At 58.7% G+C, this 57,671-nt stretch carries 52 protein-coding genes (2 of these 52 cut by a window edge); 36 read left to right on the top strand and 16 right to left on the bottom strand.

Annotation, left to right across the window (positions count from 1 at the left end; all coding sequences use genetic code 11):
• On the top strand, window positions 1-537 hold the 3' end of the coding sequence (locus tag LD28_RS0101220) for an AAA family ATPase (protein WP_033135211.1). Its footprint begins 3,216 nt before the window's first position; 537 of the gene's 3,753 nt are visible here — the last part of the coding sequence; its start codon lies off the left edge, out of view; the stop codon is at window positions 535-537.
• A gap of 90 nt (window positions 538-627) precedes the next feature.
• On the opposite strand, the gene LD28_RS0101215 is transcribed toward LD28_RS0101220, so the two are convergent.
• Both LD28_RS0101215 and LD28_RS0101210 read right to left on the bottom strand, forming a co-directional pair.
• A complete protein-coding gene (locus LD28_RS0101215; protein WP_033135210.1) occupies window positions 628-1,392 on the bottom strand; it encodes a DODA-type extradiol aromatic ring-opening family dioxygenase in 765 nt (254 codons plus the stop codon).
• A gap of 167 nt (window positions 1,393-1,559) precedes the next feature.
• Window positions 1,560-1,802 carry a hypothetical protein gene (locus tag LD28_RS0101210; RefSeq protein ID WP_033135209.1) on the bottom strand — a complete coding sequence of 81 codons (243 nt, stop codon included), beginning with the start codon at window positions 1,800-1,802 and terminating at the stop codon, window positions 1,560-1,562.
• 308 nt (window positions 1,803-2,110) lie between these two features.
• Here LD28_RS0101210 and pykF point away from each other — a divergent pair, with 308 nt between their 5' ends.
• From pykF to LD28_RS0101185, 5 genes are all read left to right on the top strand, one after another.
• Window positions 2,111-3,523 (top strand): pyruvate kinase PykF, encoded by a 1,413-nt coding sequence (pykF, locus tag LD28_RS0101205; RefSeq protein ID WP_033135208.1) that lies wholly within the window; start codon window positions 2,111-2,113, stop codon window positions 3,521-3,523.
• Between the two features lie 150 nt (window positions 3,524-3,673).
• Window positions 3,674-7,003 carry a mechanosensitive channel MscK gene (gene mscK, locus LD28_RS0101200; RefSeq protein WP_033135207.1) on the top strand — a complete coding sequence of 1,110 codons (3,330 nt, stop codon included), beginning with the start codon at window positions 3,674-3,676 and terminating at the stop codon, window positions 7,001-7,003.
• A 730-nt stretch (window positions 7,004-7,733) separates the two neighbouring features.
• On the top strand, window positions 7,734-8,138 hold the full coding sequence (locus LD28_RS0101195) for a hypothetical protein (RefSeq protein WP_033135206.1): 405 nt from the start codon (window positions 7,734-7,736) through the stop codon (window positions 8,136-8,138).
• A 48-nt stretch (window positions 8,139-8,186) separates the two neighbouring features.
• The gene (locus tag LD28_RS0101190; protein ID WP_033135205.1) at window positions 8,187-10,220 is read left to right on the top strand and encodes a M13 family metallopeptidase; all 2,034 of its coding nucleotides are present in this window, start codon (window positions 8,187-8,189) and stop codon (window positions 10,218-10,220) included.
• Window positions 10,221-10,554: 334 nt separating this feature from the next.
• A complete protein-coding gene (locus LD28_RS0101185) occupies window positions 10,555-11,487 on the top strand; it encodes a GGDEF domain-containing protein (RefSeq protein WP_033135204.1) in 933 nt (310 codons plus the stop codon).
• Window positions 11,488-11,586: 99 nt separating this feature from the next.
• On the opposite strand, the gene crr is transcribed toward LD28_RS0101185, so the two are convergent.
• The 4 genes from crr to cysK form a co-directional block, all read right to left on the bottom strand.
• Window positions 11,587-12,096: a PTS glucose transporter subunit IIA gene (gene crr, locus LD28_RS0101180; RefSeq protein ID WP_005338264.1), complete on the bottom strand. Its 510-nt coding sequence runs from the start codon at window positions 12,094-12,096 to the stop codon at window positions 11,587-11,589.
• 42 nt (window positions 12,097-12,138) lie between these two features.
• A complete protein-coding gene (gene ptsI / locus LD28_RS0101175) occupies window positions 12,139-13,866 on the bottom strand; it encodes a phosphoenolpyruvate-protein phosphotransferase PtsI (RefSeq protein WP_033135203.1) in 1,728 nt (575 codons plus the stop codon).
• A gap of 44 nt (window positions 13,867-13,910) precedes the next feature.
• Window positions 13,911-14,168 carry an HPr family phosphocarrier protein gene (locus LD28_RS0101170; protein WP_005338266.1) on the bottom strand — a complete coding sequence of 86 codons (258 nt, stop codon included), beginning with the start codon at window positions 14,166-14,168 and terminating at the stop codon, window positions 13,911-13,913.
• Between the two features lie 440 nt (window positions 14,169-14,608).
• The gene (gene cysK / locus LD28_RS0101165) at window positions 14,609-15,577 is read right to left on the bottom strand and encodes a cysteine synthase A (RefSeq protein ID WP_033135202.1); all 969 of its coding nucleotides are present in this window, start codon (window positions 15,575-15,577) and stop codon (window positions 14,609-14,611) included.
• Between the two features lie 159 nt (window positions 15,578-15,736).
• Between cysK and LD28_RS0101160 the strand changes: the two genes are divergently transcribed.
• The 26 genes from LD28_RS0101160 (at window position 15,737) to chbG (ending at window position 42,242) form a co-directional block, all read left to right on the top strand.
• Entirely contained in the window at window positions 15,737-16,579 is an 843-nt protein-coding gene (locus LD28_RS0101160) for an AAA family ATPase (RefSeq protein WP_033135201.1), read from the top strand.
• Window positions 16,580-16,582: 3 nt separating this feature from the next.
• Window positions 16,583-17,746, top strand: a complete 1,164-nt coding sequence (locus LD28_RS0101155; RefSeq protein WP_033135200.1) for a vWA domain-containing protein — start codon at window positions 16,583-16,585, stop codon at window positions 17,744-17,746.
• A 54-nt stretch (window positions 17,747-17,800) separates the two neighbouring features.
• Window positions 17,801-18,922 (top strand): beta-ketoacyl-ACP synthase III, encoded by a 1,122-nt coding sequence (locus LD28_RS0101150; RefSeq protein ID WP_033135199.1) that lies wholly within the window; start codon window positions 17,801-17,803, stop codon window positions 18,920-18,922.
• A 49-nt stretch (window positions 18,923-18,971) separates the two neighbouring features.
• Window positions 18,972-20,417, top strand: coding sequence for an HD domain-containing phosphohydrolase (locus tag LD28_RS0101145; protein ID WP_033135198.1), 1,446 nt, complete (start codon window positions 18,972-18,974; stop codon window positions 20,415-20,417).
• A gap of 326 nt (window positions 20,418-20,743) precedes the next feature.
• On the top strand, window positions 20,744-22,312 hold the full coding sequence (locus LD28_RS0101140; protein WP_033135197.1) for an ExeA family protein: 1,569 nt from the start codon (window positions 20,744-20,746) through the stop codon (window positions 22,310-22,312).
• Entirely contained in the window at window positions 22,312-22,998 is a 687-nt protein-coding gene (gene exeB / locus LD28_RS0101135) for a GspB family T2SS assembly factor variant ExeB (protein ID WP_033135196.1), read from the top strand. The genes LD28_RS0101140 and exeB overlap by 1 nt, the downstream gene beginning before the upstream one ends.
• 221 nt (window positions 22,999-23,219) lie before the next feature.
• Window positions 23,220-24,065, top strand: coding sequence for a GspC family type II secretion system variant ExeC (gene exeC, locus LD28_RS0101130; RefSeq protein WP_420911695.1), 846 nt, complete (start codon window positions 23,220-23,222; stop codon window positions 24,063-24,065).
• Window positions 24,066-24,086: 21 nt separating this feature from the next.
• The gene (exeD, locus tag LD28_RS0101125; protein ID WP_033135194.1) at window positions 24,087-26,135 is read left to right on the top strand and encodes a GspD family T2SS secretin variant ExeD; all 2,049 of its coding nucleotides are present in this window, start codon (window positions 24,087-24,089) and stop codon (window positions 26,133-26,135) included.
• A complete protein-coding gene (gene exeE / locus LD28_RS0101120) occupies window positions 26,135-27,640 on the top strand; it encodes a GspE family T2SS ATPase variant ExeE (RefSeq protein WP_033135193.1) in 1,506 nt (501 codons plus the stop codon). Before exeD ends, exeE begins: the two co-directional genes overlap by 1 nt.
• Window position 27,641: 1 nt before the next feature.
• On the top strand, window positions 27,642-28,862 hold the full coding sequence (gene exeF / locus LD28_RS0101115; protein ID WP_033135192.1) for a GspF family T2SS innner membrane protein variant ExeF: 1,221 nt from the start codon (window positions 27,642-27,644) through the stop codon (window positions 28,860-28,862).
• Window positions 28,863-28,957: 95 nt separating this feature from the next.
• A complete protein-coding gene (gene exeG / locus LD28_RS0101110; protein ID WP_005338297.1) occupies window positions 28,958-29,389 on the top strand; it encodes a GspG family T2SS major pseudopilin variant ExeG in 432 nt (143 codons plus the stop codon).
• A gap of 47 nt (window positions 29,390-29,436) precedes the next feature.
• Complete coding sequence (locus tag LD28_RS22060; protein ID WP_081959372.1) at window positions 29,437-29,556, top strand: type II secretion system protein; 120 nt, start codon at window positions 29,437-29,439, stop codon at window positions 29,554-29,556.
• A complete protein-coding gene (gene exeH / locus LD28_RS0101105; RefSeq protein ID WP_033135191.1) occupies window positions 29,553-30,113 on the top strand; it encodes a GspH family T2SS minor pseudopilin variant ExeH in 561 nt (186 codons plus the stop codon). The genes LD28_RS22060 and exeH overlap by 4 nt, the downstream gene beginning before the upstream one ends.
• A 76-nt stretch (window positions 30,114-30,189) precedes the next feature.
• Window positions 30,190-30,549 (top strand): GspI family T2SS minor pseudopilin variant ExeI, encoded by a 360-nt coding sequence (gene exeI, locus LD28_RS0101100; RefSeq protein ID WP_033135190.1) that lies wholly within the window; start codon window positions 30,190-30,192, stop codon window positions 30,547-30,549.
• Window positions 30,546-31,196, top strand: a complete 651-nt coding sequence (exeJ, locus tag LD28_RS0101095; RefSeq protein WP_033135189.1) for a GspJ family T2SS minor pseudopilin variant ExeJ — start codon at window positions 30,546-30,548, stop codon at window positions 31,194-31,196. Before exeI ends, exeJ begins: the two co-directional genes overlap by 4 nt.
• The gene (gene exeK, locus LD28_RS0101090) at window positions 31,186-32,193 is read left to right on the top strand and encodes a GspK family T2SS minor pseudopilin variant ExeK (protein ID WP_033135188.1); all 1,008 of its coding nucleotides are present in this window, start codon (window positions 31,186-31,188) and stop codon (window positions 32,191-32,193) included. The genes exeJ and exeK overlap by 11 nt, the downstream gene beginning before the upstream one ends.
• Before the next feature lie 123 nt (window positions 32,194-32,316).
• Window positions 32,317-33,501, top strand: a complete 1,185-nt coding sequence (gene exeL / locus LD28_RS0101085) for a GspL family type II secretion system protein ExeL (RefSeq protein ID WP_050514231.1) — start codon at window positions 32,317-32,319, stop codon at window positions 33,499-33,501.
• Window positions 33,498-33,989, top strand: coding sequence for a GspM family type II secretion system protein ExeM (gene exeM / locus LD28_RS0101080; protein ID WP_033135187.1), 492 nt, complete (start codon window positions 33,498-33,500; stop codon window positions 33,987-33,989). The genes exeL and exeM overlap by 4 nt, the downstream gene beginning before the upstream one ends.
• Before the next feature lie 97 nt (window positions 33,990-34,086).
• A complete protein-coding gene (gene exeN / locus LD28_RS0101075; protein ID WP_033135186.1) occupies window positions 34,087-34,854 on the top strand; it encodes a GspN family type II secretion system protein ExeN in 768 nt (255 codons plus the stop codon).
• A gap of 641 nt (window positions 34,855-35,495) precedes the next feature.
• Entirely contained in the window at window positions 35,496-35,813 is a 318-nt protein-coding gene (locus tag LD28_RS0101070; RefSeq protein ID WP_033135185.1) for a PTS sugar transporter subunit IIB, read from the top strand.
• Between the two features lie 14 nt (window positions 35,814-35,827).
• Complete coding sequence (chbC, locus tag LD28_RS0101065; RefSeq protein ID WP_033135184.1) at window positions 35,828-37,189, top strand: PTS N,N'-diacetylchitobiose transporter subunit IIC; 1,362 nt, start codon at window positions 35,828-35,830, stop codon at window positions 37,187-37,189.
• Between the two features lie 83 nt (window positions 37,190-37,272).
• The gene (locus LD28_RS0101060; protein WP_033135225.1) at window positions 37,273-38,655 is read left to right on the top strand and encodes a glycoside hydrolase family 1 protein; all 1,383 of its coding nucleotides are present in this window, start codon (window positions 37,273-37,275) and stop codon (window positions 38,653-38,655) included.
• Window positions 38,656-38,691: 36 nt separating this feature from the next.
• Window positions 38,692-39,045 (top strand): PTS N,N'-diacetylchitobiose transporter subunit IIA, encoded by a 354-nt coding sequence (gene chbA / locus LD28_RS0101055; protein ID WP_033135183.1) that lies wholly within the window; start codon window positions 38,692-38,694, stop codon window positions 39,043-39,045.
• Between the two features lie 54 nt (window positions 39,046-39,099).
• Window positions 39,100-39,927, top strand: coding sequence for a transcriptional regulator ChbR (gene chbR, locus LD28_RS0101050; protein ID WP_033135182.1), 828 nt, complete (start codon window positions 39,100-39,102; stop codon window positions 39,925-39,927).
• A gap of 138 nt (window positions 39,928-40,065) precedes the next feature.
• A complete protein-coding gene (locus LD28_RS0101045; protein ID WP_033135181.1) occupies window positions 40,066-41,412 on the top strand; it encodes a 6-phospho-beta-glucosidase in 1,347 nt (448 codons plus the stop codon).
• Window positions 41,413-41,465: 53 nt separating this feature from the next.
• On the top strand, window positions 41,466-42,242 hold the full coding sequence (gene chbG / locus LD28_RS0101040; protein ID WP_033135180.1) for a chitin disaccharide deacetylase: 777 nt from the start codon (window positions 41,466-41,468) through the stop codon (window positions 42,240-42,242).
• A gap of 105 nt (window positions 42,243-42,347) precedes the next feature.
• Here the strand turns inward: chbG and LD28_RS0101035 are convergent, their stop codons facing one another.
• From LD28_RS0101035 to LD28_RS0101020, 4 genes are all read right to left on the bottom strand, one after another.
• Window positions 42,348-42,992 carry a 3-keto-L-gulonate-6-phosphate decarboxylase UlaD gene (locus LD28_RS0101035; RefSeq protein WP_033135179.1) on the bottom strand — a complete coding sequence of 215 codons (645 nt, stop codon included), beginning with the start codon at window positions 42,990-42,992 and terminating at the stop codon, window positions 42,348-42,350.
• Between the two features lie 125 nt (window positions 42,993-43,117).
• The gene (locus tag LD28_RS0101030; protein ID WP_033135178.1) at window positions 43,118-43,810 is read right to left on the bottom strand and encodes an L-ribulose-5-phosphate 4-epimerase; all 693 of its coding nucleotides are present in this window, start codon (window positions 43,808-43,810) and stop codon (window positions 43,118-43,120) included.
• 40 nt (window positions 43,811-43,850) lie between these two features.
• Window positions 43,851-44,327, bottom strand: a complete 477-nt coding sequence (locus tag LD28_RS0101025) for a PTS sugar transporter subunit IIA (protein WP_033135177.1) — start codon at window positions 44,325-44,327, stop codon at window positions 43,851-43,853.
• A 44-nt stretch (window positions 44,328-44,371) separates the two neighbouring features.
• Complete coding sequence (locus tag LD28_RS0101020) at window positions 44,372-46,123, bottom strand: PTS ascorbate-specific subunit IIBC (protein ID WP_033135176.1); 1,752 nt, start codon at window positions 46,121-46,123, stop codon at window positions 44,372-44,374.
• A 512-nt stretch (window positions 46,124-46,635) separates the two neighbouring features.
• Between LD28_RS0101020 and ulaG the strand changes: the two genes are divergently transcribed.
• The 4 genes from ulaG to ulaR all read left to right on the top strand — a co-directional run bounded on the left by ulaG (window position 46,636) and on the right by ulaR (window position 50,404).
• On the top strand, window positions 46,636-47,703 hold the full coding sequence (ulaG, locus tag LD28_RS0101015) for an L-ascorbate 6-phosphate lactonase (RefSeq protein ID WP_033135175.1): 1,068 nt from the start codon (window positions 46,636-46,638) through the stop codon (window positions 47,701-47,703).
• Between the two features lie 121 nt (window positions 47,704-47,824).
• Window positions 47,825-48,649, top strand: coding sequence for a Cof-type HAD-IIB family hydrolase (locus tag LD28_RS0101010; RefSeq protein WP_033135174.1), 825 nt, complete (start codon window positions 47,825-47,827; stop codon window positions 48,647-48,649).
• A 14-nt stretch (window positions 48,650-48,663) separates the two neighbouring features.
• A complete protein-coding gene (locus tag LD28_RS0101005) occupies window positions 48,664-49,536 on the top strand; it encodes an L-ribulose-5-phosphate 3-epimerase (protein ID WP_033135173.1) in 873 nt (290 codons plus the stop codon).
• 97 nt (window positions 49,537-49,633) lie between these two features.
• The gene (ulaR, locus tag LD28_RS0101000; RefSeq protein WP_033135172.1) at window positions 49,634-50,404 is read left to right on the top strand and encodes an HTH-type transcriptional regulator UlaR; all 771 of its coding nucleotides are present in this window, start codon (window positions 49,634-49,636) and stop codon (window positions 50,402-50,404) included.
• A 155-nt stretch (window positions 50,405-50,559) separates the two neighbouring features.
• Here ulaR and iolB read toward each other — a convergent pair whose 3' ends face one another.
• From iolB to LD28_RS0100970, 6 genes are all read right to left on the bottom strand, one after another.
• Complete coding sequence (gene iolB, locus LD28_RS22055; protein ID WP_081959371.1) at window positions 50,560-51,381, bottom strand: 5-deoxy-glucuronate isomerase; 822 nt, start codon at window positions 51,379-51,381, stop codon at window positions 50,560-50,562.
• 50 nt (window positions 51,382-51,431) lie between these two features.
• Window positions 51,432-52,322, bottom strand: coding sequence for a myo-inosose-2 dehydratase (gene iolE, locus LD28_RS0100990; RefSeq protein ID WP_033135170.1), 891 nt, complete (start codon window positions 52,320-52,322; stop codon window positions 51,432-51,434).
• Between the two features lie 31 nt (window positions 52,323-52,353).
• Window positions 52,354-54,264 carry a bifunctional 5-dehydro-2-deoxygluconokinase/5-dehydro-2-deoxyphosphogluconate aldolase gene (locus tag LD28_RS0100985; protein WP_033135169.1) on the bottom strand — a complete coding sequence of 637 codons (1,911 nt, stop codon included), beginning with the start codon at window positions 54,262-54,264 and terminating at the stop codon, window positions 52,354-52,356.
• Between the two features lie 74 nt (window positions 54,265-54,338).
• Window positions 54,339-55,469, bottom strand: coding sequence for a Gfo/Idh/MocA family protein (locus LD28_RS0100980; protein WP_033135168.1), 1,131 nt, complete (start codon window positions 55,467-55,469; stop codon window positions 54,339-54,341).
• A gap of 141 nt (window positions 55,470-55,610) precedes the next feature.
• Window positions 55,611-56,345 (bottom strand): 3'-5' exonuclease, encoded by a 735-nt coding sequence (locus LD28_RS0100975; protein WP_033135167.1) that lies wholly within the window; start codon window positions 56,343-56,345, stop codon window positions 55,611-55,613.
• Window positions 56,342-57,671: the 3' portion of a DUF294 nucleotidyltransferase-like domain-containing protein gene (locus LD28_RS0100970; RefSeq protein ID WP_206538731.1), read on the bottom strand. Its footprint extends 542 nt past the window's final position; 1,330 of the gene's 1,872 nt are visible here — the last part of the coding sequence; its start codon lies beyond the right edge, outside the window; its stop codon occupies window positions 56,342-56,344. Before LD28_RS0100970 ends, LD28_RS0100975 begins: the two co-directional genes overlap by 4 nt.

Genomic DNA, 57,671 nt, shown 5'->3' with positions numbered 1-57,671 from the left:
CTGCAACAGGAGCTGGCCGCCCAGCAGGCGGTGGCCGACCACTGGCAGCAGCTGTGCGATCTGATCGGGCAGGCCAACGGCGCCAAGTTCCGCACCTTCGCCCAGAGCCTCACCCTCGAGCGTCTGCTGCTGGAGGCCAACGTCCAGCTCGCCGAGCTATCACCGCGCTACCGGCTGGAGCGGGTACCCGGCACCGATCTGGCGCTACAAGTGGTGGATCTCGACATGGGGGACGAGGTGCGCTCGGTGGACTCCCTCTCCGGCGGCGAGAGTTTTCTGGTGTCGCTGGCGCTGGCGCTGGCCCTCTCCAGCCTCTCATCGCGCCAGACCCAGGTCGAGTCGCTGTTTATCGACGAGGGGTTCGGCACGCTCGATCCGGACAGCCTGGATCTGGCGCTCGCCAGCCTCGACTCCCTGCAGGCCGCCGGCCGCCAGATCGGGGTCATCTCCCACGTCCAGACCCTGGTGGAGCGGATTGGCGTGCAGATCAGGGTCGAAGCCCTCGGCGGCGGCGAGAGCCGGGTGCTGGTCCCCTGAGAGCCTTCGGCTCAATCACCAGTACCATCGGCCCCCCCACGCCGTAAATAACAAGACCCCGCCAATTGGCGGGGTCTTGTTGAGAGGCTATCAACCGAAGCGGTAGGCGCCCATATAGAGGCTGCCGCCATCCCAGCTTTCGTGCAGCCGGGTGGGCGCCACGCCATCAGCTGCCCCCAACGCCACAAAGAGCGGGCGCAGGTGGTCGTCGTGGGGATGGGACTCCACCGCCCCGGGGGCCTGCTGGCGATAGTCGAGCAGCGCCAGCCGATCCTGGTCGGCCATCTTCTGCTCCAGCCAACCGACAAACTGGCTGGCCCACTCGGGCACCGGTGAATCATCCGGCCCCAGCGCCCGCAGGTTATGGGTGATGGCGCCGGAGGCGAGGATACCAATCCCCTGACTGCGCAGCGCCCCCAGCACCTCCCCCAGTTGCCACAACTGGGCCGGGGTGAAGCTCGCGGGGATGGAGATCTGCACCAGCGGGATCTCGCTGTTTGGGTCGATCAGGGAGAGCGGCGACCAGACCCCGTGATCCAGCTCGCGCCGCACCGGGGTGGCGGTCAGTCCGGCCAGCGCCAGCTGGTCGCTCACCCCTTGCAGCAACCACTCGGGGCTGCTGGCAGGCCAGCGCATCCGGTAGAGCGGCTCGGGAAAGCCGTAGAAGTCATACATCAACGCCGGTTTGGGCTCGACGTTGATCTGCAGCTCGCGGCTGAACCAGTGGGCGGAGATGACCACCAGCCCCTTGAGCTCACCCAGACGCAGGGTGCTCAGAAAGCGGGTGGCGGGTTGCTCACGCAGCACCAGATCCGGTGCGCCGTGAGAGATAAACCAGACGGGGGCGAGGGACATAAAGCGGACTCCAACAAGGTATCAGGGGGCGATACCGGAGGGGATATCGCTGTTGGTGTTGATTATCTGCCCGCCATTCAATGTGAACAATCCAGCAAGATAGATAAGCACTATCAACCAATGGTTGATAATTTTCCCCCTTCATGACCGGGAAGCAGCAAGACATATCAAGGCTGCGGCGTATCCGGCTGCGGTCGGGCTATGCGAAGCGCCATCCGGGTCGCTGCACTGTGATCCTGCCACTCTCGCCACGCCAATCCTTCAGCGGCCGCCTCCCCTTTCACTGGATGGGAGAAGATCGCCAGCAGACCAGCGTTGTCAGGCCAGCAGCGGGCTGGCAGTGACTGAACCAGCAGCAGGGCGGTGCCCAGCAAGAGCAGAGCCCATCCGATGTCATGGCTGTTTTTCATCCCGACGTCCTTCATCTGCGCGCCAATGAACTAACATTTTTGCGCAAGCCGGTGACAAGACGGTGACAGCGAGCGGGTGGTCATTTTACAACATCTGAACCTCAACCCGGCCAAACAACCACAGATGGTAACATTTGTATCCCTTCTGCCCGAACCTGTGGCCGTATGCACTAAAATGTGACTCACAGGAAAACGTTATCCCTGAAAAGAAAACGTTATCTGGTCAAAACGTTGTTTCTGGATCATAAAAAGATTCCAAAAACTGGTGTATATTGCTCGGCGGAAATTCCTTAACCATGAAGATTGACATGAAAAAGACCAAAATTGTCTGCACCATCGGTCCGAAGACCGAATCCAAAGAAATGCTGGCCAAAATGCTGGACGCCGGCATGAACGTCATGCGCCTGAACTTCTCCCACGGTGACTACGCCGAGCACGGCAGCCGCATCAGCAACCTGCGCGCTGTGATGGCCGAGACCGGCAAGCACGCAGCTATCCTGCTGGACACCAAGGGTCCGGAAATCCGTACCATGAAGCTGGAAGGCGGCAACGACGTCGCGCTGGTCGCTGGCCAGACTTTCACCTTCACCACCGACCAGACCGTGGTTGGCAACAAAGACAAAGTGGCTGTGACCTATGCAGGTTTCGCCAACGATCTGCGCGTCGGCAACCGTATCCTGGTTGATGACGGCCTGATCGGTCTGGACGTGATCGAAATCACCGAGCGCGAAGTTGTCTGTAAAGTGCTGAACAACGGTGACCTGGGCGAGAACAAAGGCGTTAACCTGCCGGGCGTCTCCATCAAGCTGCCGGCCCTGGCCGAGAAAGACAAGCGCGACCTGATCTTCGGTTGCGAGCAAGGTGTTGATTTTGTTGCTGCTTCTTTCATCCGTAAGAAAGAAGACGTTCTGGAAATCCGTGAGCACCTGAAAGCCCACGGTGGCGAGAACATCCAGATCATCTCCAAGATCGAAAACCAGGAAGGTCTGGACAACTTCGACGAGATCCTGGCTGTCTCCGACGGCATCATGGTTGCTCGTGGCGACATGGGTGTAGAGATCCCGGTTGAAGAAGTTATCTTCGCCCAGAAGATGATCATCACCAAGTGCAACAAAGCCCGCAAAGTGGTTATCACTGCCACCCAGATGCTGGACTCCATGATCAAGAACCCGCGTCCGACCCGCGCCGAAGCTGGCGACGTGGCCAACGCCATCCTGGACGGTACCGACGCAGTGATGCTGTCCGGTGAATCCGCCAAGGGTAAGTACCCGCTGGAAGCCGTGACCATCATGGCCACCATCTGCGAGCGTACCGATGCCGTGATGCCGTCCAACCTGTCTGCTGCCAACGACAGCAACAAGCTGCGCATCACCGAAGCCGTATGTAAAGGCGCCGTAGAGACCTCCGAGAAGCTGGACGCCCCGCTGATCGTGGTTGCTACCGAAGGCGGCAAGTCTGCCAAGGCCATTCGCAAGTACTTCCCGAAAGCCTGGATCCTGGCTATCACCACCAACAAGAAAACTGCTGCCCAGCTGGTTCTGACCAAGGGTGTGGTTGCTCACGTGGTTGACAGCATCGCCTCTACCGACGATTTCTACCGCATCGGTAAAGAAGCCGCGCTGGAAATCGGCATGGGTCTGAAGGGTGACGTGGTTGTGATGGTCTCCGGTGCTCTGGTACCGAGCGGCACCACCAACACCGCTTCTGTTCACGTTCTTTAATCAGAGCTGAACAACGTGAAAACGGCGCCTGCGGGCGCCGTTTTTTTTATCCCTCCCCCCTGCTTACCTGACAAGCCCGGTGTTAGAATCCACGCGAATTTAATCTATGCGGGAAATCTCCCGAATATCGCGTAATAACCCGGAAGTTATATGCTCTCAACACGTTTTAAAAGAGTCTCGGCCACCCTGTTGCCGCTGCTCTGTTTAGTCGCCAGCCTCTGCGCCCCGCAGGCCATGGCGCAAGATGTCCCCTCTCGCGCCTCCGTTCAGCGAGCGCTGGATGGTCTGGGTAAATCGGAAACACTGACCGTCAGTCAGCAAGCGGATCAGAAGTTGCTTACCGAAACCCTCGCCCTGCTCGACAGCATCGACAAGGAAGAGGCGAAAGCCAAGAGTCAGGCCCAGCGTCTGCGCAGCCTGCCCACCGAACTCAGAGAGATCAGCGCCAAGCTCGATGCCCTGACCAAGGGCAAGAGTGCCGAGCAGATCAAGAGCGAATACGCCACCATGAGTCTGGCGGAGCTCGACAGCCGTCAGCCGGAAGTGCTGGCTAATATGCAGGAGGCCCAGGAGGCCCTCGGCACCATCGGCAGCCAGCTCACCAGCTTGCAGACCCTGCCGGAACGGGCCCAGACCAGCATGAGCCGCGCCTATCAGCGCAGCCAGGAGATCCGCAGCCGCCTGAACGTGGGCGAGAGCGTCAGCAGCGCCGAGAAGATGAAGCTCAACACCGAGCTGGCACTGCTGGAGCTGCAACTGGCGCACCTGCAAAAGGAGCTGGATAACCGTACCAGCATGCAGGATCTGGCGATCAAGCAGCGCGACTACCAGAGTGCCCGTCTGGCCAGCGAAGAGCAGAAACTGCAGTTGCTGCAGGATCAGAGCAGCGCCAAGCGTCTCGGCGACACCGAGAAGACCGCCGAACAGACCGGTGAACTGGTGGCGACCGAAGACAGCCCGCTGGTGCAAAAAGAGCAGGAGCTCAACCACCAACTCAGCCAGCAGCTCATCAGCGCAACCACCAGTCTCAACTCGTTGGTCCAGAAAAACCTGCAAGCCAAGAGCTGGCTGGAGCGCGGCATTCAGACCGAGCGCAACCTCAATGAACAGGTGCAGATGCTCAAGGGCAACCTGCTGCTGTCGCGCATCCTCTATCAGCTCTACCAACAGCTGGAAGCGGCACCGACCATCGCCGTCAAGAATCTGGAAGAGCAGATCGCGGACCTCCATCTGGCCCAGTTTGAACTGAGCCAGCAGCGTGACCAGCTGTTCCAGAAAAACCTCTATCTGGACAACCTGATTGCCGGCAGCAAGGATCCGGTCAGCGACGAGGACAAGGCCAGCCTTGCCAAGCTGCTCGACACCCGTATCAATCTGCTCGATCAGCTCAACCGTCAGCTCGACAGCCAGCTCACCAACGCCATCAGCCTGCAGCTGATCCAGCAGCAACTGGCCCGCGTCTATGCATCAATCGAGTTCACTCTCCAGCAGCACATTTTCTGGGTAAGCAGCAACAAGCCCATCGACAGCAAGTGGTTTATCAGCTGGCCCGCCCAGGCCTACAAGCAGGCTTCCGACTGGGTACTGAAACCGGATTGGAAACGCTGGCGCGAAGAGCTGCTGGGGATCTCCCTGCTCGCCTTCCCGCTGTTGCTGATCGGCGGCCTGCTGGTCTGGAAACGTCCGGCGCTGGTTGAGCGCGAGAAGAAGATCACCAAGGACCTTGGCCGTTTCCGTCAGGACAGCCAGTGGCACACCCCGCGCGCCCTGCTCTATACCGTGCTGCAACGCCTGCCGGGCAGCATGTTCATTCTGGCTGGCGGTCTGCTGCTCACCTACTGCGGTCTGCTCAGTCCCAAACTGATGTTCCAGATCACCCTGAACCTCGCTCTCGGTTATCTGGTGTTCAGCGTCTATCTGGCGGTGATGCGCCCGGGCGGTATCGCCGAAACCCACTTCCGGATCCCGAAAGCAGAGCTGCAGGCCAAGCGCAACAGCATGCGCTACATCTGGTTGCCACTGCTGCCGCTCATCATGCTCGCGACCAAGGCGGTGGTTGAACCCTCCACCCTGGGCAACGACGTGATCGGTCAGGCCATGACCCTGACCCTGCTGGGGCTGGCCGCCTATCTGGTGTTCCCCATCTCCCGCGCCCGCATCAAGGGCGAGGCGAGCATGCAGAAGTCGCTGATCGCCATCGCCCTGGCGCTGGCGCCGGTGGCGCTGATCGTGCTGGCGGTGCTCGGTTACTACTACACCGCGCTGAAGCTGACCGGTCGCCTGATCGAATCCTTCTACCTCATCATCATCTGGAGCCTGGTCTACCGCACCGCCCTGCGTGGTCTGGAGCTGGCCGCCCGTCGTCTGGCCTACCGCCGTGCGGTGGCCAAGCGTGAGCACAGATCTTCGGAAGATGCGGAGGGTGGCGAGTCCATCGAAGAGCAGCCCATGGATCTGGAGGATGTCAGCCAGCAGTCCCTGCGTCTGACCCGTACCGTGCTGATGCTGATCTTCGGCGTCGCCTTCTACTGGCTCTGGTCCGATCTGGTCGCGGTATTCTCCTACCTCGACAGCATGGTGCTGTGGCATCGCAGTGAAGGCACCGGCGCCAACGCCGTGCTGTTCCCCATCAGCCTGAGTGACGTGCTGATCGGCTTCCTGCTGCTCGGTGGCGCCTGGTCACTGGCGCGCAACTTGCCGGGCTTGCTGGAAGTGCTGGTGCTCTCCAAGCTCAATCTGGCTCAGGGGACGGCCTACGCCATCACCACCATGCTCAACTACCTGCTGATCGGTTTTGGCTCCCTGACCGCCCTCTCCATGATGGGCGTGCAGTGGGACAAGCTGCAGTGGGTAGCGGGTGGTCTGTCAGTCGGTATCGGTTTCGGCATGAAGGAGATCCTCTCCAACTTCGTCTCCGGCATCATCATCCTGTTCGAGCGTCCGGTGCGGATCGGTGACACCGTCACCATCGGCTCCTTCTCCGGTACCGTCTCGCGGATCCGCATTCGCGCCACCACCCTGACCGACTTCGACCGCAAAGAGGTGATCATCCCCAACCAGCAGCTGATGACCGAGCGGCTCATCAACTGGTCGCTGAGTGACACCGTCACCCGGGTGATCGTGCGCGTAGGGGTGGCGTACGGCTCGGATCTGGAGCTGACCCGCACCCTGCTGAAACAGGCGGCCGATGAAAACAGCCGCGTGCTGAAAGACCCGGCCCCCATCGTCTACTTCCTCACCTTTGGCGCCAGTACCCTGGATCACGAGCTGCGCTTCTTCGTGAGCGAACTGGGTGATCGCAACCCGGCAGTGGACGAGTTGAACCGCAAGATTGACCAGCTGTTCCGCGAGAACGGCATCGAGATCGCCTTCAACCAGATGGATGTCTACATCAAGAACATGCAGGGCGAAGAGCAGAAGGTGGAGTCCAACTCCGCCGCCCTGCCGCCGCCCGCAGAAGATGGCAAGCAGCCAGCCTGATAGCAAACGGCACTGATCTGATGGCAACAGCCGCTCACCCAGGTGAGCGGCTTTTTTATGCGCCGTTTATGGCGACAGGCACGAATATAAATTAACAGAATAACAATGTGCGCTCACCATTGAGTGATATTTACCCCATACCCGCATCAAGGATGCGCCCATTAATATTTGATAATCACCGGCTGATATATATCAACTATCCGTACGGCATCTTCGGAAAATAATGCTGAAGGTATCACGCCAACAGATACTTTTATGGCAACTATTTTATAAATAAAATGCTTTATAAAATCAGTATAAATCGGGCCAGATATCTGCCAGCCATGACTGCGGCTACGCCATTTTGCACCACCTCTGGCCTCTTCCGCTCAGGGCAGAGCGTATCGTCCATAGGCCAGAACGGCCATCCTGCCCGCCAACATGGCGGGCAACAGAGCGGCGCACGGCCATGACCACTGATAAAATATAAAGAGAAATAAAAGTTTAAAAACAATAAGTTGCCTAAACACACCCCTGATACTACCGGTTGAGCTTGCCCTGTGTTCACAGCGTCTTTCAGGCAAACCGGCGACCGGCACGACTCACGGCGTTTTATAACTTTTTTTAATTTTATTTGAGTTTCCTCTTCAGCCAGACCATTGCAAAGTGGCGGCATTCCGTCGCTGGGCCATATGACCTCCCGGTTGACTCCTATATGTCTGTTCATTTGATAATTGCAAGGATCCGAGAAATGAAACATCCCTTGATGGTAATGGGATTGGCCGCTTGTCTGGCATTGACCGGCTGCCAAAATATGGATACCAAAAAAGTATTGATTGGGGCGGCAGCTCTCGGGGCTATTGGTGCAGCCGGTTATTATGCGGGTAAAACGCACAGCGATAATAAACATGAGCACGATGGTCAGAATGACAATAACGATGATCAGCATATTGCCACCAGCAAGATGCCCCGTTACTGCTCAGGTGAAGCGGCCAGCAAATTCCATGTCTCCCCACGCGATATCACCACCGAGTCAACAGAAGAGAGTGGCCACAAATACAAGGTCTACGGGCAGTACGAGACCGATGATGACGACGTCGAATTTACCTGCACCTTCAATCACGATGGCCGATTTCTCTCGGTCGTTCGTAGTTGATGAGCGATTGGCAACGCCTTACCCCCGCCCTGATACAGGAAAAACATGATGAAACCGCAACGCAGCATAGTCGCAAGCCTCATCACCTTGGCACTCCTGGGTCTCTCCAGCAGTGCCGGGGCAGCTACCCGCCCTCACTCCGGGGTGGATCTGGCCAGCATGGATACCCGCATCAGCGCGGCGGACGATCTGTTTCGCCATGTCAACGGCAACTGGCTGGCCAAGACCCCGATCCCGGACGATTTGCCCGGTCAGACCATCGGTAACTTGCTGGCTGACAAGTCACTGGACGATCGCAAAGTCCTGCTGGAGGAGTTGCTCAAGCGCCCGCAGCAAACTGGCTCCCCCCGCCAGCAGATCGCCGATCTCTACGCCAGCTACCTTGATCAGGCCGGACGGGATGCCAAGGGGCTGACCCCCATTCAGCCGCTGCGCGACGAGGTCATGGCCATCCATGATGCCTCCTCACTGGCCACCTACTTTGCCCGGGTCAGCAAGCTGGGAGGGGGAGCCCCCTTTACCATCGAGATCGGGTCGGACAAAAAATCCCCCGATAGCTACGCCATCTATCTGGGGCAGTCCGGGCTCGGCCTGCCGGATCGGGAGTACTACCTGAAAAACGATGCCGCCAGCACAGCGCTGCGGGCCAAATATGAGCAGTTTATTGCCGCTCTGCTGAGCCATGCCGGCGCGCAGGGGGCGAACGAGCAGGCCCATCGCATTCTGGCACTGGAGACCCGGCTGGCCAATGTGCAGTGGGACAGAGTCAAACTGCGGGATGACAACCTCACCTACAACAAGCTGCCGCTCGCCCGCCTCCAGCAGTTGCTGCCCACCCTGGATTGGCAAAGCTATCTGACAGAGGCTGGCATCGCCGGTGAAGCGAATATCATCGTCAACGAGCCAGACTATCTGGAAAAACTGGCGCTGGTAATGCAGGAGACCACGCTGGCAGATTGGCAATCCTACAGCCTGTTCCATCTGCTGCGTGCTTACGCCCCCTACCTGGATAGCCAGACCAGTGATCTGCACTTCGCGTTCTACGGCACCACCCTCAATGGCGTTCCCCAACAGCGGGCGACCTGGAAGCGGGCCATGGAGGTACTGGACAGTTACTTGGGGCAAGCGGTGGGCCAGCTCTACGTGGAGCGCTACTTCCCGGCCGAGGCCAAAACTCGCATGGCGGCCATGGTGCACAATCTGATCGCGGCCTATCGCCAGGAGATCAGCGGGCTCGACTGGATGTCGTCGCCGACCAAAGAGAAGGCGCTGGAGAAGCTGGCTCAGGTACGGGTCAAGATCGGCTATCCGGACCAGTGGCAGGACTACAGCGCTATCGAGATCCGTCCCGATGATCTGGTCGGCAATGCCCAGCGCGCCGTCACCGCCCGTTACAACGAACACCTTGCCCGCCTCCACCAACCTGTGGATCGGGAGGAGTGGTTCGACAACCCGCAGACGGTGAATGCCTACTACAACCCGAACAACAACGAGATCGTCTTCCCGGCGGCCATCCTGCAACCTCCCTACTTCGATCTGACGGCGGATGATGCGGTCAACTATGGCGCCATCGGCGCCGTCATCGGCCACGAGCTGAGCCATGGTTTCGATGATCAGGGGGCCAAATTCGATGGCAACGGCGCCCTGCATAACTGGTTGGCCCCTGCGGATCTCAAGGAGTTCACCGCCAGAGGCCAAAAACTGGTACGTCAATACAATCGCTTTGAGCCCATCAAGGGGGAGCATGTTAACGGTCAGCTGACCCTTGGCGAGAACATCGGCGACCTTGGCGGGCTGACCATTGCCCACAAGGCCTATCAGATCGCCACGGGCAGCCAACGCCCGCCGGTACTGGACGGCTTTAGCGCCGATCAGCGCTTCTTTATCGGCTGGGCGCAGGTGTGGAAAGGGAAATACCGGCCCGAGCTCACCACCGTCCTGCTCAAGACCGACCCCCACTCCCCGATGGAGTACCGGGTCAACGGCATCGTCGCCAACATGCCAGAGTTCTACCGCGCTTTTGCCATCAAGCCGGGTGACAAACTCTATCTGCCACCTTCCGAGCGTGTGAAGATTTGGTGACCGCCAGCAGGGGCCCTAGCCTGAAAAGCTCCAGCAGATGGATCTCCTCCACCTGAGCTGAAGATGACCGACACAGGGAGTGTCAGTTTTACCCTGTCTGGTTTTTCCCGACCCACATGTGCCTAACCATGTGGGTTTTTTTGATCTTCTTGCACCGCCCCTTCTCCCCGGCCTGCGTTCACCCGACACGGTCACGGCAAGCAACACCGCTGTTTTTCCGCCTTTGCCATTGTCTGAAAAACCGGCTGCAGCACCGCTATAAATCGGTTTACCACCACACAGGTCTGACCTATGGTAAAGCATGCAAAAGATGCATCGAGGAGCCGCTTTTCCTATGAATGACCGAGAACTGCAACAGATCCTGTTTCGCTCCTTCGATGTGATCCCGCTGCCTATTCTGGTGTCAGAATCCATTGCCCATCACGATGGCCGCTCGCCCGACATGATCCCGCAGCGGCGCCACCGCTTCCTGAACAAAGCCTTCATTGAACAGTTGGGCTACGACCTTGACGATCTGCCGGACATGGCCTCCTGGTTTCGGGTCGCCTACCCGGATGAAGGGTATCGCCGCACCATCATCGACTCCTGGCACTCCCAGGTGGAACAGAGCTTGTCACAAGGGCTGGAGGTCGCCGAGATGCCTGCGCTGATCCGCTGCAAGAGCGGTCAGTCGCGCTGGTTTATCGTCACCGCACAGCTGGGGGCCGATGCCATCCCGGATGGCCATATCGTCACCTTTCGCGATATCCACGACCTGCAGTGCATGGTGGAAGAGGTGAGCCGCCTCTCCTGCACCGATCCGCTCACCGAACTGACCAACCGGCGTGGCGCCCAGCAACAGCTGCAGGCCCACTGGTTGCAGGGTGAGCCCCTCTCGGTGGTGCTGGGGGATATCGACCATTTCAAGCAGGTCAATGACCGCTACGGCCATCCTGCGGGCGATGCCGCGCTCTGCGCCGTCGCCCACGCCATGGCGGGCCAGCTGTTGCCGGGGGAGAGTCTGGCCCGTTGGGGCGGAGAGGAGTTCCTGCTGATCCTGCCTGGTTGCGATATTGAACAGGCGGCACAGCGCGCCGAACAGCTGCGCCAACATGTCAGTGTCACCCGCTTGCCATGGCAAGGGGAGCAGATCTCCCTCACCATCAGTCTGGGGTGTGCCAGCATGAAGGGGCAGGAGAGCATCGACTATCTGCTGATGATGGCAGATCGGGCCCTTTATCAGGCCAAGGATCAGGGCCGTAACCGGGTTGTCATCTCAGCGGAATAGAGTGGTAACCAGAAGGGGAAGCCGACTCGAGGCCATAAAAAAACCGAAGCACAAGGCTTCGGTTTTTTACTGCGGCAACTGGCGTGAGCCAGCCGGGCATTACTTCTTGATACGGATAACCGGGGTCTCGCCCACAGTCACGGCACCAGTCATTTTGATCAGCTCTTTGATCTCGTCCATGTTGGAGATGACAACCGGAGTCAGGGTAGACTTGGCTTTCGCTTCCAGAACGGCCAGATCGAACTCGATGATGGTGTCGCCGCGCTTGACCTGTTGACCTTCCTGAGCGATACGCTTGAAGCCTTCGCCTTTCAGTTCAACGGTGTCGATACCGAAGTGAACGAACAGCTCGATACCAGAGTCAGATTCCAGAGAGAACGCGTGGTTGGTCTCGAAAATCTTGCCGATGGTACCATCACACGGCGCAACCATCTTGTTGCCAGCCGGCTTGATGGCGATGCCGTCACCAACGATCTTCTCGGCGAAGACAACGTCAGGCACATCTTCGATCGGCACGATTTCGCCAGACAGCGGAGCAAAGATTTCGATGCCGCCGGTGTCAGAGCTATCGTCGGAAACCAGTTTCTTCAGTTTGTCGAACAGACCCATATAAAGCTCCTAGAGATGATTTGTCGCTGTTTGCAGCCGATCTTAGCAGACTGCTTTCTGCTTAATAAAGTTATCTACGCACGCTTCGATTTCAGCTGCGGTGGCAAAGCTCAGTGCTTGATCAGCCATTGCCTTCACATCTTCGAAGTTGGTGTTGCGGATAAGCTTCTTGATACGCGGTACAGAGATGGCGCTCATGGAGAACTCATCCAGACCCATACCCAGCAGCAGCAGGGTGGCACGCTCGTCACCAGCCAGTTCACCACACATACCGGTCCACTTGCCTTCGGCGTGGGATGCATCGATAACCATCTTGATCAGCGTCAGGACGGAGGGTGACAGCGGGTTGTACATGGCGGAGATCATCTCGTTACCGCGATCGACAGCCAGGGTGTACTGGGTCAGGTCGTTGGTACCGATACTGAAGAAATCCACTTCCTTGGCCAGATGATGAGCCATCACGGCAGCGGCCGGGGTCTCGATCATGATACCCACTTCGATGGATTCATCAAAGGCTTTGCCTTCAGCACGCAGTTCGGCTTTCAGCGTCTCTACCGTCGCTTTCAGGCTACGGAACTCTTCGACAGAGATGATCATCGGGAACATGATGCGCAGTTTGCCGAAGGCAGACGCACGCAGAATGGCCCGCAGCTGAGCGTGCATGATGTCTTCGCGGTCGAAGAAAATACGCACGGCACGCCAGCCCAGGAAGGGGTTCATCTCTTTCGGGAAATTCATGTACGGCAGCTCTTTGTCGCCGCCAATGTCCATGGTGCGCACGATGATCGGCTGATCCGGCATCGCTTCGGCCACTTCTTTGTAGGCTTTGAACTGCTCGTCTTCGGTCGGCAGCGCATCGCGATCCATGAACAGGAACTCGGTACGGTACAGACCCACGCCTTCGGCGCCATTGCGGATGGCACCTTCGGTATCCTTGACGGTACCGATGTTGGCGCACACTTCGACCTGATGACCATCCAGAGTGATGGCAGGCAGGTCTTTCAGCTTGGCCAGCTCATCTTTCTCGGCCTGGAACTGAGCCTGGAACTTCTTGGCTTCGGTCAGCTGTTCAGCGGTCGGATTGATGATGATCTGGTTGTTGATCGCATCCAGTACCAGCACGTCACCGTTCTTGACGCGCTCGGTGATGTCGTTGGTGCCCACGATGGCCGGCAGCTCCAGGGAGCGGGCCATGATGGAGGTGTGAGAGGTACGGCCACCGATATCGGTAACGAAACCCAGCACATATTTCAGGTTGATCTGAGCGGTTTCAGACGGGGTCAGGTCTTTGGCGACCAGGATGACCTCTTCGTCGATGGTGCTCAGGTTGACAACGGCAATGCCCAGCACGTTCTTCACCAGACGGGTTCCGATGTCACGGAAGTCGGTGGCGCGCTCACGCAGATAAGGGTCATCCAGCTCGGCCATCATCTTGGCGTACTGTTCGATCACCTCATAGATGGCTTTGTCAGCGGAAGCCTTGTTCTCTTTGATGAAGGATCTGATATCCCCTTCCAGCTCCTCATCTTCGAGCAGCATGATGTGGCCTTCGAAGATGGCCTCTTTTTCCTCACCGAAGGTACGACCGGCCATCTCTTTGATGGCTTCCAGCTGAGCAGCTGACTTGGTACGAGCTTCGAGGAAACGGTTGATCTCGGCATCAATCTGGTCAGCAGAGATTTTGCCCTGATTGATAACGATTTCATCTTCTTTAAGAAGAAGCGCCTTACCGAATGCGATACCGGGGGACGCAAGAATGCCAGATATCATAATCCTTCCTATTAAAACGACTGTGGGGGAGGAATAAAGCTGGATTACTCCAGCTCGTCCATCAGGGCAACCAGCTTCTCAACAGCTTGCTGAGCATCCGGGCCGTCAGCCTGGATAGTTACGTTGGTACCCTTGGTCAGGCCCAGGGTCTGCAGCTTGAACAGGCTCTTGGCGCTGGCGGACTTGCCACCGGAGACCACAGTGATCTCGCTTTGGAATTCTTTGGCTTCTTTCACGAACTGAGCTGCCGGACGGGTGTGCAGGCCGTTTTCAGCAGTGATAACAACAGACTTCTCGTACATGGTTTCACCCCATATTATTGATATTTTTTGGTGGATTGGTCGGTTTTGAAGCAACCTGACCCACCGTGTCAGTATGGATATGTTGTAAAGTAACGAAAGCAGACCCGCAATGGTTTAATCCAGGTCAAGTTTCTGTGCAGTAATCGGCGCGCTGGTTGGCAATTTTCAGTTATTGGGCTACAAGCCGCATCAGGACTGGCCTGAAATTATTTTATAACGAAAAATAACACTTTGTTACTTTGTGATACCAAGCCAGCAAACACCGCGTGACGCCGCACAGGATATGAGATTTACAGCGGAATGTCTGCTTTTTTTCTCACTCAGGAACTTGTTATTTTACCCCAAAAAATAAGGATCAAGTGACACTAACAGGGGTTGAGTCTAGCCCATAAAGAAGCGGCGCTCCTGGGAGCGCCGCTGTTTTGACAGATTCCGATCAGTTACTGCTGCAGTTCCTGCTCGCTGAAGACCCCGGCAAACAGGGCGCTGGAGAGGTAGCGCTCCGCCGCGCTCGGCAGGATGACGACAATCGTTTTTCCTTCAAACTCCGGCAGCTCGGCCAGACGGCTGGCAGCCACCACCGCAGCACCGGAGCTGATACCGGCCAGGATCCCCTCCTCCTCCATCAGACGGCGGGCCATCTCGATTGCCTCATCGCTGGTCACCTGCTCAACCCGGTCAATCAGGGATAGGTCGAGGTTACCCGGAATGAAACCGGCGCCGATACCCTGGATCTTGTGGGGGCCCGGTTTGATCTCTTCACCGGCCAGCTTCTGGCTGATGACCGGCGACTCGGCCGGTTCGACCGCGACAGAGACCACCGCCTTGCCCTGAGTCTGCTTCAGATAACGGGAGACACCGGTAATGGTGCCGCCGGTACCGACCCCGGCCACGAACACATCTACCTCGCCGTCGGTGGCATCCCAGATCTCGGGACCCGTGGTCTTTTCGTGGATCTCCGGGTTGGCCGGGTTTTCAAACTGTTGCAACAACACATACTTGCCCGGCTCGGATTCGAGGATCTCGTTGGCCTTGGCAATGGCCCCCTTCATGCCGAGTGGCCCTTCGGTCAGCACCAGATTGGCGCCGAGCGCCTTGAGCAGCTTGCGACGCTCCAGGCTCATGGTGGCCGGCATGGTCAGGGTAATGGGATAGCCGCGAGCAGCCGCGACAAAGGCCAGAGCAATACCCGTGTTGCCGCTGGTGGGCTCGATGATCTCCTTACCCTTGGTCAGGATGCCGCGCTTCTCGGCATCCCAGATCAGGTTGGCACCGATACGGCACTTGACGCTGAAGCTGGGGTTACGGCTCTCGATCTTGGCCAGCACGCGGCCTTTGGTAACACGGTTGAGACGAACCAGCGGGGTGTGACCGATAGTCTGGCTGTTGTCCTCAAATATTTTGCTCATGGTGCTATCCCTGTGTTTGTTACGACGATGAAACAAGATTACCCTGTGGTTTCTGAATGAGAAGTGACGATTCGTTATAACCATATGGTATTACAACATATAGAGCTTATTCTCTCTGGCCCCTGACTCCGGGTGCCAATCGTCAAAGGAACCGACGTTATGGGATTTTCAGGAAGCAGCCAGTATCTCGCCTCCGATGCATTGAGGATGGCGGTCAATGCCGCCATCACCCTCGAAAAACCACTGTTGATCAAGGGGGAACCGGGCACCGGCAAGACGGTGCTGGCAGAAGCGGTCGCCGACCATCTCGGCACCGACCTGATTGCCTGGCATATCAAGTCCACCACCAAAGCCCAGCAGGGTCTCTACGAATATGATGCCGTAGCCCGGCTGCGCGACTCCCAGCTCGGCGACCCCAGAGTGGCCGATATCAGCCACTACATTCGCCAGGGCAAGCTGTGGCAGGCCTTCAGCGCCGAGCAGCGACCGGTGCTGCTGATCGACGAGATCGACAAGGCCGACATCGAATTCCCCAACGATCTGCTGCTGGAGCTGGATCGGATGGAGTTCGATGTCTACGAGACCGGTGAACGCGTCAAGGCGCGCCAGCGACCGGTAGTCATCATCACCTCCAACAACGAGAAAGAGCTGCCGGATGCCTTCCTGCGGCGCTGTTTCTTCCACTACATCCGCTTCCCCGACAAGGCCGAGATGCAGGCCATCGTCAAACTCCACTACCCCGACCTCAAGGAGAGCCTGCTCGGCGAAGCGATGGAGCTCTTCTTCGAGCTGCGCGAGGTAGAGGGGCTGCGCAAGAAGCCCTCCACCTCAGAACTGCTGGACTGGATCCGCCTGCTGCTGGCCGACGATATCGCCCCCGAGGCGATGCGCGCCCGCGAACCCGGCAAGCTGGTGCCCGCGCTATATGGCGCCCTGCTCAAGACCGAGCAAGACCTGCATCTCTTCGAGAAGCTCGCCTTTCTGGCCCGGCGCGGCAGCTAATTTATGCTGATCGACTTTTTTACCCACCTGCGCCGCCACAAGCTCCCCTGCAGCCTGCGCGAACTGCTGGACTTGCACGCCGCGCTGGCAGCCCGGCTGGTCACTATCGATATGGACGAGTTCTACCAACTCTCCCGCTGCCTGTTGGTAAAAGACGAGGCCCACTACGATCGCTTCGATCGCGCCTTCGCCGAGTATTACGAGGGACTGGAAGCCATCCCCCTGCTGCCGGAGAGCCTGCCCGAGGAGTGGCTGCGCAAGGAGTTCGAGCGACTGTTGAGCCCAGAGGAGAAGGCGTTACTCAAATCCCTCGGCGGACTCGACAAGCTGCTGGAAACCCTTAATCAGCGGCTGAACGAGCAGAAAGAGCGCCATGCCGGTGGCAACAAGTGGGTAGGGACCGGCGGCAACAGCCCGTTTGGCCACGGCGGTTTTCACCCCGAGGGCATTCGCATGGGTGGAGAGGGGCAGCATGGCAAGGCGGCCAAGGTGTGGGAGGCCAGACACTATCGCAACTTCAGCGACGACTCGCCGCTCGGCCAGCGCGCCATCCAGCTGGCGCTGCGCAAGCTCAGACGCTGGGTGCGTAAAGGCAATCCCGACGAGCTGGATCTCGATGACACCATAAGCAGCTCTGCCCGGCAGGGGTGGCTTGATGTGAAGCTGCGACCCGAGCGCCACAACGGGGTGAAGCTGTTGGTCTTTTTCGATGTGGGAGGCTCCATGGATGCCCACGTGGCCGAGGTGCAGCGCCTCTTCTCCGCCCTGCGCCACGAGTTCAAGCATCTGGAGTACTTCTATTTTCACAACTGCCTCTACGACTTCGTCTGGAAGGACAACAACCGCCGCTTTGATGAGCGGTTCGATACCCTGCGGCTACTGCGCACCTATAGCAGGGACTATCGGGTGATCCTGGTGGGGGATGCCACCATGGGCCCCTATGAGATCACCTGGCCGGGCGGCAGTGTCGAGCAGTGGAACGAGGAGTCGGGTCAGGTGTGGCTTACCCGCTTGCAACAGCACTTTCCCAAACTGGTATGGATCAACCCCACCCCGCGACGGGAGTGGCTCTGGCACCCCTCTATCAAGCTGATGAATGACGTGGTTGGCGGACGGATGCATCCGCTGACTCTGGCAGGTCTCGCTGCGGCGATCGACCAGCTGTAACCCTCTCTACCCTATAAACCGACAAGCCGGGAACGCACCCGGCGAGGAGCAAAGATGACCTCTATCGTGATCAGTGGCTCAGGCCTCTATACCCCCCCCTTTGCCGTCAGCAATGAAGAGCTGGTGGCCGCCTTCAACCAGTATGTGGATCTCTACAACGAGGAGAACGCCTCCGCCATCGACGCCGGCCAGCTCCCCGCCAAACAGCATTCCAGCTGTGAGTTCATCGAGAAGGCCTCCGGCATCAAGAGCCGTTATCTGGTGAGCCGCGAGGGGGTACTCAACCCCGACATCATGCAACCGCTGCTGGCGGAGCGGCCCGATGAGATGCCCTCCATCATGGTGGAGATGGCGGTGGCTGCCGCCGAGCAGGCGCTGATCGCCGCCGGTCGCGAGCCGGGGGAGATCGATCTGGTCATCGTGGCCGCTTCCAACATGCCGCGCCCCTATCCGGCGCTGGCCATCGAGCTGCAGCACTATCTGGGGGCGAGCGGCATGGCCTTTGACATGAACGTGGCCTGCTCGTCTGCCACCTTCGGCATCAAGACAGCCGCAGACATGCTGGCGGCAGGCAGCGCCAGAGTGGCGCTGGTGGTTAATCCGGAGATCTGCTCGGGGCACCTCAACTTTCGCGATCGGGATAGCCACTTTATCTTCGGCGATGCCTGCACCGCAGTGCTGCTGGAGCGGGAAGCCGATTGCAAGGTAGCCAATCCGTGGCAACTGGTGGCCAGCAAGCTGGTGACCCACTACTCCAACAACATCCGCAACAACTTCGGCTTTTTGAACCGGCTGAGCCCGCGCACCCGCTACAGCGACGACAAGCTGTTTCGCCAGCAGGGGCGCAAGGTGTTCAAGGAGGTGTTGCCGCTGGTGTGCGACCAGATCGCCAACCAGCTCGATGAGCAGGGCTGGCCCGCCGAGAGCCTGAACCGACTCTGGCTCCATCAGGCCAACCTCACCATGAACCAGTTCATCGGCCGCAAGCTGCTGGGCCACGATGCCAGCCAGCAGGAGGCGCCGGTCATTCTCGATAGCTATGGTAATACCAGCTCGGCGGGTTCCATCATCGCGTTTCATCTGTACAATCGCGACCTTCCTGCGGGGGCTCGCGGCGTACTTTGCTCGTTTGGCGCTGGCTACTCCATCGGTAGCCTGCTGCTGCGGCGCCTGTAATGGCGGGCCTCCCGCCGACATAACAATAACCAGCAACATGGGTGGGAATATGCAGAGGATCACGGGGCGCTGCGCCCTGCACTACGGGGTGACCCTGTCACTCTTTTGCCTCTACGGGTTGCAGGTCTGCCCGTTTCTCGAGAGCCTCACTCTGCCCGGGCTGTTGGGGCCGACCCTGGTGACGTTCGCCATCATGTTCGCCGTGCGCAACGGGCTGCTCTCAAGGCTGTCCCTGCCGCGCCACGGTCTGGATGGATTCATGCTGGAGCTGGGCGTCTACCTGCTGGGGGCAATGCTGCTCTCGGCCTACAACGCGCTGACCCACGACTTTCCGCTGGCGAGCCACCTCAAGGTACTGCTGGGGATGACCACCCTCGGTTTTCTGGTGGCGGCCGATCTGACCCTGGAGCGGGACTGGCATCGGGCCAGAGCACGGCAAGATGAGCAGAGCCTGGTACTGAGCCACCCGCTGGCCATGCCGCTGCCACGCAAGTTCACTCTCTTTACCCTGGCCACCCTCACTCTGCTGGGGAGCGTCTTCTTCTTGCTGTTCAACAAGGATCTGGAGTGGCTGGTGACGGTGGAACGCAGCCTGCCAAGGCTTGATGCCCAGCACTACATCCTGTGGGAGATCGCCTTCGTGATGACGGTGACCTTCTGCTATCTAGCCCTCATCATCCACGGTTATGGCCGCAATCTTGGCCTCTCCCTGCGCCAGCAGACCCGCACCATGGCCAGAGTGCAGTGCGGTGACTTCGACGCCCGGGTCCCGGTCACCCGGGATGACGAGTTCGGCCTGATCGCCGCCAGCACCAATCAGATGATCGGCGAGCTGAAATCCCGCAGCGACGAGCTCAACCTGACTCGTGACGTGGCTATCCTTGGGCTCGCCTCGCTGGCGGAGACCCGGGACAACGAGACCGGCGCCCATATCATCCGCACCCAACACTATGTGAAGGCGCTGGCGCAATACCTCAGTCGCAGCGATTGGGATCGCTACCCGCTCGATGACGCCACCATCGATCTGCTGTTCAAATCGGCACCGCTGCACGATGTGGGCAAGGTGGGCATTCCCGACGCCATCCTGCTCAAACCGGGCAAGCTGACCGACGAAGAGTTCGCCATCATGAAGCGCCACCCGCAGATCGGCGCCGATGCGCTGGCGAGCGCCGAAGCGCAACTGGGCTCCAACTCCTTCCTGCGGCTGGCCCGGGAGATCTCCCTCACCCACCACGAAAAGTGGGATGGCAGCGGCTATCCGGCAGGACTGGCGGGTGAGGCTATTCCCCTCTCGGGGCGGCTGATGGCGGTGGCGGATGTCTACGACGCCCTCATCTCGAAGCGGGTCTACAAACCCGCCTTCAGCCATGACGAGGCGAAGGAGATTATCGTGAAAGGGAGTGGCAGCCATTTTGATCCCGGCATCGTCGCGGCGTTTCTCGCCTGCGAGACGCAGTTCAGGGAGATTGCCTCGCAGTTTCAGGATCACCACTGAGCAGGGGCATCAAGGCCACCAGCCGTGATGGCCGACAGGGCGACCGGCGTCATAAAACGCGCGCGAACAGGTCTGACAATCGCCGGTTCTGCTACGCGCAAACGGCATGTGCCACGCCGGGCAGATATTGATATTTCCCTTTATTTACAGATGTTTTTTGTCATTTTGTGATCCGGGTTCGTGCCGATGACGCAACCGGGATCACAAGATGGCAGGAAAAGGCCGCAATTTGCCCTCCTTCGCCAATGATGACTTCCAATGAAAGCGAGGTTTGCTATCATCCGGAGACATTTTTCATCTGTCGCCGGCTACAAAAGAATACCCTCATGTACACACAGTTCTTCGGCCTCTCGGAACATCCGTTTTCCATCTCGCCCAATCCAAAGTACCTCTATATGAGCGAGCGCCACGGCGAAGCCCTTGCTCATCTCAACTATGGATTGCAGGATGGCGGCGGCTTTGTGCTGCTGACCGGCGAAGTGGGCACCGGTAAAACCACCGTCTCCCGCTGCCTGCTGCAACAGCTGCCCGCCGAGACCGAGATCGCCTACATCCTCAACCCCTCCCTGACCGAACGGGATCTGCTGGCGGCCATCTGCGACGAGTTTCAACTCCCCTATCCCGAGGATGCCGGGATCAAGCGGCTGTTCGACCTTATTCGCGATCACCTGCTGGCCAATCTGGCGGCTGGCAAGCGCAGCGTGGTGCTGGTGGATGAGGCGCAGCACCTGCTGCCCGGGGTACTGGAGCAGCTTCGCCTGCTCACCAATCTGGAAACCGACGAACGCAAACTGCTGCAAATTGTGCTGATCGGCCAACCCGAGTTGCAGCAGATGCTGCGCCAGCCCCTGCTGCGCCAGCTGGCCCAGCGCATTACCGCCCGCTATCACCTGTTGCCGCTCTCCCACAGCGATGTGGATGCCTACGTCCGCTTCCGGCTGCAGGTCGCGGGTTGCGTACAACCCATCTTCACCCCGCGCGCCATCAAGACACTCCATCGCCTGAGCGGCGGCATCCCGCGTTTTATCAATCTCATCTGTGATCGTGCCCTGATCGCCGCCTTCTCCCGTGGCAGCTACAAAATTGTCCACAGCGATATCAGTCAGGCGGCATTTGAAGTAAACGGGGTTCGTGACGAAGGGAGCTGGGTCTCCGGTCTGATGGTGACACTGGCTGGCGCCCTGCTGGTGGCCGCAGGCTGGTGGGGCTGGCAACTCTTCGGCGTCTTCCCCGAGAGGCCGGTGGTCAAGGTCGAAGTCCCGGTCACCATCGACGAGACCGCCGAACAGAAAGAGCAGCTGACCGAGGCGATCAACCAGGCCCTCGATCCCGAGAGCGCCATGCAGAATCTTTACAAGGTGTGGGGCTATGAGGCCGATCTGCTGGACGCAACCTGTGACAACGCCCCCCGTGCCGGGCTGCGCTGCCAGGAGGGAGAAGCGAGTCTCGAGGAGCTGCGCGCCCTGCAACACCCCGCCATGATCACCCTGACCGACGACACCGGCGGCCTTTATTACGCGACCCTGGTCAATCTGGGGCCGAGCAAGGCCAGCCTGATGATCGGCAACCAGAGCTGGCAAGTGGATCGCCAGTGGCTCAGCGATAACTGGGGCGGCAGCTATACCCTGCTCTGGCGCATGCCGAAAGGGGGCGTCAGCCTGATTGGCAATAATGCGGGACAAGCCCAAATCCAGTGGCTCGACAATGCCCTGAGCCGGGCGCTGCAACAACCCGAGCGCAAAGTGCGCCGTTTCGATGGCGAGCTCAAGAACAAGTTGCAGCAGTTCCAGCGAGATCAGGGGCTGACCCCCGATGGCATCGCCGGCAGCAATACCCTGCTGCGACTCAATGCACACTCCGGTGAACCCATGCCCAGACTGGAGGAGGCCTCCTGATGTCCACCCTGCTAAAAGCGCTGCACCGCGCGCAGCAACCACAACAACAGGCCTACATCCCTGCGATGGGGCTACCGGCCACACGGGAAGAGGAGCGCAATCCCCGCCGCATTGGCTGGCTGCTGGTCCCTCTCACCCTGCTGCTGGGGGGCGCAGCCAACTATGGCTGGCACCTGCTGCACAATCGCCCCATTGAAGAGAAGGTGGAGGTGAAAGAGGTGGTCACCCCTCCCTTCGTGCGGGTCGAACCCAAGGCGATGATTACCCGTCCGCTACCGCCCCCGTTGCCAGAACCTGTCGTGCAACAACCAAAAGCCGTGGCGGCCAGCAACGAGAGCAGCAATCAGGGCCAAAGCCTGGCCGAGCAACTGATGCGCGCCCTCAATGACACCCCGCTGCAAGAGACGCAGGGCACTCCCCAACAGAGTGTTCAACCGGCACAATTGATGGCACTGACGGCTGCACCGCAGTCGATACGCCAACAGGTGCCACCACTCAGTTACGGCTCCCATATCTTCTCGTCCAATCCGGCCAAACGGGCGGTGATGCTCAATGGCCGTGAATACCGGGAGGGAAATGACATCGCGCCGACGGTACGCCTTGCTACCATCGCGCAGGAGTACATAGTGCTGGATGTTGCCGGACAAACCGTCACCCTCAAGGCGCTGCAGGATTGGCGTGGTTGAGCGCGCCTCCGACATAGAGAGTCGCTGGCAAGCAGGGAAAACCCCGCCGGAGTGCCACTTTTATGAGCATTCAAAGGTTTACGGTGTGATGAATAATCCATTTTTACGGTTTGACGCGCCCGGACCCGTTGTTTCGCGGCAAGCAGCCGTACACAATACGCAGCCGCCCCAGAGCCTGGAATTTGTTGATTAATATGACATTACGATTCAGGGATGACATTTTGACCATGCTGCTGGCCCAATGCCGGCGGCTTCCCATGACCAGAGTCACCCAGGTGGCCTTTCTGGTGTTGCTGCTTATGCTGGCGCAGCAGAGCGCCGCTCTCACCTGGCGTCTGCTCACTCTGGCAAGCCCGCAAACCAGCCAGCCGTGGCAACCCTCGGCAGTGGCGACCAGCAGCCAGAACAGCCCACGGCTTGAACTGGGTGAAGTGAGCCGACTGGCGCTGTTTGGCAAGGCGATCCCCAAGGCGCAGGCCAAAGCCGCCGCCGTGGCTGCCAATGCGCCGCGCACCCAGCTCAATGCCCAGCTTAACGGGGTGTTGGCCAGCTCCGATCCCGCCAAATCCATCGCCATCATCGCCATGTCCGGCATCCAGAACTCCTATGGGGTCGGTGACATGATTGACGGTACTCAGGCCAGGATCCGCCAGGTCTTCTCCGATCGGGTGATCATCGAGCGGGATGGCCGTGACGAGACCCTGATGCTGGATGGCGAGGAGTATGGCAAGCCGCTGCCGCAAACGGGCAACGCCGCCCCCCTTGGCTCCCTGCGCAGCGAGCTGATGGCCGATCCGGGCAAGATCACCGATTACCTCAATATTTCACCGGTTCAGTTGAATGGCCGCATGACCGGCTATCGCCTCAACCCGGGTAGCAATCCGGAATTTTTCAACCAGAGCGGGCTGCAGGCCAATGACCTGGCCATCAGCATCAACGGGCTGGATTTACGGGACAACATGCAAGCCATGCAGGCGATGCAGCAGATGGCTGGCGCAACGGAAATGACAGTGACCGTCGAGCGACAGGGCGAACAGTTCGACATCTATGTGCGCTTGTCAGAATAATGATTTGGAGTCGTACCAATAATGACCACTAAAGGAAAATGCTGGCGTCTGGCCACTATCGCAGCGGCACTGATGATGGCGGGCTCAGCTTGGGCCACCGAATATTCCGCCAGTTTCAAGAACGCCGACATTGAAGAGTTCATCAATACGGTGGGCAAGAACCTCAATAAAACCATCATCATCGAGCCATCTGTGCGCGGCAAAATCAACGTGCGCAGCTATGACCTGCTCAACGAGGATCAGTACTACCAGTTTTTCCTGAGCGTGCTCGACGTCTACGGCTTTGCCGTGGTGCCGATGGACAACGGGGTACTCAAGGTGCTGCGCTCGCGGGATGCCAAGACCTCCGCCATTCCGGTGGTGGATGGCAGCAACCCGGGCATGGGCGACGAGATGGTGACCCGGGTGGTACCGGTGCGCAACGTCTCGGTCCGCGAACTGGCGCCGCTGCTGCGCCAGCTCAACGACAACGCCGGTGGTGGCAACGTGGTGCATTACGAGCCCTCCAACGTGCTGCTGATCACCGGCCGCGCCGCCGTGGTCAACCGTCTGGTGGAGGTGGTGAACCGGGTCGACCGCGCCGGCGATCAGGATGTGGACATCATCAAGCTCAAGTTCGCCTCGGCCGGTGAAATGGTGCGACTGGTGACCAACCTCAACAAGGATGGCAACCCGCAGGGGGGCACCACCAGCCTGTTGCTGGCCCCCAAGGTGGTGGCCGACGAGCGCACCAACTCGGTGGTGGTGAGTGGTGAACCGAAAGCCCGCGCCCGCATCATCCAGATGGTGCGCCAGCTCGACCGCGACCTGCAGAGTCAGGGCAACACCCGGGTCTTCTACCTCAAATATGGCAAGGCCAAAGACATGGTCGAGGTGCTCAAGGGGGTCAGCTCCAGCATCGAAGCCGACAAGAAGGGGGGCAGTAACGCGGCCGCTATGGGCGGCGGTGCCAGCATCGGCGGTGGCAAGCTCGCCATCTCCGCCGACGAGACCACCAATGCGCTGGTCATCACTGCCCAACCGGACGTGATGTCCGAGCTTGAACAGGTTATCGCCAAGCTCGATATCCGCCGCGCACAGGTGCTGGTGGAGGCGATCATCGTCGAGATGCTGGATGGCGACGGCCTCACCCTTGGAGTCCAGTGGGGCAATGCCAACGGCGGCGGTACCCAGTTCACCAACTCCGGCCTGCCCCTCGGCGGTGCTATCGCCGCTGGCAAGGATTACCAGAACGGCAAGACCGACACAGCACAAGAACTGCTCAAGGGCTTCAACGGCATGGCCGCCGGTTTCTATCACGGCGACTGGGCCATGCTGGCCACGGCGCTGGCCTCCAACACCAAGAACGATATTCTCTCCACCCCGAGTATCGTCACCATGGACAACAAGGAGGCCTCCTTCAACGTCGGTCAGGAGGTGCCGGTCCAGAGCGGTTCACAAAGCTCCACTACCAGCGATCAGGTGTTCAACACCATCGAGCGCAAGACGGTGGGCACCAAGCTGACCGTCACCCCGCAGATCAACGAAGGGGATTCGGTGCTGCTCACCATCGAGCAGGAGGTCTCCAGCGTCGCCCAGACCCAGGCGACCGGTACCGCCAACCTTGGCCCCACCTTCGACACCCGTACCGTCAAGAATGCAGTGCTGGTGAAGAGCGGTGAAACCGTGGTGCTGGGTGGTCTGATGGATGATCAGACCAAGGAGCAGGTCTCCAAGGTGCCCTTGCTTGGCGATATCCCGCTGTTGGGCTATCTGTTCCGCTCCACCTCCAACACCACCTCCAAACGCAATCTGATGGTCTTTATCCGTCCGACCATCTTGCGTGATGCCGATGTTTATAGCGGTGTATCCAGCAACAAGTACTCCCTGTTCCGCGCCGAGCAGCTCAATGCCGCCTCCCAGGAGGGGTATGCCACCTCGCCCGCCCGTCAGGTATTGCCCGCCTATGGTCAGGATGTGATGGTGTCGCCCGAGCTGCAAAAAGAGATCCAGAAGCAGATCAAAGAGATACAGAGCAGACAGCAGCGCACTGTCGAGAGCACCACCCCGTTTGTGCAGAGTAAGCCCTGATGAGTGCCTACCATCTGGACACAGGCACCGGGCCTGCGCCACTGCCCGAGCTCCCCTTTATCTTTGCCCGCAACTTCGGGGTGATCCTGATTGAGCGGGAGGGCGCACCCGTGCTGCAGTGCCGCCCCGGCGTCACCCCGCAAGCCCTGCTGGAAGTGCGGCGGGTGGCGGGCTGCAGCTTTACGGTTGAGCAGCTCGACAACGATACCTTCGAAGAGCTGCTGATGGCCCACTATCAGCGTGACTCCTCCGAGGCGCGCCAGCTGATGGAAGATCTCGGCAACGAGATGGACTTCTTCGCGCTGGCCGAAGAGCTGCCGCAAAGCGAAGATCTGCTGGATGCCGATGACGACGCCCCCATCATTCGTCTCATCAACGCCATGTTGAGCGAGGCGATCAAGGAGGAGGCCTCCGATATCCATATCGAGACCTTCGAGCGGGCACTGGTCATTCGTTTTCGCATCGACGGGGTGCTGCGGGAGATCCTGCGCCCCCATCGCAAGCTGGCCTCGCTCCTGGTATCGCGGATCAAGGTGATGTCGCGGATGGATATCGCCGAGAAGCGGGTGCCGCAGGATGGCCGTATCTCCCTGCGCATCGGTGGCCGCGCCGTCGACGTGCGGGTCTCCACCATGCCGTCGAGCTACGGCGAGCGGGTGGTATTGCGTCTGCTCGACAAGAACAACGTGCGCCTCGAGCTCAAGCAGTTGGGGATGACGGCGGCCAACCGCACCATCATCAGCGAGCTCATTCGCAAACCCCACGGCATTATTCTGGTGACCGGCCCGACCGGTTCCGGTAAATCCACCACCCTCTATGCAGCGCTCTCCGAGATCAACTCGCGGGATCGCAACATCCTGACGGTGGAAGATCCCATCGAATATGACCTCGAAGGGGTGGGCCAGACCCAGGTCAACACCAAGGTGGACATGACCTTCGCCCGCGGCCTGCGCGCCATCCTGCGCCAAGACCCGGATGTGGTGATGATAGGGGAAATCCGGGATCTGGAAACCGCCCAGATCGCGGTGCAGGCGTCCCTCACCGGTCACCTGGTGATGTCGACCCTGCACACCAACACCGCTATCGGCGCCATCACCCGGATGCGGGACATGGGGATCGAGCCCTTCCTGCTCTCCTCGTCGCTCTTGGCGGTGCTGGCCCAGCGGCTGGTACGCACCCTCTGCCCCGATTGCCGCACCCCCCGCCCCATCACCGAACAGGAGCGGCTGGCGATGGGCATCGAGCTGACCCCCGATCAGCAGGTGTGGCGCCCGGTCGGTTGCGAACAGTGCAACCACACCGGCTACCGTGGCCGGACCGGTATCCACGAGCTGGTGGTGATCGATGAAGCGGTGCGTGAAGCCATTCACAGCGCCAGCGGCGAGCTGGCCATCGAGCGGCTGATCCGCGGCCATACCCCCAGCATCCGCAGTGACGGCATCGACAAGGTCCTCAAGGGGCAGACCAGCCTCGAAGAGGTACTGCGCGTGACCCGGGAAGATTGAGATGGCGGCATTCGAATACAAGGCCCTCGACAACAAGGGGCGCAGCAAGAGCGGCGTACTGGAGGGTGACTCGGCCCGTCAGGTGCGCCAGCTGCTGCGTGAGCAGGGGCTCACTCCCCTCGAGGTAAACGAGACCACCGAGAAGGCGAAACGGGAAGCGACCCGCTTCGCCCTGTTTCGTCGTGGCGCCAGCACAGCCGAGCTGGCCCTGATCACCCGTCAGCTGGCCACCCTGGTGGGCGCCGGTCTCACCATTGAAGAGGCGCTCAAGGCCGTCGCCGAGCAGTGCGAAAAGGCCCATCTGCGCAGCCTGGTGGCCACGGTGCGCAGCAAGGTGGTGGAAGGTTATTCGCTGGCCGACTCGCTGGGGGCCTTCCCCCATGTGTTCGACCAGCTGTTTCGCTCCATGGTGGCGGCCGGTGAAAAATCGGGCCATCTGGAGAAGGTGCTCAACCGCCTCGCCGACTACACCGAGCAGCGCCAGCATATGCGCACCAAGCTGCTGCAGGCGATGATCTACCCCATCGTGCTCACCTGTGTCGCCATCGGGGTTATCTCGATCTTGCTCACCGCCGTGGTGCCCAAGGTGGTGGCCCAGTTTGAACACATGGGTCAGCAGTTGCCGGGCACCACCCGCTTTCTCATCGGCACCAGCGAACTGATGCAGCACTACGGCCTCTGGTTCCTGCTGCTGATCTTCCTCGGCAGCTTTGTCTGGCGCTGGTGGCTCACCGACGAAAAGCGCCGCCGCCACTGGCATCAGGTGGTGCTGCGCCTGCCGGTGATTGGCCGGGTCAGCCGCGGCCTCAACACCGCCCGTTTCGCCCGCACCTTGAGCATCCTCAACGCCAGTGCGGTACCGCTGCTGGAGGGGATGAAGATCTCCGGCGAAGTGCTCTCCAACGACTTTGCCCGCACCCGTATCGGTGAAGCGACCGAACGGGTACGCGAGGGGACCAGCCTGCGCAAGGCACTGGAAGAGACCAAAATTTTTCCGCCCATGATGCTGCACATGATCGCCTCCGGCGAGCAGAGCGGCGAGCTCGACAGCATGCTGGAGCGGGCGGCAGACAACCAGGATCGGGAGTTTGAATCCCAGGTCAACATCGCCCTCGGGGTGTTCGAGCCGTTGCTGGTGGTCTCCATGGCCGGGGTGGTGCTGTTTATCGTGATGTCGATCCTGCAGCCGATCCTCGAGCTCAACAATATGGTGAATATGTAAGTTTCCGGTGTTCGGTGGCCCCGCTGGCGGCCCGTCGAACCCACCCATTTCAATCTCTGATGGGCTATCCCATCTCATTCGTTACGGAGCAACTCATGAACAAACGTCGTCAATCCGGTTTTACCCTGCTGGAAGTCATGGTGGTCATCGTGATCCTCGGCATTCTGGCCAGTCTGGTGGTGCCCAACCTGATGGGCAACAAGGAGAAGGCTGACCAGCAGAAAGCGGTCTCCGATATCGTGGCGCTGGAAAACGCCCTCGACATGTACAAGCTGGACAACAACCGTTACCCGACCACCGAACAGGGTCTGGATGCGCTGGTGACCAAGCCCTCCATCGATCCGGCACCGCGCAGCTACCGCGATGGCGGCTACATCAAGCGCCTGCCGCAAGATCCCTGGGGCAACCCGTACCAGCTGCTGAGCCCGGGCCAGTTCGGCAAGATCGACATCTTCTCCATGGGTCTGGATGGTGAAGCCGGTACCGATGACGACATCGGCAACTGGAACCTGAAGGATTTCCAATAAGTGATGTGCCGCCACCGCATTCACTCCGTCCTGCTGGAGCAGCCTGAATGAGGGCTGCGCCACCTGCTCGTCGCCAATCCGGCTTTACCCTGCTGGAGGTACTGCTCGTGGCCATGCTGATGGGTCGGCTTGAGGCTACCGCTATGCAGTTGAGGCTGGCGCCATGAAACAGAGACGCCAGGCCGGTTTTACTCTGCTGGAAGTATTGCTGGTCGCCATGTTGATGGGGCTGGTGGCCACCGCCGTCACCCTCAGCATGGGGGGCGCCAGAGGGGATCGGGAGCTGGACAAGCAGGCGCGCCGCCTGATGGCGACCCTGCAGTTGGCGCAGGAGTATGCGGTGATGGATGGTCGACTGGTGGGCGTTCGCATCGAGGATAACAGCTGGCAGTTCATGCAGCGTCAGGCCAAGGATCGCAAGTGGCTGGCCCTGACCGGCGACAAGCAGCTGGGGCCGGTGCAACTGGCCGAGAACATGACGCTGGCACTGGAGCTGGAAGGCTTTGGCTGGCAGCCGGACTCCGATGAGAAAACCGAACAGAAGCGCGACGCGAAGGAGCGCACGCCGCAGTTGCTCATCTTCCCGGGCGGCGAGCTGAGCCCGTTCGTGCTCACCTTCACCCAACAGGATGACGACGCCCGCTACACCCGCATCGTCAAGGGTGACGAGTTCGGCCGCCTGGCCCTGCTCACCGGCGATGAAGATGAAGAGGTGAGTGAGTGAACGCCCGCGGTATGACATTAAAAGGAGTCATGGTGGCGCTACTGCTGTGCCAACCACACCCTCAACAGGTGGCTCGATGAACGCCCGGGGCATGACATTACTCGAAGTCATGGTAGCGCTGGCGGTCTTTGCCATCGCTGGACTTGCGGTAATGAAAGCCGCCAGCGAGCACCTCTCGGCGCTCAACTATCTGGAGCAGAAGACTCTGGCCACCTGGGTGGTGGAGAACCAGCTGGTGCAGCAGAAGCTCGAGAACAAGTGGCCCGGCGACAGCTGGGTGGAAGGGGATGAGCAGATGGCGGGCAGCACCTGGTACTGGCGCTATCGCGGTGTGGCCACAGCCGACAACAACTTCCGGGCACTCGATATGGAAGTGCGCACCGAGGCCAAGGCCGAGAACCCGGTCGCCATGATGCGGACCTATATCAGCCGATGATCAAGCACTCCACCCGCACGCCTCGCCCTGCCCGACACTCGGGTTTCACCCTGCTGGAGATGCTGGTGGCGATCGCCATCTTCGCCAGCCTCAGTATGGGCGCCTATCAGGTGCTGCAGGGGGTGCTCACCAGCGATGAGGTGGCCAAACGCAAGGAGGCCCGCCTCAACGAATTGCAGCTCGCCTTCACCCTGCTGGAGCGAGACGTCACCCAGATGGTGCCGCGCAGCGGTCGCATCGAGGGGGAGAACAACAAGGTGCTGCTGGCGGCCTCCCGTTTCGGCCAGCAGAGCGATGACTGGGGCATGGCCTTTATGCGCAGCGGCTGGCTCAACCCGGACGGCATGCTGCCCCGCTCCCATCTGCAGCGGGTCGGCTGGCGCCTCAAGGATCAGAAACTTGAGCGCCTCAGCTACCTCTATCCGGATCCGGTGATCGGCACCGAACCGCGCATCCAGCCGGTGCTGGCGGGGGTCACGGCGTTTCGCCTCTACTTCTTCGACAAGGGCAACTGGAAGGAGGAGTGGACCCAGCGCAGCGTGCTGCCCTACGGGCTGGCGGTGGAGCTGGATCTGGAAGATTACGGCACCATTCGCCGTCAGTTCCTGATTGGCGCAGGGGGTCAGCGAGTCGAAAATGCGAACTAAGCGTCTCTCCTCTCCCGGTCGCCAGAACGGCATGGCTCTGCTGGTGGTGCTGCTGATCCTCTCGGTGATGGTGATCATCGCCAGCAACATGAGCGGCCGCCTGCAGCTTGAGCTGCGCCGCACCGCCAACATCACCACCGGCAAACAGGCGTGGTGGTATGCCCTCTCGGCGGAAGCGCTGGTCAGCAAGGTGCTGACACAGGACTTCAAGGACAACCCTGACGTGGTCAACCTCGGCCAGAACTGGGCCCGCAAGAATACTGTGTTTCCGGTGGATGATGGCCAGCTGAAGGGGGAGGTGACCGACCTGCAATCCTGCTTCAACCTCAACAGCCTGAGCGTGGCCTCCAAGGAGGGCTCGAGCGGCGAGGAGCTGGAGCAACAGCCCTATCAGGTGCAGGTGTTTCGCGAACTGCTCAAGCAGCTGGCGATGGATGATTACGAAGCGGCCCAGCTCACCGATGCCATCCGTGACTGGACTGACAAGGATACGGTGCTGGTCTCCAGCCTTGGCGCTGAAGACGCCTATTACGAGGGGCTCAAGCCACCCTACCTGACCGCCAACCAGTTGATGCTGGGCAAGGATGAGTTGCGGGCGGTGCGCGGGGTGACAGCCAGAGTCTATGCCAAGCTGGCTCCCTACGTCTGCGCCCTGCCCAACGACAAGTTGAAGATCAATATCAATACCCTGGCGCCCCAGCGCCCCGAGCTGCTGGTTGCCCTCTATCTGGGCAAGATTGGCGTGAATGATGCCAAGCGGGTGCTGAGCGAGCGGCCACAGAAGGGGTGGAAAGAGCCCAAGCTGATGACGGATCAGCTCGCCCCGGTCGACTCGGTCAAAGGGTTGAAAGAGGCGCTGGTAGTGAAAAGCGACTTCTTCGAAGCCCGCATGGTGGCGGAAGTGGGCGATAACCGGGCCTGGCTCGAGACCCTGTTCCAGCGGGGCAAGGACAATAAACTGGTCATGCTGCGCCGCCTCAGTAGCGGCGCCGAATAAACAGCGTACCTGTGGGCCCTCGCCCGCGGGTACGAGAAATGTTGGATGCAGCCTGCGGGCTGCGCACCGGTTGCCATGGCATACAACTGCCCTGCGCAATCCGGTATCGCAGGAGAGAGATGCGTGAGCGAAAGTCTGGTCATCCGACTGGGGACCAATAAACAACAACCCGTGGCCTGGCTGGTCTGGTCCGGTCAGGAGCAGGAGATCATCGCCTCCGGCACCCTGCCCTCGGCCGATGCCCTGAGCGAACTGCAGGAGCGGGCCGGAGGCCGCCCCGTGGTCACGCTGGTGCCGGGCAGCGATCTGATCTTCCGCCGTGTCACCCTGCCGGGTCGCTACAACCGCCAGTCGGCGGCGGCCCTCCCCTACCTGCTGGAGGAGCAGATCGCCTCCGACGTGGACGAGCTCCATCTGGTGGTGCTGGCCCACGAAGGGCAACAGGTCGACCTTATGGCGGTGGATCGGCAGAAGATGGGCGAGTGGCTCGGCTGGCTCGATGCCGCTGGCCTCAAGAGCCTGCAACTGCTGCCCGATGTGCTGGCGCTGCCACAGGCCGCTGATGGCTGGTCTGCCCTGCAACTTGGCAGCGAGTGGCTGGTACGCCAGAGCCCCTGTCAGGGGATCGTCGCCGACGAGCCGCTGCTGGCCATGTTGCTGGCAACCGAAGCCGAGCCGGTCACCATCCACAGCCACACCCCGCTGCCCGCCATTGCGGCCGCCAACTGGCAGTCGGCGGAGCCAGAGCTGCCCATGCTGCTGCTGGCCAAAGGGGCCCTCACCTGCCGCGCCAACCTGCTGACTGGTCCCTACCGGCCGCAGACCGAATATGCCCGCTACTGGTTGCAGTGGCGCAAGGTGGCTATCACCGCGGGTCTGTTGCTGCTGGTGGCCCTCGGCCAGCGCGGGGTGCAGCTCTATCAGCTCACCGAGCAGGACAAGGCGCTGAAAGCGGAGATCCGTGCCGTCTATACCCGCATCTTCCCGGGCGAGAACCGCATCGTGAACGTGCGCAGCCAGATGACCCAGCACCTGCAACAGATGGGACAGGCCCCGCAAAACGGCGTGCTGCTGATGCTCACCGAGCTGGCCCCCACCTTTGCCGAAGTACCCGGTCTGAAACCGCAGGTGATGCGCTTTGATGCCAGTCGCCGCGAGCTGCGGCTGCAGGTCACCGCCCCCGGCTTTGCCGAGATCGAGCGGTTCCGCGAGCTGGCAGGCAAGCAATTCGAGGTACAGCAAGGCGAGGTGCGCAGCACCGAGGGCAAGGTAGAGGGCGCACTGGTGCTCAAGGGTAAATCATCATGATGGAAAAATTGCAGAGCTGGTGGCAGGGCATCACCGCACGGGAACAGCGGCTGGTAGTCGCAGGCGGCGCCCTGCTGCTGGTCGGTCTCTTCTACTGGAGCGTCTGGCAGCCCATCGCCAACCGCATCGCGGAGCGGGAGCGGCAGGTGCAGAACCAGCAGCAGACCCTCGCCTGGCTCAAGGAGAAAGGTGAAGAGGTGCTGGCCATGCAGGGTGGCTCGGGTCGCCAGATCGACACCAGCGGCACCCTGGAAGGAGTGGTCAACCGCACCGCCTTCAACCACAAGATCAAGATTGCCCGCCTGCAACCCCAGGCGCAGGAGCTGCAAGTGTGGATCGACACGGTCCAGTTCGATGACTTGCTACTCTGGCTCTCCACCCTGGTGGAGCAGCACGGCATTCAGGTGCAAATCATCGAGATCGCCCGCGAGGATCTGGCCCCGGGTCTGGTCAAGGTCAGACGTTTGCAGTTGAGTCGCCCTCAATGAAACATCCCATCGCCACCCCCCGCCGGTTGCTGCTCTCTGATCGCCATGGAGCAGGGACACCTGTCCGGGTTTCTCTCTTGCAGTTGAGTCGTTTCCTATGAAAAAACGCATCCTGATTGCCAGCCTGTTTCTGGCCGCCTATCTGCTCTTCCTGCTGGCTACCCTGCCTGCAGCACTGGTGGCGCGCTATCTGCCACTGCCTGCCAACGTCGCCAACCTGCTGAAACTGGAGGGGGTGAGCGGCACCCTCTGGAGTGGCCAGATCGCCCGACTGCAATATGCCAGCGAATCGGTGAACCAGCTGCGCTGGGATCTCAACGGCTGGTCGCTGCTGCGCTTCGCCCCCGAAGTGGCCATTCGCTTTGGCGATCGCAACGGACTCAACGGTCAGGGCGTTGTCGGCTGGAATGGCGCCGCCTTCGGCCGGGATCTGACCCTCAACGCCCCCGCCCCCTGGTTGCTGAGCCGGGTGCCGATGCGCCTGCCGATCCCGATCACCGTCACCGGTCAGCTGCAGCTCAAAGTGGAGCAGTTTGCCCAGGGCAACCCCTGGTGTGACAACCTCTACGGCAACCTCGACTGGTACAACGCCAGCGCCGATACCCCGGCGGGCAAGCTGGATCTGGCCGACCCCGAGCTGAAACTCACCTGCCTCGACTCCAAACTGGTGGCCGAACTCAAGCAGGGCTCCGATGCGGTACAAACCATCGGTCGCCTCGAGCTGCAACCCAATGGCCAGTACCTGTTCCAAGGCACCCTGAAACCGGGCCCAGCACTGCCGCCGCAGATGCAGCAGGGGCTCCCCTTTCTCGGTCAGCCCGACAGTCAGGGCCGCTTCCCCCTGCGCTATCAGGGCCGGATCTAACGCCCCCGCCGACCCCGGAGCCAATCCGGGGTCGGCTTTTTACCCCTTTGTGCCCTCTCCTCTCACTGCTCTGACTCCCTCAGCCCTTGCTCATTCACTCCTCACTCATTCAGCACTCACTTAGCGCCACAACCCCAGCAAAGTGCCTGCTCCCCCTCTCCACCTGCCCGTTCCGTATGGCAAAAGCCTGCCTCCCTCGTCAGTTCATTTGCTGCCGATGGTCAATGAGCGCGCACCATACTGAAAAAATGGCAACCCATCCCCGCAAAACCAAATATCAATAACATTGCATCTAGTGTGAAATGTGAGCCACCACCCGTTATTGATCTTTTCCACCGAAATTTTCGCAACAGTCAAAACAATAAAAATAACTAACTGAAAAATAACGATTAAACCAAGATAAACATCCTCATCATGCCCCCTTCCATCTCATTTCCTCTGCGCCTGCCCATCAAAAATGTGACCAACGGCAAAACCACAAGTCAATAAGAGACAATCGATATAAGTATCCAAATACCAGATGAAACCTAGAGGTCGGTACAATGAGGTCAATGGGAGATGATTGATTTGTCTTGCTAGCACGACAGGCAACCATCTCGACCGATCTGTTCATTTGGTTTTCAAGCGTTGAGGGAAGGGTTATGGAAAAGAAGCGTATCTACCTGTTTTGCTCTGCCGGAATGTCCACTTCACTGCTGGTTTCAAAGATGAAGGCGCAGGCAGAAAAATATGATGTGCCGGTGCTGATCGATGCCTACCCGGAGACCCTGGCTGGCGAGAAGGGGCAGGATGCCGATCTGGTGCTGCTGGGCCCGCAAATCGCCTACATGCTGCCGGAGATCCAGCAGCAGCTGCCGGGCAAACCGGTCGAGGTGATTGACACCCTGCTCTACGGCAAGGTCGATGGCCTCGGCGTGCTAAAAGCAGCCGTCGCCTCCATCAAGAAGAGCCTCGCATAGGTAAGGAGATCCCTGTGAGCAACATCATCGCATCGTTGGAGAAGGTCATACTGCCCATTGCCGTCAAGCTGGGCAAACAGCCTCATGTCAACGCCATCAAGAACGGCTTTATCAAGATGATGCCCCTGACGCTGGTCGGGGCCATGTTCGTGCTGATCAACAACGTCTTCCTGAGCTTTGGCGAAGGCTCCTTCTTCTACTCCATCGGGGTGCGGCTCGATCCCGCCACCATCACCACCCTGGATGGGCTCAAGAGCATCGGGGGCAACGTCTATAACGGCACGCTGGGTATCATGTCCCTGATGGCCCCCTTCTTTATCGGTCTGGCCCTGGCCGAAGAGCGCAAGACCGACCCCCTGGCCTCCGGCCTGCTGGCGGTGGCGGCCTTTATGACAGTCACGCCATTTAGCGTGGGCGAATCCTATGCGATTGGTGCCAACTGGCTGGGTGGTGCCAACATCATCTCCGGCATGCTGATCGGTATCGTCGTGGCCGAGATGTTCGCCTTTATCGTGCGTCGCAACTGGGTGATCACCCTGCCAGACAGCGTACCGGCCTCGGTCTCCCGCTCGTTCTCCGCACTCATTCCGGGTTTTATCATCCTCTCGCTGATGGGGGTTATCTCCTATCTGCTGAGTGATGCCGGCACCAACTTCCACCAGCTGATCATGGACAGCATCGCCAAGCCGCTGTCCAACATGAGCGGTCTGGTCGGCTGGGTCTATGTGATCTTCTCTTCCTTCCTCTGGTTCTTCGGGGTACATGGCATGCTGGCGCTCACCGCGCTGGAATCCGGCATTCTGTTCCCGTTTGCTCTGGAAAACGTCGCCCTCTACAACCAGTACGGCTCGGTTGAAGCGGCCATCGCGGCAGGCAAAGAGTTCCACTTCTGGGCCAAGCCGATCACCGACTCCTTCGTCTTCCTCGGCGGCACCGGGGCCACCCTTGGCCTGATCCTGGCCATCTTTATGGTCTCCCGTCGCGATGACTACCGTCAGGTGGCCAAGCTGGGTCTGCCCTCCGGCCTGTTCCAGATCAACGAGCCCATCCTGTTCGGCTTGCCGGTCATCATGAACCCCATTCTGGTGGTGCCCTTCATTCTGGTGCACCCGGTCCTGATGGGGATCACCATGGCGGCCTACTACGCCGGGATCATCCCGCCCATCACCAACATAGCGCCATGGACCATGCCGACCGGCCTGGGTGCCTTCTTCAACACCAACGGCAGCGTGGCCGCCTTCTGTCTGGCGATATTCAACCTGGGGGTCGCGACCATGATGTATATCCCCTTCGTGCTGATTGCCAACAAGGCGCAGAACGTCATCGATGAAGAAGAGGAGAGCGAGGAGGATATCGCTCTGGCCCTGAAGTTCTGATGACCCGTTTTCTGATGACCAACGTTTCGATGACAACAGGGGAGGAGCAAGCCTCCTCCCCCACCAGCCTGGAGAAATCACCCATGCAGTATCGTTTTCCGGATAACTTCTGGTGGGGCAGCGCCAGCTCGGCCCCGCAGATGGAAGGCGCCGCCAACCGCGGCGGCAAATCCGCCAATATCTTTGACTACTGGTTCTCCATCGAGCCGCAGCGTTTCCACAACGGGGTCGGCCCGACCGACACCTCCACCTTCTATGACAACTTCGAGAGCGACATCAAGCTGCTCAAGCAGTTGGGGCACAACAGTTTTCGCACCTCCATCTCCTGGTCACGGCTGATCCCGGACGGGGTGGGCGAAATCAACCAGGAGGCGGTCAGCTTCTACAACGCCGTCTTTGACCGGCTGCTGGCGGAGGGGATCACCCCGCTGATCAACCTCTACCACTTCGACATGCCGATGTGCATGCAGGAGCGCGGCGGCTGGGAGAGCCGTGAAGTGGTGGCCGCCTATGTGCGCTACGCCACCCGCTGCTTCGACCTGTTTGGCGGTCGCATCAAGCACTGGTTCACCTTTAACGAGCCGATCGTGCCGGTCGAGTGCGGCTACCTTGGCCACTACCACTACCCCTGCGTGGTGGATTTTGGCCGGGCGGCCACCGTCGCCTACCACACCGCGCTGGCCCATGCTGGCGCCGTGCAGGCCTATCGCGCCTGCCAGCATGATGGCGAGATCGGCATCATCCTCAACCTGAGCCCGACCTATCCCCGCTCGCAGGATCCGGCAGATATCGCCGCCTCCCGCATTGCGGATCTGCTGCTCAACAAGAGCTTCCTCGATCCGGCCCTGAAGGGGAGCTACGACCCCGAGCTGGTCGCCCTGCTGGCGCAGTATGACTTGCTGCCGCAGCGTGAGGAGGGAGACAAGGCACTGCTCGCCGCCGGCAAGGTGGATATCCTCGGCATCAACTACTACCAGCCGCGTCGGGTCAAGGCCAAAGAGGTGGCGTGGCTGGGCGTTCCGCGTACGCCGGAAGATCTGTTCGACTACTACGAAATGCCGGGCCGCAAGATGAACCCCCACCGCGGCTGGGAGATTTACGAAAAAGGGATCTACGACATCCTCACCGACCTGCGGGTCAACTACGGCAACCTGCCCTGCTACATCTCGGAGAACGGCATGGGAGTCGAGGGGGAAGAGCGCTTTATCGGCCCCGAGGGACGGGTGGAGGATGACTACCGCATCCAGTTCATTCGCGAGCACCTCGAGTGGCTGCATCGCGCACTGGAAGAGGGCAGCGCCTGTCGCGGCTATCACCTGTGGACCTTTATCGACAACTGGTCGTGGCTCAACGCCTACAAGAACCGTTACGGCTTCGTCCGCCTCGATCTGGAGAGCCAGCAGCGCACCATCAAGAAGAGCGGCTACTGGTTTGCCGAGGTAGCGCGCAATCATGGTTTCAATTAACGGTTTCAATTAACGCATTCACGTAAGGAACGACACATGTTCGATCTGGACAGCATCACTGAAGAGGCACCCACCTGCAACGATCTGGAAGAGGTGGTGATGGGGCTCATCATCAACTCCGGGCAGGCCCGCAGTCTCGCCTACACCGCGCTGAAAAAGGCCAAGGAGGGGGATCTGGCTGCCGCCCACCAGCTGATGGCCCAATCCCGCGAGGCGCTCAATGCCGCCCATCTGGTGCAGACCCAGCTGATCGAGGACGATCAGGGGGAAGGCAAGATCCCGGTCACCCTGGTACTGGTCCATGCCCAGGATCACCTGATGACCTCCATGCTGGCCCGTGAGCTGATCAGCGAGCTGATCGAGCTGCACGAAAAGCTGCAGAACCAGTAACCTCCGGACGGGGCGAGAGGCCCCGTCATCGGCCCGCAGATCAGGAAACAGCTCATGAGTGTCAAAACAATCCGGGAAACCGAACTGTTTAACAACAAACCGTTCCATATGTTCATCTACAACAAGCAGGTGAGCGGAACCGGTTTGCACCAGCACGACTACTACGAGTTCACCCTGGTACTGACCGGTCGTTACTATCAGGAGGTCAACGGCAAGCGGGTGCTGCTGGAGCGGGGGGACCTGGTGTTTATTCCGCTTGGCTCCCGCCACCAGAGCTTCTACGAGTTCGGCACCACCCGCATCTTCAACGTCGGGATCACCCGCACCTATTTCGACGAGCACTTCAAATACCTGCTGCCGGAGCACTTCGTCGCCTCTCAGGCCTATGCGCTCAAGAGCGAGTTCCTCAGCTACATCGAGTCGGTGCTGGTCTCGCCGGGGTTTCGGGAAGAGGCGCTGACCGAATTTCTCGAAGTGGTGACCTACGCCGTGATGAACCGGTTGCGCCACTACAAAGACAATTCCGCCAGCGACGATCTTCCGCTCTGGCTGCACGAAACCGTGGAGCGGATGCACGATCGCCCCCTCTTTGCCGAGGATGCGCTGGCCAACATGGTCTCCCTCTGTGGCAAGAGCCAGGAGTATCTGACCCGGGCCACCCGGCGCTACTACAACAAGACGCCGATGCAGATCATCAACGAGATCCGGATCAACTACGCCAAGATGCAGTTGGAGGTGACCAACAACTCGGTGGCCGATATCGCCTTCGAGACCGGCTACAACGACGTCAGCCTCTTTATCAAAAACTTCAAGAAGCTCACCTCGTTTACCCCGGGCAGTTACCGCAAATATCTCTACCCGAAATTTGAAAGCCCGGCCTGATGCCGACAGTGAACTCCATGTAAATAGAACAGATTGCAATACAAAGCACAGAACATGATCAGCCCCTGCCACAGGCGGCTGCGGCCCCTCTCACCCTGACGACAGAGCGGCCACCATCAAACCGATGAAGAGGGATTTATGAGCGAGAAGATCAAGGTAGTCACCATAGGCGGCGGCAGCAGCTACACCCCCGAGCTGGTCGATGGTTTCATCAAGCGGTATGCCGAGCTCCCCATCAGCGAGCTGTGGCTGGTGGATATTCCCGCTGGCGAAGAGAAACTGAACATCATCTTCGACCTCTGCCAGCGGATGATCTGCCAGGCGGGCATCCCCATGACCCTGCACAAAACCCTGGATCGCCGCGAGGCACTGGTGGGCGCCCACTTCGTCACCACCCAGCTGCGGGTCGGCCAGTTGCAGGCGCGAGAGAAGGATGAGCGCATCCCCTTGAGCCACGGCATGCTTGGGCAGGAGACCAACGGCGCAGGCGGCCTGTTCAAAGGGCTGCGCACCATTCCGGTCATCTTCGATATCATCCGCGACGTCGAAGAACTTTGCCCGGATGCCTGGCTGATTAACTTCACCAATCCGGCCGGCATGGTGACCGAAGCGGTGCGCCGTCATACCAACTTCCGCCGCTTTATCGGGGTGTGCAACATTCCGGTCGGCATGCAGATGTTTGTGCGCGACGCCCTCCAGCTCACCGAACATGATCACCTATCGATGGATCTGTTTGGCCTCAATCATCTGGTCTTTATCGGCGATGTGCTGGTCAACGGCGAATCCCGCTTTGACGAGCTGCTGGAAGGGGTCGCCGATGGCAGCCTCACCCGCGCCAGCTCGGTCAAAAACATTTTCGACCTGCCGTTCGACCCCGGCTTTATCCGCGGCCTGCGCCTGCTCCCCTGCTCCTACCTGCGTTACTACTTCAAGGAGAAAGAGATGCTGGGGATCGAGATGGGCGAGTTCTACAAGGGCGGCGCCCGGGCTCAAGTCGTGCAGCAGGTCGAGAAGAAGCTGTTCGAGCTCTACCAGAACCCCGAGCTGTGCGAAAAGCCCAAGGAGCTGGAGCTGCGTGGCGGCGCCTACTACTCCGATGCGGCCTGCGAGGTGATCAGTGCCATCTACAACGACAAACAGAGCGAGCACTACGTCATCGTGCCCCATCAGGGCCATGTCACCAATATCCCGGCCGACTGGACGGTAGAGATGAGCTGCCTGATCGGGCGTGATGGCGCCATTCCCCATCCGCGCCTCACCCGCTTTGACGACAAGGTGAACGGGCTGGTGCACCTCATCAAGAGCTTCGAGATCGCCACCGCCAAGGCCGCCATCAGTGGCAACTTTGACGACCTGCTGCTGGCGATGAACCTCAACCCGCTGATCCACTCCGACAACGATGCACGTATCGTCGCCCGCGAGCTGCTGCTGGCCCACCGCGAACACCTGCCCAACTTCGCCGCCGCCATCGACGCCCTCGCCTGAGGCCAGCACGCCCCGCCCGAACCGGCGGGGCGCTTAACCGCAAGGGAACCCTCATGAGCAAGAGATTGATCATCAACGCCGACGATTTCGGCCTCTGCCGCGCTCAGAACTACGGCATCATAGAGGCGTTCGAGCACGGGGTCGTCAGCTCCACTACTGCGATTGTCACCTCCCCCGCCATCGAACATGCCGCCTGGCTGGCCGAACGCTTTCCCGAATTGCCGGTCGGGCTGCACTTTATGCTCAGCTGGGGCAAACCGCTCACGCCGCTCACCTCGCTGGTGAACGAACAGGGCGAGCTCAACAAGGGGATCTGGCACAAGAGCGAGGCAGGAGAGCTGGATCTGGCCGAGATATCCGGCGAGCTGGCGAGTCAGTATCAGCGCTTTGTCGCGATCTTCGGCAAGACACCGACCCATATCGACAGCCACCACCATGTTCATATGCTGCCGACTATCTACCCACTGGTGGAGGCTTTCGCCAAGGCGCATGACCTGCCCCTTCGCATCGACCGGGGCGAAATAGCCCGCCACGGCCTGACCGTCACCCACCCGCAGAGCTGCGATCGGTTCGACGACCGCTTCTACGGCGCACAGCTGACTCAAGCCGACCTGCTGCAACTGCTCGATGAGGCCAGTGAACAGGGGGCCAATTCGCTCGAGATCATGTGCCACCCCTCCTTTATCGATCTGGAGATGCAAGGCAGCTCCTACTGTCAGCCCCGCCTCAACGAACTGGCGATCCTGACCGACCCGTCCCTGCCCGCCCTTATCGCCGAACACGGCTACCGCCTCGCCAGCTATCGGGAGTGGCGGCGTGACACGAAATAGAGCGAAATTGCCGGTGGAAAAAGGAGAGCAGTGATGAGGCTGGCAGGCAAGAGAATGTGAGAGAAGAGACAGGATGGCGGCACAAGTGCCGCCATCCTGTTTCCGTTACCAATATTTGTTTATCTCGCGGCGCAACGCTTCGGCGGTTGCCTGGCCGCTTTCAGAGGCCAGTGCCCGTCCGGCGATAAAGGTCTTGGCCCGGATCCCCTCAAACAGATGGATATCCTCCGGCACGATACCACCGGTGATCGACAGCTCCAGCCCCAACTCGGAGAGTGCCCGCATCTTGCTCAAATCGGCCTGGGTCCAGTTGACCCCGGCCAGCTCGGCATCCCGCGAGCGGTGATAGATAGCCTGGGTGATCCCCATATCGGCCCACTGCTTGGCATCATCCAGCGTCCAGTTGCCATAAATCTCGATCTGGATCTCCCCGCCGAACTCATCCGCGACTTTCTTGCAGGCAGCAATGGTGGCGACGTGCGCGGCGGCCGATACTGTGATCCAGTCAGCCCCTGCCGAGAAAGCCATACGGGCCAGAATGGCGCCACCATCTGTGGTCTTCATATCGCATACGATGATGTGATCAGGATGACGCTCGCGCATGGTGCGTACCGCAGACATGCCTTCCGCAAAGGCGAGAATCGTGCCGACCTCGATGACCTCGACATAACCGGCGACGCGATCGGCAATATCCACGGCGGTAGCAAGATCGGTAGAATCCAGAGCAATCTGTAACATTGGTTTGGTCATAATATATTTCCTTAATTTAAAACCTTGGCAGGATTGATTGGTCCATTGATTTAAAGTCGATAAAGGGCCGTAACCTGACGTCACTAACATAAATAGATGAGCAATTTAAATAACGGGTTGACTAATTAGCGCTGGCCGTAATAGGCATTCTCACCATGTTTTCTGAAATAGTGTTTGTCAGACAACTCCTGCGCAATATGGATGGCCGGATTCAACGCTCTGGTTGCCAGCGCCATGGTGGCTACTTCCTCCAGCACCAGCGCATTGTGCACCGCATCCAGCGCACTCTTACCCCAGCAGAAGGGGGCATGACCAGTGATGACCACGCCTGGCAAGGCCTGCGGATCCAGATCCCGACGCTGAAACTCTTCGACAATGACCTTGCCGGTATTTTTTTCATAATCAACGCGGATTTCATCTTCCGTCAGCGAACGAGTGCAGGGAATATCCCCATAAAAATAATCGGCGTGTGTGGTGCCCAATGCCGGAATATCCATACCCGCTTGCGCCCAAATAGTGCCATGACGGGAATGGGTGTGCACAATCCCGGAAATACCCTTGAATGCCTTATATAAAACCAGATGGGTTGCGGTATCACTGGATGGGGATAAATGCCCCTCGACGATCTGGCCTTCCAAATCAACGACCACAATATCGTCAACGGTCATATTGTCGTAAGAGACCCCGGATGGCTTGATGGCCACCACCCCCAGGCTGCGATCAATCTGGGACACATTTCCCCAGGTCAGGGTAACCAGACCGTATCGGGGCAGCAGCAGGTTGGCCTCCAGTACCGCCTCTTTCAATGAGTTATACATTCCGTTCTCCTGGGCCCCTTGCGGCGCCGCGTTGGGTGCCTCAGGCCACTTGAGCCAGCGCCTGGTCAATGACGTGGAATACATCTGCCGTGCTCTGGCAAGATCTGAGCTTGTCGAGGTTGATCCCGCTTTCGCTGTTTTCATCCTCCAGCACCTGAGTGACCTCCATCAGCCCCTCCATGTGCTCATCCGAGGTGCTGCCCGCCAGCGTCACCAGCACATCCACCGGCTCCTCTTCCCCTTCAAATTTCACCGGAGTGGTCAGGGTGACCAGTGCAAATGCCGTGCGCTTGACTCCATCTTCCGGCCTTGCATGGGGCATCGCGAACTGGGGGGCAATCACGATATAGGGCCCCATCTTTTCAATGCTACCGATGATCGCATCGTGGTAGCGAGGCTCCACGGCGCCGGAACGGATCAGCATGTCGGTGCCCAGTTTGATGGCGCTGCGCCAGTCGCTGGCGGCCGCGTTGAGCAATACAGAGTCGTTTTCCAGCAGAGATTGTTTGAATTTCATCTTGTTCTCCTTGCCCGCTGCCGAGTGCAACGAGGCTCATCGGCTTAATTTGCAAAGTTGTTCTTGATGATGCCCAGCAGTTCATCACCAAACGAATTGGGGTTGAGCATGTTCTGTACCCCCAGCACGAATTTGCCCTCACCGGGGCTCATCTCACCGGCCAGATGCTTGGAAGAGACGATGATGTCGGTGGTCTGCAGCTTGGTTTTGTAATCGGCCACGGCGCAGGAGTCCATGACATGGGGCACACCACGCTGCTCGAGAAACTTGCCGATCTTCATCTTCATCATCATGGATGAGCCCTGACCATTGCCACATACCGCCAGGATCCGCACTGCACTTCCCCCTTTGGCACTCTCGGCTGGCAAGGCTGACAGCTCGGCCGCCTCTTCTGCCACAGCGACACTCGGGACTGCCATATCCTCTTCCATCCGCAGGGTGCGGGAAGCGCAGTACATATAGAGCCCGGCGCCGATCAGCAACACCACAAAGAACAGGGAAGAGAAGGAGAGCCCCTGCATGATCACCGGGAACACCAGCGCCCAGTCAGCCATGCCCATCCAGCCATTGAAGCTGGTGCCATTGGCCGCGAACAGGTGGATAGCCCAGGCAGAGCCCAGCACCTCGATGATCCCCATGACGAAGCAGATCTTCATCACCGCGCGCCAGCCGCCAAAGTGGTTGGCGAACACCCCTATGGTGGCGTTGGAGAAGAACATGGGAATGAAGCCCGGGATAATCATGATGGGCGCCTGGAATGCCAGCAGGGCAAGCACCGCGAGAAACTGACCGATAGCTCCCCACATAAAGCCAAAGACCATGGCATTCGGCGAGTAGGCGTAGATAGCGGCGCAATCGATTGCCAGGACGGCGTTGGGAATGACCCGTTCGGAGATCCCCTTGAAGGCCTCGGAAAGCTCGGCAACGAACATCCGCACCCCCACCACGATGACCTGAATGGCGACCGCAAACTTGAGACCGGTCTCGAGAATGTAGATAGACCAGTGGGTCTGACCCGCCATCTGTTGCAGATTATCGAGGCCAAACGAGAGCAGGATGATGCCGAAGAAGATAGTCATCACGATGGCGGTCGCCGTGATGCTGTCGTGGAAGATGTGCAGCCACTTTGGCAGCTTCAGGTGATCGACGCTCTCCTCCTTATTGCCCAGTTTCGGCGCCACCTTGGTGGCAATCCAGGAGGCGACCTGTTGCTGGTGGCCAATGGAGAATCCCGCCCCGCCAGTCACTTCCTGGGTTGGCTTGAACATGATGTTGGAGGAGATCCCCCAATAAAGCGCCATGATCACGGCGGAATAGAGGATGGTTTCCCACATCGAGGCCCCCATCACCATATAGAAAACCGCGATCAGACCCACCTGCTGAAACATGATGTGGCCGGTCAGCATGATGGTGCGGATCCCGGTATAGCGCCGCAGCAACACCAGCAGAATATTGAGGGCAAGGGCCAGCAATACCGCATAGCCGACCCAGGAGTAGTTCTCCCCCATAGTCTCCATGGTCGCCATCATGGTGGTATAGGGATCAATCACTGAACCGGTGAGGTGATGATATTCCGCAATCTTGTCCACCACCGGCTTGAAACCGGCCACCAGCGTACTGGCGCCTACCTGCACCAGCATGAAACCGACGATGGTCTTCACGGTGCCCTTGACGACCGTCGTGCCATCCTGCTTGAGCAACAGGTAGCCAATACAGGTCACCAGCCCCAACAGCAGGGGTGCCTTGGTCATCACCTGACTGTAAAAGATGTAAAAAGCGTTGTAGAGGGTTTCCATATTTATGCTCCGTCCAGATGAGGACAACTCATTGCTATTGGATTGGTGCGGACATCTCACCATTCATATGGGCATTGCTTTACCTGACGCCCCGCGAGCAGATTCAACTGCCACCACTCACTGCGAAATCTAAAATAATCATACATAGTCAAATTGTGATTTATTGTGATGAAGATCTAGGTCGTAAAAATCTCTTTCTTCCCTTATCTGGATGTGAAATTTTGGTTAAAAGCACACTAATAACCACATAAAAGGATTCAAAAAACCCCTCACAATATAAAAAAAACTGAAAAAACCAATAAATACAGATACTTAAAAACATACTTATCTCTTGATTGTGATATGCCGCAATTAATCTCACAAAACAATCATCACAATCATTGATAATCACAAAAAGCAGTAATATAGTCACAGCCAATCAAAAGAAATCACTGGCTCGCAACCATGCAAGCCATGTCATCACCCGATGAATCACCACTGTGTGAACCATCCAAATCAGAAAGGTATGTGAGATGAGCAAGATTGATGAAATCACCCGTGAATCGTGGATCCTCAGCACCTTCCCCGAGTGGGGCACCTGGCTGAATGAAGAGATTGAGCAGGAAGAGGTCAAACCAAACACCTTCGCCATGTGGTGGCTGGGCTGCACCGGTATCTGGCTGAAGTCTGCCGGCAATACCAACATCTCCATCGACTTCTGGTGCGGCACGGGCAAGCGAACCCATGGCAATCCCTACATGAACAAGCAGCACCAGATGATGCGGATGGGGGGAGTGCGCAAGCTGCAACCCAACCTGAGAACCTCACCTTTCGTGCTCGATCCGTTCGGGATTAAAGATATCGATGCGGTGTTGGCCACCCACGATCATGCCGACCATATCGACGTCAATGTGGCGGCGGCTGTGCTGCAGAACTGTGGTGAGCATGTGAAGTTCATCGGTCCCAAGGCCTGTGTCGACCTCTGGTTGCGCTGGGGTGTGCCTGCCGAGCGTTGTGTGGTGGCGCGCGTGGGTGACGAGATCCCGGTGGGTGACATCGTGATTCAGGTACTCGATGCCTTTGATCGTACCGCGCTGGTCACCCTGCCGGCAGGAGTCTCCTCCACCGACAAGAGCATTCTGGATGGCATGGATGATCGGGCGGTGAACTATCTGGTCAAGACATCCGGTGGCAACCTCTACCACTCGGGTGACTCCCACTACTCCAACTACTACGCCAAGCACGGCAATGACTACCAGATCGATGTGGCGCTGCTCTCTTATGGCGAGAACCCGCGGGGCGTAACCGACAAGATGACCTCATCAGACATCTTGCGGGCCGGGGAGTCCCTCAACACCAAGGTGGTGATCCCGTTCCACCACGATATCTGGGCCAACTTCCAAAGCGATCCCCGCGAGATCGAAGTGCTCTGGAACATGAAAAAAGAGCGCCTCGGCTATCGCTTCAGCCCCTTCTTCTGGCAAGTCGGTGGCAAGTACACCTTCCCGACCGACCAGAGCAAGCTGCACTACCAGCACCCGCGCGGCTTTGATGACATCTTCATCGACGAGCCGGAGCTGCCTTACAAATCCTTCCTGTAAGCAGAGCCTGTCGCACGTCGGGTAATACGAGGGATGGTGAGTTAGAGGGGCCAGCAAGGCCTCATCTCAATCACCCCTCTATTGCCCCCACCTCACCGGATAACAACAAGAAGATCAGACGATGCGCTATCACGCCCTGGCCCTCGATCTCGATGGCACCACCCTCACCAGTGCTCACACCATCATGCCGGCCGTCAAAGAGGCCATCATGAGGATCAAGGAGCAGGCCACCGTCATGCTGGTCACCGGCAGACATCACACGGCAGCCCACCCCTATCACCACGAATTGGGCCTGACCACCCCCATCATCTGCTGCAACGGCACCTACGTTTACGACTACGACCGGCGCGCCGTGCTGGCAGAGAACGCCATTCCCCATCAGCTGGCACAACGCTTTATCGCGCTGGCAAGGGAGCACCGGCTCAACCTCGTCATGTATGTCACTGACCGCATGGTCTACTCCGCTCATCAGCCGGTGCGCTACATGGCAGCCCTGCAGCAGTGGGCCAGCGGCTTTGCGCCGCCTATCCAGCCGCAGATAGCCAATGTTGACTCGTTTGAAGAGGAGCTGGCCAACAGCAGCCATGTCTGGAAATTCGTGGCTGAGGGGAATATCGCCGCCGTTCATGCCTTCTCAAACCACCCCTGGGTACGCGAGTACTTCAGCAGTGAGCAGTCCTGGTCCAACCGGGTTGATTTTGCCCGTAGAGGCAACAGCAAGGGGGCGCGGCTGCTTGAATACCTTGAACAGCAAGAGATCAGCCCGGCGCGACTGGTCGCCATCGGCGACAACCACAACGACACCTCCATGCTCTGCCTCGCGGGGATGGGCATCGCCATGGCCAATGCCGAACCGGAGGTCAAACAGATGGCCAACCGGGTCACCCGCGAGAGCAACGACGAGGGCGGGATCCTCGAGGTATTGAACCGCTATTTCCCTATCTGAATGCAGGAGCTTGTATGCACCACTTTGACCATGCCTTACGCCTCGGCCTTTATGAAAAAGCGATGCCCTCCGCACTGGAGTGGCAAGAGAAAATTCTGTCGGCCAAGGAGCTTGGCTTTGATTTCATCGAGATATCCATTGATGAGTCAGATGAAAAACTGCAACGGCTCGACTGGTCAGATAGCGAAATCTATCGGCTCAGACGCCTGTGCGAGCAGCACAGCTTGCCGTTGCACTCCATGTGCCTGAGCGCCCATCGCCGCTTTCCGTTTGGTTCGCAGGATCCGGCCATCCGCGCGCAGGCGGCCATCATCATGGAAAAAGCGATCAATCTGGCGTACAAGCTCGGCATTCGCTGCATCCAGCTGGCGGGCTACGACGTCTATTACGAACCGCAAAGCGACGAGACCCACCGCCACTTCATCGACGGGATGAAGGCGGCAGCCAAAATGGCGGAACGGGCAGGCATCATGCTGGGTGTGGAGATCATGGATACCCCCTATCTCAACTCCCTCAGCAAATTCGAGGTGCTGAAAAAGCAGATCCCCTCCCCCTACTTCATGGCCTATCCGGATGTCGGCAATATCACCGGCTGGAACTATGACACCTGCACCGAGCTGCAATTGAGTGCAGACCATATAGTGCAGATCCACCTCAAAGAGACCCGCAAGGTAACGGCCAGTTGCAGCGGGCAGTTCCGTGATCTGGTCATTGGCGAGGGAGAGGTCGACTTTGCCGCCATTTTCCACACCCTGGCAAAAATCGGTTACAACGGCCCCCTGGTGCTGGAGATGTGGGCCAAGGATGCCCAGTGGGCTAGCAACCTGAAAACGGCCAAGGCGAGACTGGTCGAGCTGGGACAGCAAGCCGGTCTGGCGCTCGCCTGAACGTCCGTCATCAGAAGAGTTAACAAGGTTGCTGTCATCCACACTTATGCGCGATATAATCACCACCCAATCAGATTCAATCATCATCAGGCATGATATGACAGAAGCACATCGCCATAACGCCATTTTGGAATTGCTCAATCAGAAACGTCATCTGTCGGTCAACAGCATAATGCAAGCCTTTGATATCTCTCCGGCTACTGCTCGCCGCGATATCAACAAGCTCAATGACTCCGGCAAGCTGCGCAAGGTGCGCAACGGGGCCGAAGCCCTGATGCAGGCCAGAAAGGCCCACTGGTCTCCCCTCGACAGCAACGAAAACCTCAATCACAGCGACAATCACAGCGAAAAAGTGCGTATCGCCCAAGCAGCTGCGGATCTGATCAAACCGGGCGAAAGCGCGGTCATCAACTGTGGCTCCACCGCCTTCGTGCTGGGTCAGGAGATCTGCGGGCAGGATGTTCAGGTCATCACCAACTACTTCCCGCTCGCCAACTACCTGATCGAGAATGACCATGACGGCGTGGTGATCATCGGCGGTCAATACAACAAGTCGCAATCCATCACCCTGGCACCGCAGGACGAGATCTCCTCCCTCTATGCCGGGCACTGGATGTTTACCAGCGGCAAAGGTGTCACCGCAGATGGTCTCTACAAGATGGATATGCTGACCGCCATGGCGGAGCAGAAGATGCTCAACCACGTCGGCCGACTGGTGGTACTGGCCGACAGCAGCAAGGTGGGACAACGGGCAGGCATGCTGTTTTGCGCCGCCAGCAAGATCGACATTCTGATCACCGGCAAGGATGCGGATAAAGCGGTCATCGAGCAGATCAAAGCCAAGGACGTACAAGTCATCCAGGTCTAAGCCATAAGGTGGCGGGGCGCTTTGTCGGAGCCCCTTTCCTGGCTATGTCCGGCCAGATAGCGCAGATACGAAAAAGCCCAAGAGATTGAATAACTTGGGCTTTTCTATAGCCATCATAATGACATGCTCAACTACACAACGTCATGTAATTGAGATTATCTGGTATGCGCATAGGACTCTGTATTGATCCACTGATGGTCGGCCTCCCAGCTAAACAACCATTTGCGTACCGGCCCAGCCATGACATTCAGATAGTAATTATCGTAACCCGCCAACGTGGCTACCGGATGATAGCCTCTAGGGGCCATGACCACATCCTTGTCGTAAACAGCCATCGATTCATCGAGGGAACGATCATCGGTATAAACGCGCTGGAAACAGAAGCCTTGGGGAGGATTGATCCTGTGGTAGTAGGTCTCCTCCAGATAGGTTTCATCAGGCACATTATCGGTATCGTGTTTATGACTTGGGTAGGAGCTGGTGCACCCCTCTTCGGTAAACACTTCCACCACCAGCAAGCTGTCGGCCAGCGCTGTGTCAGGCAGAATGTTGTGTACAAAACGGCGGTTGTTACCGCGCCCCCGCGCCTCAGCCCCAATATCCTGCGGCCGAATTAACCGTGACGGTGTAGACCCCTTGCCAGGAGCCCGACATACGGCAAGCTCTAATGGTGTTTCAGCCACCACACAACAACTATCACCACGAGTGACGTACACCGCCCAAGGCTTTTTCCGCTCAAACGGACTCATCCGTTCACCTATACGCGGATAACGGGCATGAGGTGTCGAGATGGTCGCAAGGCCAGCCACCAGCACCAGACAGAGTTCATCTTCACTCGCAGCGAACTCGATACGCTGGCTCGCCGCCAACTCATAAACCTCGAAGCCCACATGATGCCAACCAGCAGACGCTGGCGTGATGCACTGCGTTCTGCCCTGTCCATCTGGAGAGTGATGGCGGGACAAGAGTTTAGACATGCCAATCTCCTTTGAAGACGCGGCGAGGCCTCCCCCGCCGCGCCATATGGTCAGATAAGCCCTGCATCCTGCGCAAAACGATGCAAGTTCTGATAGCCCATTGAGGCATAGGTCAAGGGATGGGCAATAGCCGGATCCTGTTCTGCTTCAACGACCAGCCAACCCTGATAGCCATTTGCCTTCAAGATCGGGAACAGCGCACCATAATCAACACAGCCATCTCCCGGTACCGTGTACACACCAGCCAATACCGCATTCAGGAAACTCAATTTGCGATTTTTCACATCCGCCAGCACCTTGGCACGGACATCCTTGCAATGCACATGGTTGATGCGATGAGCCCAACGCTTTGCGACAGCCACCGGATCAGCGCCAGCAAAAGTCAGATGGCCTGTGTCGAGCAACAACCCGACCTCATCGCCGGTATGGCGCATCAGGTTATCAATGTCTTGTTCGGTTTCGATGACGGTTCCCATGTGGTGGTGATATGCGATTTTTACGCCTTGGCTCAAGGTATAACGGGCAAATTCAGTCAACTTGCGGCCGTACTCCTCCCAACGCTCTGCAGGAAAGGTTGGACGCAAGTGTACCGGCATCTGCTGGTTACCATGGATACAGCCTGTCACCTCGGCAAACACCATGACGTTCGCACCAAGCTCGCGCAGGAGGGTCAGGTGATCCTGTACCGCTGCAATTTCCTCTTCAACGCTGCGGCTCAGCAGCTCACCAGAGTACCAGCCAGAAACCAGTTTGAGTTGATGACGCGCGAGGATAGGCCCCAGCAAACTCGCCTGACGGGGAAATTTGTTGCCCAGTTCAAAACCGGCAAAACCGGCCAGTTTGCCTTCACTGAGGCAGGTTTCAAGAGGTGTGTCAGCGCCGAGCGAGGGCAGATCGTCATTGGTCCAGGTCAGCGGGTTGATTCCGAGTTGTACAGTCATGCTTATGCTCCTTTAAAGTGTCACATTCCGATCATTGCATTGTGCGCTGGCGCCACAGGGCGATAAGACGCAGGTAGTTGTCCCGGATCTGGCCCACGAGTTGCTCATCAGTGATCTCCTCAGCAAGCCAGGCACGCGAAGGCGCGCCAAACAAAGTTCGTCCGACTGCAAATCCTTTTACCAAGGGGGTGCATGCAGCTTCGGCGAAACCAGCCGCCAACTCAGCCTCCGGGGCATCCAAACCAAGTAACACAACCCCGCGGCAGTAGGGATCACGCTCGGTGATCAGTTGCTCGAGTGCTTGCCAACCGGTGCGTCCCATCGGGGGCAGCTTCCACCAATCGGGTTTGACCCCGAGGTTATAAAATCGCTGTACAGCCCGGATATAGAACTGGTCGCTGCGATCCGTGCCTACTGGCAGGATCACCTCAAGCAACAATTCATGGCCGCTCTCACAACAGGCACGATAAACCTCTTGCACCATGCTCTCCTGCTCCATGCGCAACACGGCCTCATCCTCCGGATGACAAAACACCAGACACTTGACCACATGTTCGAGCGGCCAATTGACCAGTTGAGTGCCTATATTGCCATGCTCGAGGGCTAGCGGACGGGACCCCGGTAGCTCGATAGGACGCCCAATCCACCAACCTTGGCCGGTAACCTTATTGAGTACACCTTGACCAAACGTGCTGTCACAGAGCAAGCCAGCCTTGCCTGCCAACCCGGCTATGTCGACAGCCTCACAGCTGGCGCGATAAATCAGTTGCTTCAGGGGTACAATACGATCGAGCGAGGCGCCGGCCGATCGCGCCATCTCGACAAACTGGCTGCGATGGTCAAACGCCATGACACACAGCTCGTCCCATTGAGTTGCACGCGTAGTCACCCGGTGCAAGTGATTGAGGTGTGGATCCAGATCAGGGCGCATCACCTCAGCAGAACGACTCAGATAATCATCAAGCTCTATGGCAGTTGGCATGGCAGGGGCACAGCCATGACGCGAAACGACCAAGGCACCACACGCATTGGCGTAGGTGCAGGCGCGCTCCCACCCTTCACCATTGAGATAACCGCGTAGCAAACCCGACATGAAGGCATCACCAGCCCCCAGCACGTTGAGGACGTCGACTCGAACCCCCTTGACGGTGATCCCTTGATCCAGCGAATCCGGGATCTCGTCAGTAAAGACGGAGCTGCCAAGCGGTCCACGCTTGCATACCAGCTCGGCTCCGGTCAGCTCACGGACCCGGCGCAGGGCACTGATGGTGTCTGTGGAGCCGCCTGCAATGTGAAACTCCTCTTCTGTGCCGACGATGAGATCGAACTGCCCAAGCACCTCCTGCAACCGGGTGGTGACCTGTTCATTGGCGATGAAGCGGGTCTCGCCATCCCCTAAAGAGGTTAGCCCCCACAATACCGGGCGATAATCGAGATCAATGGCGGTTTTGACACCATTTCGTCGTGCGTAATCAAGCGCGGTAAGCACAGCATCTCTGGTTTTGGGATGGGAGAGGTGAGTTCCCGTAATGGCCAGACAACGGGCGGATGCAATAAACCCCTCGTCAATATCAGCGCGTGTCAGCGCCATGTCGGCGCAATTATCACGGTAAAAAATCAGAGGGAATGTTTCCTGATCTTTGATACCCAGTATCACCAGCGCAGTAAGATGATCCCGATCCGTAATGAGATGGCTGGTATCACAACCTACTCTATTGAGCTCTTCACGCAGGAAACGCCCCATATGCTCGTCACCAACCCGAGCCAACATCGCGGACTTGAGACCCAGACGTGCCGTACCGAACGCCACGTTACCTGACGATCCCCCCAGATACTTGGCAAATGAGCCCATATCCTCAAGTCGAGCACCAATCTGCTGTCCATACAGATCCACGGCAACCCGTCCAAGGCAAATCAGATCGAGTTTCTTTTTATTGGTCATACATAGCTCCAAGCTAGCTCCCTCGGGAGCAGTGATCCGCCAAAGCGGCCACGGGAAAACGGGGACTGAGCCACCTAGCATTCGCTGACATCAACCCAGCGAGCATGGGCATGGGAAAAAGCAATGGCATCCAGCACCCTTGAAACCTTCCATCCCTCCTCGAAATCCGGCCAAAGGGAACCATTGGTGGCGATGGCATCAACCAGATCGCGCACCTCCACCGTTTTTTGATCGTTGAACCCGATGCCATGTCCGGCGCCACCACAGAAGGGGGCATAATCGGTGTGAGCAGGCCCCACCAATATGGTCTTGAAGCCTTGGCGAGCAACAGGGTCATCATGGCGATAGAGCTTGAGCTCGGCCATTCGCTCCTGAGTGAAAGAAAGGGTTCCTTTAGTACCGGTAATCACGTAACTGAGCCCCATCTTGCGGCCACACGCGATACGAGAGGTTTCGATAAGGCCACGAGCACCAGTAGCAAACCGCACCATGGCATGGGCCTGGTCCTCATTCTCGACAGGCACCAGGGTAGTTGCACCAGCACGCGCTGGCCTATGGGTGATAACCGTCTGCAGATCCCCGCATACCTGCTCTATATCACCGACCAGATAATGGGCCATGTTGACGATATGGGCGGCGAGATCACCAAGCGCCCCCAAGCCAGCGGTTTCCTTGAAACAGTGCCAATGGATAGGCGCCATCGGATCAGCCATATAGTCTTCGTTGTGGGTACCGTAGAAATGCACAACGTCACCAATCTCACCGCTTTCAATGATCTCGCGAGCCAACGTCGCAGTGGGATTTTTCATGTAGTTGAAACCGACCAGAGTTTTGACCCCGGCCAATTTGGCGGCTTCAACCATCTCACGGGCATCGGCGGCACACAGAGCAAGAGGTTTTTCCGAATAGACATGCTTGCCGTGGCGAATGGCTGCCAGAGCCATCTCTTTGTGCAGGTGATTGGGTGAGCAAATATCAACTACATCGATAGCAGGGTCAGCGACCAGGGCACGCCAGTCACCGGTTGAGCGTCGAAAACCAAACTCCTGTGCCCTCTGCTTTGCCAGCTCGGGAGTAATCTCGGCCACCATCTCACACACCAACTCACCCTTGAGAGGGAACACAGTGGGGGCCTGGGCAAAAGCAATTGCGTGAGCCCTACCGATATAACCTGTTCCTATCAGACCGATGCGAACCTGCGTCATAAACTCCTCTCCTGCTCTGGCCGGCACAGAGCCGGGTCTCATTTCATATACGCCTGGTACGGAATGTATATTTCATTGAAGAGAGTAAATGAAATCAAAAGTCCATTTTGTGATCTGAGCGAAATTTTTGTTTCTATCAGCTCATATCCTCATACCATTGAGGTGAACTCGCCGATAGAGTGGCCCCAGAGCCTGCGGCTGACCCGCCAGAATTTCTTTCATCTGGACCAATAGCAACTCACCGGTAGCCACGGCATCAGCTAGCGCATTATGAGCAAGATAAGGAGGCAAACCGCGACGCTTGCGGATTTCACTGAGCCTGTAATCCACCCGTTGTACATGTCGGTTGCGAAGCAGCGATCTCTCCAGAACCAATGTGTCGAGCCAAAGCAGTGGCAATTCATGATCAATACCGCAATGGCGAGCCAAAAGTGCACCGAGGAAATGTCGTTCAATGGCAGCACCATGGACCACCAATAATCGTCCGGCGATCGCCTCCAGCAACTTGGAGAGGGCATCCCTTTCATCGAGCCCACCGTGCAGAACCTGTGGAGTGATATGATGGATCACCGAACTCTCGGCGCGTACAGTTTCAGCGGCCAGATAGTAGTGGCAAGATTCACCAAGACGTAATGTTCCATCGACAATGGGGATCCACCCCATCGAGAGAATACGATCCTGTGCAGGATTCAATCCGCTGGTCTCCATATCCAGAACCAGCATTGGCAACTGCCAAGGATTGGCGTTGGCCATTGGGATAGAGTGGACCAGCAATGACCGAACCAGAGGTTCATGACCAAATCTCGTCAGTGCTTTTGAGCGCCGACGCTCAAGGGCTGCAAGAGGATCGAGCCACCTTGCCAACGAACCAATCATCGCAATATCCCTGCGGCATGAAAGCGCTGACCTGCGGCTTCCTGCGTGCGTGCAATGATACGAAAAGCATCTTTAAGATGATTGCGCTCAAACTGGCTGAGGCTGGTTGGTGCAATGCCGTTACTGGGTGCGGCTCCCTGCCGCATAGCGTCGATCTGGTGTCGAAAACGGACCTGATTGAGAAATTCAAAAGCTTCCAGCAGCTCCTTACGGCTGCCTTCACTGATAATGTCGCCAGCGACCGCATCAGCAAGCCGTGCAGCCGTTTCACTTGCACTGCTACCTGCTGCCAAGGCATAGATCCTGGCTAGCTCAACCACCAGATTAATCGCCTGTTTCTTGATGTTGAGGGTACTGCGATTCTCACCATCCCTCGCCAGCACAAACTGGCGAAACAGGCCAAGAGGCGGGTTAACCCGCAGAGAATTTGCCACCAATACGGTCAAAAAACGTGGATGACTCCCAATCAGCCTTCCCAACCCTGCTTGCAAACGGCTGACTAAAGAGGAGTCCCCATAGATAGATCGCAAGTCCAGAAAGACACTGACATGCAGCAGAGCGTCGGTCTCCGGCTTGGCAATCCACATCCGATAACGCGCCAACCATGCATCCAGGCTGATACACCAGGCCGGGTTGGATGCCATCATCTGACCAGGGCAGAGTTGGTAGCCACATTCCGCCAAGCCGTGGCAAACCCACTCCCCCAAACGGCGAAAATACTCCCGGCCCTCTCCTTGAACCTCACGGGACAATACCAACGCATTATCCTGATCAGAGAATGGGTGCATCTCGCCACGGGCTTGAGAACCGGCCACCATCCAGGCATAACTGCATGGTGGCCCCCCCAGTTCCCGCTCCGCCAATTGCAAAAGTCGACGGGTAATGGCATCCGCAATGAGGGTCATGATTTGGGCTATTCGCCCAGCCTGTACCCCGCCCTCAACAAGTGCCTCAAATAAAGCTTGCCGCTGTGCACAAAGTGTTTGTAAACCGGCAACTGACTCCTGCCGATAGATACGACTGATCAGGAATACCGCCTGGGCCTGGTTGCGCTGTACCAGACTGGTTGCCGTCAGCACCCCGCAAATCCGCCCCTGCTCAATGACGGGCAAGCTTCGCACGTTATGGTGCATCATCAGCTCCATCGCCTGTATCAGGGGGGCATTACTGTCAATCGTGCATGGGTTGCAACTCATTACCAACCTGATTGGCTGATCAAATTGCAGCCCTTGAGCGATCACCCGCTTGGTCATGTCCCTATCGGTCACAATACCAAGCAAGGCGCCTCCTTCCATGATCAACGCGCTGGATCTATGTTCACTAACC

Origin of the sequence: Aeromonas finlandensis, from assembly GCF_000764645.1 — a bacterium.
Classification (GTDB): domain Bacteria; phylum Pseudomonadota; class Gammaproteobacteria; order Enterobacterales; family Aeromonadaceae; genus Aeromonas; species Aeromonas finlandensis.
The sequence above is the reverse complement of the archived record's forward strand: the minus strand, read 5'-3'. Positions and strand labels throughout refer to the sequence as shown.

Bases quoted from the DNA above. Each gene is read 5' to 3' on its own strand.
- exeN (WP_033135186.1), top strand. From the start codon at position 34,087: ATGAAAAAACGCATCCTGATTGCCAGCCTGTTTCTGGCCGCCTATCTG.
- chbA (WP_033135183.1), top strand. From the start codon at position 38,692: ATGTTCGATCTGGACAGCATCACTGAAGAGGCACCCACCTGCAACGAT.
- LD28_RS0101210 (WP_033135209.1), bottom strand. From the start codon at position 1,802: ATGAAAAACAGCCATGACATCGGATGGGCTCTGCTCTTGCTGGGCACC.
- LD28_RS0101005 (WP_033135173.1), top strand. From the start codon at position 48,664: ATGCACCACTTTGACCATGCCTTACGCCTCGGCCTTTATGAAAAAGCG.
- chbR (WP_033135182.1), top strand. From the start codon at position 39,100: ATGAGTGTCAAAACAATCCGGGAAACCGAACTGTTTAACAACAAACCG.
- LD28_RS0101025 (WP_033135177.1), bottom strand. From the start codon at position 44,327: ATGAAATTCAAACAATCTCTGCTGGAAAACGACTCTGTATTGCTCAAC.
- iolB (WP_081959371.1), bottom strand. From the start codon at position 51,381: ATGTCTAAACTCTTGTCCCGCCATCACTCTCCAGATGGACAGGGCAGA.
- exeJ (WP_033135189.1), top strand. From the start codon at position 30,546: ATGATCAAGCACTCCACCCGCACGCCTCGCCCTGCCCGACACTCGGGT.
- ptsI (WP_033135203.1), bottom strand. From the start codon at position 13,866: ATGATATCTGGCATTCTTGCGTCCCCCGGTATCGCATTCGGTAAGGCG.
- exeB (WP_033135196.1), top strand. From the start codon at position 22,312: ATGTCCACCCTGCTAAAAGCGCTGCACCGCGCGCAGCAACCACAACAA.
- LD28_RS0101045 (WP_033135181.1), top strand. From the start codon at position 40,066: ATGAGCGAGAAGATCAAGGTAGTCACCATAGGCGGCGGCAGCAGCTAC.
- LD28_RS0101170 (WP_005338266.1), bottom strand. From the start codon at position 14,168: ATGTACGAGAAGTCTGTTGTTATCACTGCTGAAAACGGCCTGCACACC.
- LD28_RS0101140 (WP_033135197.1), top strand. From the start codon at position 20,744: ATGTACACACAGTTCTTCGGCCTCTCGGAACATCCGTTTTCCATCTCG.
- ulaG (WP_033135175.1), top strand. From the start codon at position 46,636: ATGAGCAAGATTGATGAAATCACCCGTGAATCGTGGATCCTCAGCACC.
- exeG (WP_005338297.1), top strand. From the start codon at position 28,958: ATGAACAAACGTCGTCAATCCGGTTTTACCCTGCTGGAAGTCATGGTG.
- LD28_RS22060 (WP_081959372.1), top strand. From the start codon at position 29,437: ATGAGGGCTGCGCCACCTGCTCGTCGCCAATCCGGCTTTACCCTGCTG.
- LD28_RS0101150 (WP_033135199.1), top strand. From the start codon at position 17,801: ATGACCTCTATCGTGATCAGTGGCTCAGGCCTCTATACCCCCCCCTTT.
- LD28_RS0101070 (WP_033135185.1), top strand. From the start codon at position 35,496: ATGGAAAAGAAGCGTATCTACCTGTTTTGCTCTGCCGGAATGTCCACT.
- mscK (WP_033135207.1), top strand. From the start codon at position 3,674: ATGCTCTCAACACGTTTTAAAAGAGTCTCGGCCACCCTGTTGCCGCTG.
- LD28_RS0101155 (WP_033135200.1), top strand. From the start codon at position 16,583: ATGCTGATCGACTTTTTTACCCACCTGCGCCGCCACAAGCTCCCCTGC.
- LD28_RS0101195 (WP_033135206.1), top strand. From the start codon at position 7,734: ATGAAACATCCCTTGATGGTAATGGGATTGGCCGCTTGTCTGGCATTG.
- exeM (WP_033135187.1), top strand. From the start codon at position 33,498: ATGATGGAAAAATTGCAGAGCTGGTGGCAGGGCATCACCGCACGGGAA.
- exeI (WP_033135190.1), top strand. From the start codon at position 30,190: ATGAACGCCCGGGGCATGACATTACTCGAAGTCATGGTAGCGCTGGCG.
- ulaR (WP_033135172.1), top strand. From the start codon at position 49,634: ATGACAGAAGCACATCGCCATAACGCCATTTTGGAATTGCTCAATCAG.
- LD28_RS0100975 (WP_033135167.1), bottom strand. From the start codon at position 56,345: ATGATTGGTTCGTTGGCAAGGTGGCTCGATCCTCTTGCAGCCCTTGAG.
- LD28_RS0101060 (WP_033135225.1), top strand. From the start codon at position 37,273: ATGCAGTATCGTTTTCCGGATAACTTCTGGTGGGGCAGCGCCAGCTCG.
- crr (WP_005338264.1), bottom strand. From the start codon at position 12,096: ATGGGTCTGTTCGACAAACTGAAGAAACTGGTTTCCGACGATAGCTCT.
- chbG (WP_033135180.1), top strand. From the start codon at position 41,466: ATGAGCAAGAGATTGATCATCAACGCCGACGATTTCGGCCTCTGCCGC.
- LD28_RS0101185 (WP_033135204.1), top strand. From the start codon at position 10,555: ATGAATGACCGAGAACTGCAACAGATCCTGTTTCGCTCCTTCGATGTG.
- LD28_RS0100980 (WP_033135168.1), bottom strand. From the start codon at position 55,469: ATGACGCAGGTTCGCATCGGTCTGATAGGAACAGGTTATATCGGTAGG.
- iolE (WP_033135170.1), bottom strand. From the start codon at position 52,322: ATGACTGTACAACTCGGAATCAACCCGCTGACCTGGACCAATGACGAT.
- exeD (WP_033135194.1), top strand. From the start codon at position 24,087: ATGACCACTAAAGGAAAATGCTGGCGTCTGGCCACTATCGCAGCGGCA.
- exeF (WP_033135192.1), top strand. From the start codon at position 27,642: ATGGCGGCATTCGAATACAAGGCCCTCGACAACAAGGGGCGCAGCAAG.
- LD28_RS0101010 (WP_033135174.1), top strand. From the start codon at position 47,825: ATGCGCTATCACGCCCTGGCCCTCGATCTCGATGGCACCACCCTCACC.
- pykF (WP_033135208.1), top strand. From the start codon at position 2,111: ATGAAAAAGACCAAAATTGTCTGCACCATCGGTCCGAAGACCGAATCC.
- exeK (WP_033135188.1), top strand. From the start codon at position 31,186: ATGCGAACTAAGCGTCTCTCCTCTCCCGGTCGCCAGAACGGCATGGCT.
- LD28_RS0101030 (WP_033135178.1), bottom strand. From the start codon at position 43,810: ATGTATAACTCATTGAAAGAGGCGGTACTGGAGGCCAACCTGCTGCTG.
- exeH (WP_033135191.1), top strand. From the start codon at position 29,553: ATGAAACAGAGACGCCAGGCCGGTTTTACTCTGCTGGAAGTATTGCTG.
- LD28_RS0100985 (WP_033135169.1), bottom strand. From the start codon at position 54,264: ATGACCAATAAAAAGAAACTCGATCTGATTTGCCTTGGACGGGTTGCC.
- LD28_RS0101160 (WP_033135201.1), top strand. From the start codon at position 15,737: ATGGGATTTTCAGGAAGCAGCCAGTATCTCGCCTCCGATGCATTGAGG.
- exeE (WP_033135193.1), top strand. From the start codon at position 26,135: ATGAGTGCCTACCATCTGGACACAGGCACCGGGCCTGCGCCACTGCCC.
- LD28_RS0101145 (WP_033135198.1), top strand. From the start codon at position 18,972: ATGCAGAGGATCACGGGGCGCTGCGCCCTGCACTACGGGGTGACCCTG.
- LD28_RS0101035 (WP_033135179.1), bottom strand. From the start codon at position 42,992: ATGACCAAACCAATGTTACAGATTGCTCTGGATTCTACCGATCTTGCT.
- cysK (WP_033135202.1), bottom strand. From the start codon at position 15,577: ATGAGCAAAATATTTGAGGACAACAGCCAGACTATCGGTCACACCCCG.
- LD28_RS0101190 (WP_033135205.1), top strand. From the start codon at position 8,187: ATGAAACCGCAACGCAGCATAGTCGCAAGCCTCATCACCTTGGCACTC.
- LD28_RS0101020 (WP_033135176.1), bottom strand. From the start codon at position 46,123: ATGGAAACCCTCTACAACGCTTTTTACATCTTTTACAGTCAGGTGATG.
- LD28_RS0101215 (WP_033135210.1), bottom strand. From the start codon at position 1,392: ATGTCCCTCGCCCCCGTCTGGTTTATCTCTCACGGCGCACCGGATCTG.